Annotated in this window: 49 protein-coding genes (1 of these 49 running past the window's edge); 21 read left to right on the forward strand and 28 right to left on the reverse strand. The window is 63.5% G+C overall.

What is annotated here, in order from left to right:
- A protein-coding gene (locus YQ44_RS26485) for an iron-containing alcohol dehydrogenase (protein ID WP_071325915.1) crosses the window boundary here: on the forward strand, positions 1-794 show its 3' portion. The gene continues 364 nt to the left of window position 1, outside the view; only the last 794 of its 1,158 coding nucleotides appear in the window; the start codon falls outside the window, past its left edge; its stop codon occupies positions 792-794.
- Positions 795-839: 45 nt separating this feature from the next.
- The gene (locus YQ44_RS26490) at positions 840-1,631 is read left to right on the forward strand and encodes an EAL domain-containing protein (protein ID WP_071325916.1); all 792 of its coding nucleotides are present in this window, start codon (positions 840-842) and stop codon (positions 1,629-1,631) included.
- Positions 1,632-1,678: 47 nt separating this feature from the next.
- On the opposite strand, the gene YQ44_RS26495 is transcribed toward YQ44_RS26490, so the two are convergent.
- The 7 genes from YQ44_RS26495 to YQ44_RS26525 form a co-directional block, all read right to left on the reverse strand.
- Positions 1,679-3,733 (reverse strand): 3-hydroxybutyrate oligomer hydrolase family protein, encoded by a 2,055-nt coding sequence (locus YQ44_RS26495; RefSeq protein WP_442905944.1) that lies wholly within the window; start codon positions 3,731-3,733, stop codon positions 1,679-1,681.
- 82 nt (positions 3,734-3,815) lie between these two features.
- The gene (locus tag YQ44_RS26500) at positions 3,816-4,796 is read right to left on the reverse strand and encodes a branched-chain amino acid ABC transporter permease (protein ID WP_071325918.1); all 981 of its coding nucleotides are present in this window, start codon (positions 4,794-4,796) and stop codon (positions 3,816-3,818) included.
- A 31-nt stretch (positions 4,797-4,827) separates the two neighbouring features.
- Entirely contained in the window at positions 4,828-5,712 is an 885-nt protein-coding gene (locus YQ44_RS26505; RefSeq protein WP_071325919.1) for a branched-chain amino acid ABC transporter permease, read from the reverse strand.
- Positions 5,713-5,870: 158 nt separating this feature from the next.
- Positions 5,871-7,088: an ABC transporter substrate-binding protein gene (locus YQ44_RS26510; protein WP_071325920.1), complete on the reverse strand. Its 1,218-nt coding sequence runs from the start codon at positions 7,086-7,088 to the stop codon at positions 5,871-5,873.
- 67 nt (positions 7,089-7,155) lie between these two features.
- Entirely contained in the window at positions 7,156-7,884 is a 729-nt protein-coding gene (locus tag YQ44_RS26515; protein ID WP_071325921.1) for an ABC transporter ATP-binding protein, read from the reverse strand.
- The gene (locus YQ44_RS26520) at positions 7,884-8,654 is read right to left on the reverse strand and encodes an ABC transporter ATP-binding protein (protein ID WP_071325922.1); all 771 of its coding nucleotides are present in this window, start codon (positions 8,652-8,654) and stop codon (positions 7,884-7,886) included. Before YQ44_RS26520 ends, YQ44_RS26515 begins: the two co-directional genes overlap by 1 nt.
- Before the next feature lie 133 nt (positions 8,655-8,787).
- Positions 8,788-10,413, reverse strand: a complete 1,626-nt coding sequence (locus YQ44_RS26525) for a GMC family oxidoreductase (protein WP_071325923.1) — start codon at positions 10,411-10,413, stop codon at positions 8,788-8,790.
- A gap of 1,509 nt (positions 10,414-11,922) precedes the next feature.
- Here YQ44_RS26525 and YQ44_RS26535 point away from each other — a divergent pair.
- A complete protein-coding gene (locus YQ44_RS26535; RefSeq protein WP_198043841.1) occupies positions 11,923-12,681 on the forward strand; it encodes a 5'-methylthioadenosine/adenosylhomocysteine nucleosidase in 759 nt (252 codons plus the stop codon).
- 75 nt (positions 12,682-12,756) lie between these two features.
- On the opposite strand, the gene putA is transcribed toward YQ44_RS26535, so the two are convergent.
- Positions 12,757-16,410: a trifunctional transcriptional regulator/proline dehydrogenase/L-glutamate gamma-semialdehyde dehydrogenase gene (gene putA / locus YQ44_RS26540; protein ID WP_071325926.1), complete on the reverse strand. Its 3,654-nt coding sequence runs from the start codon at positions 16,408-16,410 to the stop codon at positions 12,757-12,759.
- 207 nt (positions 16,411-16,617) lie between these two features.
- On the opposite strand from putA, the gene YQ44_RS26545 reads away from it, so the two are divergent.
- Both YQ44_RS26545 and YQ44_RS26550 read left to right on the forward strand, forming a co-directional pair.
- Positions 16,618-17,073: an Lrp/AsnC ligand binding domain-containing protein gene (locus YQ44_RS26545; protein WP_010393827.1), complete on the forward strand. Its 456-nt coding sequence runs from the start codon at positions 16,618-16,620 to the stop codon at positions 17,071-17,073.
- A gap of 204 nt (positions 17,074-17,277) precedes the next feature.
- The gene (locus YQ44_RS26550; protein ID WP_071325927.1) at positions 17,278-18,843 is read left to right on the forward strand and encodes a methyl-accepting chemotaxis protein; all 1,566 of its coding nucleotides are present in this window, start codon (positions 17,278-17,280) and stop codon (positions 18,841-18,843) included.
- Positions 18,844-18,896: 53 nt separating this feature from the next.
- Here YQ44_RS26550 and YQ44_RS26555 read toward each other — a convergent pair whose 3' ends face one another.
- A complete protein-coding gene (locus tag YQ44_RS26555; protein WP_071325928.1) occupies positions 18,897-19,877 on the reverse strand; it encodes a LysR family transcriptional regulator in 981 nt (326 codons plus the stop codon).
- A gap of 198 nt (positions 19,878-20,075) precedes the next feature.
- On the opposite strand from YQ44_RS26555, the gene YQ44_RS26560 reads away from it, so the two are divergent.
- Entirely contained in the window at positions 20,076-20,381 is a 306-nt protein-coding gene (locus tag YQ44_RS26560) for a hypothetical protein (RefSeq protein WP_071325929.1), read from the forward strand.
- Positions 20,382-20,451: 70 nt separating this feature from the next.
- Here the strand turns inward: YQ44_RS26560 and YQ44_RS26565 are convergent, their stop codons facing one another.
- The 5 genes from YQ44_RS26565 to YQ44_RS26585 form a co-directional block, all read right to left on the reverse strand.
- The gene (locus tag YQ44_RS26565; protein ID WP_071325930.1) at positions 20,452-21,048 is read right to left on the reverse strand and encodes a chalcone isomerase family protein; all 597 of its coding nucleotides are present in this window, start codon (positions 21,046-21,048) and stop codon (positions 20,452-20,454) included.
- Between the two features lie 109 nt (positions 21,049-21,157).
- A complete protein-coding gene (locus YQ44_RS26570; protein WP_071325931.1) occupies positions 21,158-21,424 on the reverse strand; it encodes a YfhL family 4Fe-4S dicluster ferredoxin in 267 nt (88 codons plus the stop codon).
- Positions 21,425-21,443: 19 nt separating this feature from the next.
- Positions 21,444-21,941 (reverse strand): pantetheine-phosphate adenylyltransferase, encoded by a 498-nt coding sequence (coaD, locus tag YQ44_RS26575; RefSeq protein WP_071325932.1) that lies wholly within the window; start codon positions 21,939-21,941, stop codon positions 21,444-21,446.
- Between the two features lie 100 nt (positions 21,942-22,041).
- Positions 22,042-22,701: a 16S rRNA (guanine(966)-N(2))-methyltransferase RsmD gene (gene rsmD, locus YQ44_RS26580; protein WP_198043842.1), complete on the reverse strand. Its 660-nt coding sequence runs from the start codon at positions 22,699-22,701 to the stop codon at positions 22,042-22,044.
- A gap of 220 nt (positions 22,702-22,921) precedes the next feature.
- A complete protein-coding gene (locus YQ44_RS26585) occupies positions 22,922-23,827 on the reverse strand; it encodes a DUF6279 family lipoprotein (RefSeq protein ID WP_198043843.1) in 906 nt (301 codons plus the stop codon).
- A 27-nt stretch (positions 23,828-23,854) separates the two neighbouring features.
- On the opposite strand from YQ44_RS26585, the gene glmU reads away from it, so the two are divergent.
- Positions 23,855-25,231, forward strand: coding sequence for a bifunctional UDP-N-acetylglucosamine diphosphorylase/glucosamine-1-phosphate N-acetyltransferase GlmU (glmU, locus tag YQ44_RS26590; RefSeq protein ID WP_071325934.1), 1,377 nt, complete (start codon positions 23,855-23,857; stop codon positions 25,229-25,231).
- Between the two features lie 666 nt (positions 25,232-25,897).
- Here the strand turns inward: glmU and YQ44_RS26595 are convergent.
- A complete protein-coding gene (locus YQ44_RS26595; protein ID WP_071325935.1) occupies positions 25,898-26,371 on the reverse strand; it encodes an Lrp/AsnC family transcriptional regulator in 474 nt (157 codons plus the stop codon).
- A gap of 161 nt (positions 26,372-26,532) precedes the next feature.
- Between YQ44_RS26595 and glmS the strand changes: the two genes are divergently transcribed.
- On the forward strand, positions 26,533-28,362 hold the full coding sequence (glmS, locus tag YQ44_RS26600) for a glutamine--fructose-6-phosphate transaminase (isomerizing) (RefSeq protein ID WP_071325936.1): 1,830 nt from the start codon (positions 26,533-26,535) through the stop codon (positions 28,360-28,362).
- 199 nt (positions 28,363-28,561) lie between these two features.
- Here glmS and YQ44_RS26605 read toward each other — a convergent pair whose 3' ends face one another.
- Entirely contained in the window at positions 28,562-29,431 is an 870-nt protein-coding gene (locus tag YQ44_RS26605; protein ID WP_071325937.1) for a methylenetetrahydrofolate reductase, read from the reverse strand.
- 10 nt (positions 29,432-29,441) lie between these two features.
- A complete protein-coding gene (locus YQ44_RS26610) occupies positions 29,442-30,347 on the reverse strand; it encodes a LysR family transcriptional regulator (RefSeq protein ID WP_071325938.1) in 906 nt (301 codons plus the stop codon).
- Between the two features lie 128 nt (positions 30,348-30,475).
- Between YQ44_RS26610 and msuE the strand changes: the two genes are divergently transcribed.
- The 5 genes from msuE (at position 30,476) to YQ44_RS26635 (ending at position 36,424) form a co-directional block, all read left to right on the forward strand.
- Positions 30,476-31,057 carry an FMN reductase gene (gene msuE / locus YQ44_RS26615; protein WP_071325939.1) on the forward strand — a complete coding sequence of 194 codons (582 nt, stop codon included), beginning with the start codon at positions 30,476-30,478 and terminating at the stop codon, positions 31,055-31,057.
- 70 nt (positions 31,058-31,127) lie between these two features.
- The gene (locus YQ44_RS26620) at positions 31,128-32,105 is read left to right on the forward strand and encodes a DUF1852 domain-containing protein (RefSeq protein ID WP_071325940.1); all 978 of its coding nucleotides are present in this window, start codon (positions 31,128-31,130) and stop codon (positions 32,103-32,105) included.
- A 26-nt stretch (positions 32,106-32,131) separates the two neighbouring features.
- Positions 32,132-33,160 (forward strand): methionine synthase, encoded by a 1,029-nt coding sequence (locus YQ44_RS26625; protein WP_071325941.1) that lies wholly within the window; start codon positions 32,132-32,134, stop codon positions 33,158-33,160.
- A 184-nt stretch (positions 33,161-33,344) separates the two neighbouring features.
- Positions 33,345-33,743 (forward strand): VOC family protein, encoded by a 399-nt coding sequence (locus YQ44_RS26630; RefSeq protein WP_071325942.1) that lies wholly within the window; start codon positions 33,345-33,347, stop codon positions 33,741-33,743.
- Positions 33,744-33,952: 209 nt separating this feature from the next.
- Positions 33,953-36,424, forward strand: coding sequence for a DUF3772 domain-containing protein (locus YQ44_RS26635; protein ID WP_232251003.1), 2,472 nt, complete (start codon positions 33,953-33,955; stop codon positions 36,422-36,424).
- Here YQ44_RS26635 and YQ44_RS26640 read toward each other — a convergent pair.
- Entirely contained in the window at positions 36,421-36,909 is a 489-nt protein-coding gene (locus YQ44_RS26640) for a DUF2938 domain-containing protein (RefSeq protein WP_071325943.1), read from the reverse strand. The genes YQ44_RS26635 and YQ44_RS26640 overlap by 4 nt on opposite strands.
- 63 nt (positions 36,910-36,972) lie before the next feature.
- On the opposite strand from YQ44_RS26640, the gene YQ44_RS26645 reads away from it, so the two are divergent.
- The 4 genes from YQ44_RS26645 (at position 36,973) to YQ44_RS26660 (ending at position 40,992) form a co-directional block, all read left to right on the forward strand.
- Positions 36,973-37,617, forward strand: a complete 645-nt coding sequence (locus tag YQ44_RS26645; protein WP_071325944.1) for an ArsR/SmtB family transcription factor — start codon at positions 36,973-36,975, stop codon at positions 37,615-37,617.
- Entirely contained in the window at positions 37,617-38,129 is a 513-nt protein-coding gene (locus YQ44_RS26650) for a ClbS/DfsB family four-helix bundle protein (protein WP_071325945.1), read from the forward strand. The genes YQ44_RS26645 and YQ44_RS26650 overlap by 1 nt, the downstream gene beginning before the upstream one ends.
- A gap of 95 nt (positions 38,130-38,224) precedes the next feature.
- A complete protein-coding gene (locus YQ44_RS26655) occupies positions 38,225-39,940 on the forward strand; it encodes an NAD+ synthase (protein WP_071325946.1) in 1,716 nt (571 codons plus the stop codon).
- On the forward strand, positions 39,937-40,992 hold the full coding sequence (locus YQ44_RS26660) for a bifunctional nicotinamide-nucleotide adenylyltransferase/Nudix hydroxylase (protein WP_071325947.1): 1,056 nt from the start codon (positions 39,937-39,939) through the stop codon (positions 40,990-40,992). Before YQ44_RS26655 ends, YQ44_RS26660 begins: the two co-directional genes overlap by 4 nt.
- Before the next feature lie 58 nt (positions 40,993-41,050).
- On the opposite strand, the gene YQ44_RS26665 is transcribed toward YQ44_RS26660, so the two are convergent.
- The gene (locus YQ44_RS26665; RefSeq protein ID WP_083412057.1) at positions 41,051-41,887 is read right to left on the reverse strand and encodes a hypothetical protein; all 837 of its coding nucleotides are present in this window, start codon (positions 41,885-41,887) and stop codon (positions 41,051-41,053) included.
- A 139-nt stretch (positions 41,888-42,026) separates the two neighbouring features.
- Positions 42,027-42,929: a LysR family transcriptional regulator gene (locus tag YQ44_RS26670; protein WP_071325948.1), complete on the reverse strand. Its 903-nt coding sequence runs from the start codon at positions 42,927-42,929 to the stop codon at positions 42,027-42,029.
- A 127-nt stretch (positions 42,930-43,056) separates the two neighbouring features.
- Here YQ44_RS26670 and YQ44_RS26675 point away from each other — a divergent pair, with 127 nt between their 5' ends.
- Positions 43,057-44,478 carry an MFS transporter gene (locus YQ44_RS26675; protein WP_071325949.1) on the forward strand — a complete coding sequence of 474 codons (1,422 nt, stop codon included), beginning with the start codon at positions 43,057-43,059 and terminating at the stop codon, positions 44,476-44,478.
- Positions 44,475-44,885, forward strand: a complete 411-nt coding sequence (locus tag YQ44_RS26680; protein ID WP_071325950.1) for a DUF4440 domain-containing protein — start codon at positions 44,475-44,477, stop codon at positions 44,883-44,885. Before YQ44_RS26675 ends, YQ44_RS26680 begins: the two co-directional genes overlap by 4 nt.
- A gap of 1 nt (position 44,886) precedes the next feature.
- Here YQ44_RS26680 and YQ44_RS26685 read toward each other — a convergent pair whose 3' ends face one another.
- The 5 genes from YQ44_RS26685 to YQ44_RS26705 form a co-directional block, all read right to left on the reverse strand.
- A complete protein-coding gene (locus YQ44_RS26685) occupies positions 44,887-45,462 on the reverse strand; it encodes a DUF1349 domain-containing protein (protein WP_071325951.1) in 576 nt (191 codons plus the stop codon).
- 25 nt (positions 45,463-45,487) lie between these two features.
- Entirely contained in the window at positions 45,488-46,873 is a 1,386-nt protein-coding gene (locus YQ44_RS26690; protein WP_071325952.1) for an efflux transporter outer membrane subunit, read from the reverse strand.
- Positions 46,874-46,882: 9 nt separating this feature from the next.
- Positions 46,883-49,984, reverse strand: coding sequence for a MexW/MexI family multidrug efflux RND transporter permease subunit (locus YQ44_RS26695; RefSeq protein ID WP_071325953.1), 3,102 nt, complete (start codon positions 49,982-49,984; stop codon positions 46,883-46,885).
- A 15-nt stretch (positions 49,985-49,999) separates the two neighbouring features.
- The gene (locus tag YQ44_RS26700; protein WP_071325954.1) at positions 50,000-51,109 is read right to left on the reverse strand and encodes an efflux RND transporter periplasmic adaptor subunit; all 1,110 of its coding nucleotides are present in this window, start codon (positions 51,107-51,109) and stop codon (positions 50,000-50,002) included.
- Between the two features lie 62 nt (positions 51,110-51,171).
- Positions 51,172-51,651 (reverse strand): DUF2165 family protein, encoded by a 480-nt coding sequence (locus YQ44_RS26705; RefSeq protein WP_071325955.1) that lies wholly within the window; start codon positions 51,649-51,651, stop codon positions 51,172-51,174.
- A gap of 123 nt (positions 51,652-51,774) precedes the next feature.
- Here YQ44_RS26705 and YQ44_RS26710 point away from each other — a divergent pair, with 123 nt between their 5' ends.
- The gene (locus tag YQ44_RS26710; RefSeq protein ID WP_071325956.1) at positions 51,775-52,434 is read left to right on the forward strand and encodes a helix-turn-helix transcriptional regulator; all 660 of its coding nucleotides are present in this window, start codon (positions 51,775-51,777) and stop codon (positions 52,432-52,434) included.
- Here the strand turns inward: YQ44_RS26710 and YQ44_RS26715 are convergent.
- A complete protein-coding gene (locus YQ44_RS26715; protein ID WP_071325957.1) occupies positions 52,421-53,707 on the reverse strand; it encodes an MFS transporter in 1,287 nt (428 codons plus the stop codon). The genes YQ44_RS26710 and YQ44_RS26715 overlap by 14 nt on opposite strands.
- A gap of 107 nt (positions 53,708-53,814) precedes the next feature.
- Between YQ44_RS26715 and YQ44_RS26720 the strand changes: the two genes are divergently transcribed.
- Complete coding sequence (locus tag YQ44_RS26720; RefSeq protein WP_071325958.1) at positions 53,815-54,714, forward strand: LysR substrate-binding domain-containing protein; 900 nt, start codon at positions 53,815-53,817, stop codon at positions 54,712-54,714.
- On the opposite strand, the gene YQ44_RS26725 is transcribed toward YQ44_RS26720, so the two are convergent.
- Both YQ44_RS26725 and YQ44_RS26730 read right to left on the reverse strand, forming a co-directional pair.
- Positions 54,711-55,463 (reverse strand): SDR family oxidoreductase, encoded by a 753-nt coding sequence (locus YQ44_RS26725; RefSeq protein WP_071325959.1) that lies wholly within the window; start codon positions 55,461-55,463, stop codon positions 54,711-54,713. The two genes, YQ44_RS26720 and YQ44_RS26725, sit on opposite strands and share 4 nt — an antisense overlap.
- A gap of 166 nt (positions 55,464-55,629) precedes the next feature.
- Positions 55,630-56,673 (reverse strand): class I SAM-dependent methyltransferase, encoded by a 1,044-nt coding sequence (locus tag YQ44_RS26730; RefSeq protein WP_071326775.1) that lies wholly within the window; start codon positions 56,671-56,673, stop codon positions 55,630-55,632.
- Positions 56,674-56,773 lie beyond the last annotated feature (100 nt).

Genomic DNA, 56,773 nt, shown 5'->3' on the forward strand with positions numbered 1-56,773 from the left:
TGTATGGCATCGGCAATGTACAGGGCCAGCGCCTGCCCCTCGTGCAGTTGCCGACCACGGCAGGCACCGGCTCCGAAGTCACCAACATCGCCATCGTCACCACGGGCGCCACCACCAAGATGGGCGTCGTCGCGCCGCAACTGTATGCGGACCTGGCCATCCTCGACGCCAGCCTGACCCTGGGCTTGCCTGCGCCCGTGACGGCCGCCACGGGCATCGATGCCATGGTGCATGCGATCGAAGCCTATACCAGCCGCCTGCTCAAGAACCCGCTGTCCGACATGCTCGCCACGCAGGCGTTGTCGCTGCTGTCGGCCAACCTCGTCGCCGCCTGTCAGGACGGGGCCAGCTTGCCGGCGCGGCAAGCCATGCTGCTGGGCGCCATGCTGGCCGGCCAGGCGTTTTCCAACGCGCCCGTCGCGGCCGTGCACGCCCTTGCCTATCCGATCGGCGGCCTGTTCCACGTGCCACATGGCTTGTCGAATGCACTGGTGCTGCCGCACGTGCTGCGCTTTAACCTGTCGCACGCGGCGCCCCTGTATGCGCAGCTGGCCACCGTGCTCCGGCCCGGCATCACGGGCAGCGACGAGGCGCGGGCCAACACGCTGATCGACATCCTGCACGATATCGCACTGGCCACCGGCATCGCACGCACGCTGCGCGAGGTGGGCATCGACGCCAGCGACCTGGACCGGCTGGCCGACGCCGCCATGCTGCAGACACGGCTGCTCGGCAACAATCCCCGCGCCGTCACGCGCGACGACGCGCGCGCCATCTACGCGGCCGCACTGTGAAGCAGCAGACGGGATTAGCATGGCCCGCCCTGCTACACTGCCGCCATGACGCCTCCCGATATCCGCATTCACGCCAACACGACCAATTTTCCGCACGGCACCTGTGCGGGCTGCCACGACAGCGCGCCGCTGGGTTTTGCGTTCGAGTATGCCTATCAACCCATCATCGACCTGGACACGCGCAGCATCTATGCGCACGAGGCGCTGGTGCGCGGCCCGCATGGCGAAAGCGCCGCCAGCGTGCTGGCGCACGTCAACGACGAAAACCGCTACCGCTTCGACCAGGCCTGCCGCGTCAAGGCCGTCGCTGGCGCAGCCAGGCTGGGCATGCCAGGCTTTCTATCGATCAATTTCCTGCCCAACGCCGTGTACCGTCCCGACGTCTGCATCCGCAGCACCCTGGAAGCGGCCACCTTGTACAACTTCCCGACCGACAAGATCATCTTCGAAGTAACGGAAGGCGAACGGGTACAGGACCGCCCCCACCTGGTCGAGATTTTCCGCGCCTACCGGCGCTTCGGCTTCCAGACGGCCATCGATGATTTTGGCGCCGGCTATGCGGGCTTGAACCTGCTGGCCGAATACCAGCCCGACATCGTCAAGATCGACATGGACCTGGTGCGCAACATCGACACCTCGCCGCCGCGCCAGGCCATCGTGCACGCCGTTGCCGGCCTGTGCCGCGAGCTGGGCATCCGCGTGCTGGCCGAAGGCATCGAGACGCGCGCCGAGCGCGACTTCCTCGCCAGCTGCGGCATTTCTTTGATGCAAGGCTACTGGTTTTCCCAGCCTGTGTTCCAGGGCCTGGGACAGATCCCCGAGGCGGCCTGGGCATAAAAAACGGCCACGTGAAATGTGGCCGCTTGTTCCACAGGCAAGGTGCCCTAGTTGGGAATATCCACCACCGTACCAGTCACATTGATGGCATTGCCAGGCGCCGCAGCGGCCGCGATCGGCGGCACGTTGACGTTCGTGATCAGCGTCGACGCATCGGCGCGCGTCACCGTGCGCACCACCTGCGATGGCGGCAAGGCTTGCTGCGATGCCAGATGCGCATACATGGCGTCGAGCGCCCGGTTCAGATACACGTGCAGCGGCACGATCAGGGTCGGCAAGGCATTGCTGAAGGAATCGAAATGATTCGCGTGCGTCACCTCGATATAGCGCAGCTTGCTGGCTGCGCCATCTGCAGCCGCATTCAAGCCCACATACGCGCGCGCGGCATGATTGACGGGGATCAGGGTGTCGCTGCGGCCATGCACGATGATGGCCGGCTTGCCCTGCAACTTGCCGCTCGCCCGTACCTCGGCCATGCCGGCGCGCACGCGCGCGCTCTGTCCTGCCAGCGTGCCCTGCAGGGTGGCGCCGGTAACGGCATCACTGCCCGTCGCCAGGCTGCGCAAGCACAGGAAGCCATCGAGCGACTGGTCCGCCAGAGTGGTCGACGGCGAAACGCCCGCCGTATAGACCCTGGCGCCGCCGACGCTGTTTTCATAGACGACATTGCCGAGGATGCCGTTCTGCGCGGCAAAACTGGCCGCCTTTTGCGCCGACGTGAACGCGACCGGATTACCGTTGAGGTCAGTCTGCGCAAACGTCAAGCCGCACACCTTGTCTGTCACGGAGAATTTGCCGTAGGCATACGCATACGTGACGGCCACCAGAATGTTGGTGCCCGCATGCGCCGCCTGCAAGGGATCGGAATCCACCAGCCAGCCATACGCCTGCAGGCGCTGCTTCGCATCCTGCTGCTGCGCCGCCAGGTCGGCACCGTTCAATAAACCCTTGCTGACGAGCGCCGTGCAGCGTCCCGCGTTGCCGGCCACGGCAGCGATGCATGGCTGATACAGCGCCGCATAGGTGGCGTAGTCGAACAGCGAACGTCCCGGCGTGTTTACCAGCACCCCGCCCTGGCGCACGCTGTAGCCGGTTGACGACGCCGGCTGGACTTGCGGCTCGCTGGCGGCGACGCCACTGATGAGTCCTTTGCTATCCTGCTCCGCCGCCAGCAGGGCCGAGCCGGCGCCGTTGGAAATGCTCGAGGCGATGGTGATGGTATTCCTCGGCGTCAGGCGCACGATGCGCGAGCTGCCGTCGCGCGCCAGCACACCGTAGCGCTCGTTCAACACGTAATAGGCCATCTCGATGGCCTGCAGGGTGACCTTGCCCCAGTCCTTCTCCGGATTCTGCTGCGAGTGCGCATGCTTGAAGGCGACGCGGTTCGGGTTGGCGCCAGCCCAGGCCAGCCGGTCGGCATCGCTCAGCTCCGGCGCGAAGATGGCGTTCTTGCCGGCGGCGGCTCTGCCAGCGCGCACGCCGTTCTGCAAGTTGACGCTGTCGTCCTCGAACACATACAGGCCCGTGCCCGAGCCCTTGTCCGCATACGCGACGGCGCAGCCTTTTTTCAGGCCCCACTCGCCCGAGCTGCCGATGGCGCCGTAGATGCCGCGCGAACCGCTCGACGTGCCCGTGACGATGCAGGCGTGGTTGGGATCGAAGCTGGCCGGCACCTGCACCATCAGCGTCACGTTCTTCTTGCCCGTGCCGTCGTCGGCGTAGGCGAGGTACTCGCTGCCGGCGACCAGGCCCTCGCCCGTGCCGACATTGCCGCCCGCGTCCACGTTCGGGCCATACAGGGTGCCGTAGCCGCTGTTGGCGCTGATATCGAGCACGGCGCGGTAGTTGGCGTGTATCGCATTGCGGCGCAGCTCGAGCGGCGTCGGCTGCTCCCCGTTCGCATACGCGGGCGTGGCCGCCGCCAGCCCCGTCTTGCCCAGGCCGGCCGTGAGCAGATCATTGCTCTTGCCGTCGTAGTCGGCGCGCGTGATGGTGCCCAGGTAGCCGGGCATCTGGTTCAGCTCTTCCGGTGCATGGTTGCTGCCGCAGGCTGCCAACGCCAGCAGGGTGCACAGGCCGCTCCCCGCGCGCGTGATCGTCATTTGCATGGTGGTTCTCTCCGTTGAGGTAACAGTGGACGCACAATGAAAAACGCCGGACGAGCAGTCCGGCGTTGTTTGAAAATCAGACCGAGGCCTTGGCCGCCCTGCCGCCGAAGCGGGCGATGGCTTCGCCGACGATGCCGCGCCGGAACATCAGCACGCAGATGACGAAGATGATGCCGGTGACGATGCCCACCGATTCGCCCAGGGTGCCGAACCACTCGACGCCCGTGTGCGTAGCCAGGTAGGTGCCGAAGTCGCCCAGCTTGTTTTCCAGCGCGATGATCAGCACGGCGCCGAGGATGGGACCGGCCATGGTGCCCATGCCGCCCACCAGGGTCATCAGCACGACCAGGCCCGACATGCCCCAGTACACATCCGTCAGGGTTTCAAAGCCCAGCACCAGGGTCTTGGTGGCGCCGGCCAGCGCCGCCAGCGAAGCGGACAGCACGATGGCCATCAGCTTGTACTTGTTGACGTCGTAGCCGAGCGAGATGGCGCGCGGCTCGTTTTCCTTGATCGCCTTTAAGACTTGCCCGAACGGCGAGTGGATGGTGCGCACGATCAGGGCGAAGCCGGCGATGAAGATGGCCAGCACGAAGTAGTACAGCACCGTGTCGTTGCCCAGGTCGATGATGCCCAACAAGGTTCCACGTGGAACACCTTGCAAGCCATCCTCGCCGCCCGTGAACGGCAGGCGCAAGGCGAGGAAGTACACCATCTGCGCCAGCGCCAGCGTGATCATCGTGAAATAGATGCCCTGGCGGCGGATCGCCAGGCCGCCCATGATCAGGCCCAGGCCGGCACCGGTGGCGACACCGGCCAGCAGACCCAGTTCCGTCGGCCAGCCCCAGGTGCGCAGCGCGTAGCCGGTGACATAGCCGGCGCCGCCAAAGAAGGCGGCGTGGCCGAACGACAGCAAGCCCGTGTAGCCGATCAGCAAATTGAAGGCACAGGCAAACAGGGCAAAGCACAGCAACTTCATCAGGAAGACGGGATAGCCGTAAAACGGGGCGGCCAACGCCAGCAGCAAGGCGATGGCGTAGCCTACATTCTTATTCATCGTAATTGCTCCAATACATGACTGATGAGGATTACTTCTCTTTGCCGAACAGGCCGGCGGGACGCAGCAGCAGCACGATGACCATCACGACGAATACCACGGTGGCCGAGCCCTCCGGGTAGAACACGCGGGTCAGGCCCTCGATCACGCCCAGGCCCAGGCCTGTCAGGATGGACCCCATGATGGAGCCCATGCCGCCGATCACCACCACGGCAAAGACGACGATGATCAGGTTCGAGCCCATCAGCGGCGAAACCTGGATGATCGGTGCCGCCAGCACGCCGGCGAAGCCGGCCAGCGCCACGCCGAAGCCGAAGGTCAGGGTCACCATCAGCGGCACGTTGATGCCGAACGCTTCCACCAGTTTCGGGTTTTCCGTGCCGGCCCGCAGGTAGGCCCCCAATTTGGTTTTCTCGATGACAAACCAGGTGGCCAGGCAGACGAACAGCGACGCCACCACCACCCAGGCGCGGTAGTTCGGCAGGATCATGAAGCCCAGGTCGGTCGCGCCGGCCAGCGCTTCGGGCACCGCGTACGGCTGGCCCGAGACGCCATAGAACGAGCGGAACACGCCTTCCATGATCAGGGTGATGCCAAAGGTCAGCAGCAAGCCATACAGGTGGTCGAGTTTATACAGCCAGCGCAGCATGGTTTTTTCGATCAGGATGCCGAACAGGCCGACGAGGATAGGGGCGATGACCAGCATGGCCCAGTAATTGATGTCGAAATAACTGAGGCCCATCCAGGCCAGGAAGGCGCCCATCATGTACATGGCGCCGTGCGAGAAATTAATAACGTTAAGCAAGCCAAAGATGACGGCCAGACCGAGGGACAACATGGCATAGAACGAGCCGTTGACGAGGCCCAGCAGCAGCTGGCTCATCATCGCTTGTAAAGGAACGCCGAAAATTTCCATGGCATCACAGTATAAAAAGCACCGCCGGATGACGGTGTGGTATCAAGGGAAACACGCCGCCGCAGACCGGCGCGACGGCGCAAGGCGAACCCTGCAGGCGACAAGCGTGCAGGACGGATGGCCCACGCCGGGCCATCCGTTGGAGTAGCTCTACAGCCTTACTTCCACAGCGAACACTTCGATTCGGCCTTGGTCACGTACGCTTGTGCGCCGGGCACGGTGGCCACCACCTTGTAGTAATCCCATGGGTATTTCGACTCGGACGGTTTCTTGACTTCCATCAAATACATGTCGTGCACCATGCGGCCATCGGGACGCACTTCGCCATTCTTCGTGAACATGTCGTTGATCTTGGTCTTTTTCAGGTAGGCCATCACCTTCTCGGTATCGTCGGTGCCGAGCGCCTTGACGGCTTTCAGGTAGTTCGCCGCGGCCGAATAGTCGGCCGCCTGCAGCATCGACGGTTCCTTCTTCATCTTGTCGAAATAACGTTTCGACCAGGCCCGCGTTTCCGGATTCAAGTCCCAGTACCAGCCATCCGTCAGGTACATGCCCTGCGTCAGGTTCAGGCCCAGCGAATGGATGTCGTTGATAAAGATGAGCAAGCCGGCCAGTTTCACGTTTTTCGTCACGCCGAATTCGTTGGCCGCCTTGATGCTGTTGATGGCGTCGCCGCCGGCATTGGCCAGGCCCAGGATTTGCGGCTTGGCCGCTTGCGCCTGCAGCAGGAACGAGGAAAAGTCCGAGGCGCCCAGCGGATGCTTGACGCTGCCCAGCACCTTGCCGCCGGCCGCCTTGACGACTTCGGCCGTGTCTTTTTCCAGCGAATGGCCGAACGCGTAGTCGGCCGTCATGAAATACCAGTTCTTGCCGCCCTGCTTGACGATGGTGCCGCCCGTGCCGCGCGCCAGCGCCACCGTGTCATACGCGTAATGCACGGTGTACGGCGTGCACTCTTCATTCGTCAGGCGCGAGGAGCCGGCGCCGATGGCGACGAAGATCTTTTTCTTTTCCGCCGCCACCTTGGCCATGGCCAGGCTGGCGCCGGAATTGGTGCCGCCGATCAGCATGTCGACGCCCTGCTGGTCGAACCACTCGCGCGCCTTCGAGGCGGCGATGTCGGCCTTGTTCTGATGGTCGGCGGAAATGAATTCCACCTTCTTGCCGGCGATGACCACGCCGGCATCGGCGATCGCCATCTTGATGGCTTCCGCGCCGCCGAGGCCGTCGACGTCGGAATACACGCCGGACATATCGGAAATAAAGCCGATCTTGATGGTGTCGCCCGATACCTGGGCGTGCGCGGCGGCGGAAAAGCCCAGTGCAGACAGGGTACACAGGGTGGCGGTGGCAATGGCGATAGCGTTACGTTTCATGGTGTCTCCGTTGGGATTATTGTTTGCTATTCAGTCGATTGCGGGACGACGATACGGCATTACAGGACTACACGCCAAGCAGCTCGGTCAATACCGGCATCTTGGCCTCCAGTTCGGATGCAGCGAAAGTCTCGACGATCTGACCGTGCTCCATCACATAAAACCGGTCCGCCAGCGGCGCGGCAAACCGGAAATTCTGCTCCACCATGACGATGGTGTATCCCTTCGCCTTCAGGGTGGTGATCATGCGCGCCAGGCCCTGCACGATGACGGGCGCCAGGCCTTCGGATATCTCGTCGAGCAGCAGCAGGCGCGCGCCCGTGCGCAGGATGCGCGCCACGGCCAGCATCTGCTGCTCGCCGCCCGACAGGCGCGTGCCCTGGCTGTGGCGGCGCTCCTGCAGGTTGGGAAACATGGCGTAGATTTCGTCCACCGACATGCCCTTCTCGCCGCTGGCCAGGGTGGGCGGCAGCATCAGGTTTTCCTCGGTCGACAGCGATGAAAAAATGCCGCGCTCTTCGGGACAATAACCGATGCCCAGGTGGGCGATTTTGTGCGTGGCCAAACCTATCGCTTCGACGCCGTTGACCTTGATCGAGCCCGTGCGCGCGCCCGTCAAGCCCATGATCGCGCGCAAGGTCGTCGTGCGGCCGGCGCCGTTGCGGCCCAGCAAAGTCACCACTTCGCCCTGCTCCACTTTCAAGTTCACGTCATGCAGGATGTGCGATTCGCCATACCAGGTGTGCAGCTGGGTAATTTCCAGCGCGGCTGCGCTGCCATTCGATTGTGTCGTCATCAATGCGCCCCTTCCAGCTCGGCGTGGGTGGTGCCCATGTACGCTTCCATCACTTGCGGATTGCGCGACACTTCCGCGTAACTGCCTTCGGCCAGCATGGCGCCGCGCTGCAGGACGGAAATCTTGTCGCAGATGCCGGATACTACATTCATATTGTGTTCCACCATCAGGATGGTGCGGCCGGCCGAGACCTTCTTGATCAGTTCCGTGACGCGGTGCACGTCTTCGTGGCCCATGCCCTGCGTCGGTTCGTCGAGCAGCATCATTTCCGGCTCCATCGCCAGGGTGGTGGCGATTTCCAGCGCCCGCTTGCGCCCGTACGGCATGTCGACCGTGATGGTGTCGGCAAACTCCGTCAAGTCGACTTCGGCCAGCAAGGCCATGGCGCGGTCGTTGAGCTGGTTCAGGGAGCGTTCGCTCTGCCAGAAGTGAAACGAGGTGCCGAGCTGGCGCTGCAAGCCGATGCGCACATTCTGCAGCACGGACAAATGGGGAAAGACGGCGGAAATCTGGAACGAGCGGATCACGCCCATGCGGGCGATCTGGGCCGGTTTGGCGGCCGTGATGTCTTTCCCATTGAACAGGATCTGTCCGGATGTGGGGACCAGGAATTTGGTGAGCAAGTTGAAACACGTGGTCTTGCCGGCGCCGTTGGGACCGATCAAGGCGTGGATATGGCCCCGCTCTACCTTCAGGTTCACATCGCTGACGGCGGTGAACCCCTTGAATTCCTTGGTCAAATTTCTTGTTTCCAAGATTACGTTTGACATCGTGTCTCCTAGTTGTACTTTTTGTACTACTTAGTCATTTTTATAATACACAACTTAAATTTAACGCACAATACAGTATAACTACGGGGATTTTTGGCTGGCCCGAATGGCGCAAATGCACGCAGTTACGCGGTCATTTCCAGGCGGCCTGTATCATTTGCGCCGCTTTTTCAGCGATCATCACCGTCGGCGAGTTCGTATTACCAGAAGTAATGTAGGGCATGATGGAGGCATCGACGACGCGCAGGCCGGCCACGCCCAGCACGCGCAACTGGCTGTCGACGACGCTCAAGGGATCGCTGGCCAGGCCCATGCGGCAGGTGCCGACCGGATGAAAGATGGTGGTGCCGATCTGGCTGGCAGCCTGCGCCAGCTCTTCCTCGCTCTGGAACTGGATGCCCGGCTTGTATTCTTCCGGCGCAAATTGTTTCAGGGCCGGCGCCGCGACGATGCTGCGCGTCAGGCGCAAGGCATCGGCCGCCACGGCGCGGTCCTGCTGCGTACTGAGGTAATTGGGAACGATCTTTGGCGCCGCATAGCTGTCGGCACTGGCGATGTGCACGCTGCCGCGCGACGTGGGCCGCAGATTGCACACGCTGGCCGTAAACGCGGGAAACGCATGCAGCGGTTCGCCGAATTTATCGAGCGACAACGGCTGCACATGGTATTGCAGATTCGGCGTCGCTTGCCGCGGGTCGGACTTGGCGAACGCCCCCAGCTGCGACGGCGCCATCGACATGGGGCCGCTCTGGAACAGCGCATATTGCAAGCCGATCTGCATCTTGCCCAGCATATTGCTCGCCATGACGTTCAAGGTCTTGACGCCCTGCACTTTGAACACCATGCGCAGTTGCAGATGGTCTTGCAAATTGCCGCCCACGCCAGGGGCGTCGAGCACGGGCGCGATGCCATGTTCCTGCAGCAGGGCGGCCGGGCCGATGCCGGACAATTGCAGCAATTGCGGCGAGCCGATGGCGCCCGCCGTCAGCACGGTTTCACGTCTGGCTGACGCCTGCCACTGCGTGCCGCCGCCCGTAAACACGATGCCCGTACAGCGCGGCCCAGTCTCCGTCGTTTCCAGCAATAACCGTTCCACGTGGCAACCGGTCATGATCGTGAGATTGGGCCGGCGCGCGGCCGGTTTCAAAAACGCCTTCGACGTATTCCAGCGGATGCCGCGACGCTGGTTGACGTCGAAATACGCGCTGCCGCCATTGTCGCCGCCGTTGAAATCGCTGGTTTTCGGAATGCCCACCTGCTGCGCCGCATCGCGAAAAGCGTTCAGGATATCCCACGACAGCCGCTGCTTTTCCACGCGCCATTCGCCGCCCACGCCATGGTTTTCCGAGGCGCCGCCGTAATAATCCTCGCTTTGCTTGAACAAGGGCAGCACTTTATCCCAGCGCCAGGAAGCGTCGTCCGTCAAGTCGGCCCAATGGTCATAGTCGCCGGCCTGGCCGCGCATATAGATCATGCCGTTGATCGAGGAACTGCCGCCCAGCACTTTGCCGCGTGGATAGATCAGGCTGCGCCCGCCCAGGCCCGCGTCCGCCTGGGTGGAATACAGCCAGTCCGTGCGGGGATTGCCGATGCAATGCAAGTAACCGACGGGAATGTGGATCCAGACGTAGTCGTCCTTGCCGCCCGCTTCCACCAGCAAAACGGTGGCGTTCTTGTCGCGCGTGAGCCGGTTGGCCAGTACGCAGCCTGCCGTGCCGCCGCCCACAATGATGTAGTCGTATTCGCCTGCCGATTCCAATGAAGCTCCTTCAGGTATGCCATCAAGCTGTCGCGCGGCGTGTCTCCCCGCCGCGTCCCGTTTACCAGAGTCTGTGTTCGTTCACGCATGCACGGCCATGAAGTCGCTTTCAAGCCGCAAGCCAGAGTACCACCAGTACCGTGCCAGGGCGACAATAATCGTGCTGATGTCAGCGACTCCAGCGAGCCACGCGAACGTTTCAATGTGGCTAAAACAGGCAAAAACAGGGGCTGGAAGCTGTGGATAAGCATTGGGATATCCACAGGGACGATATGTGCGTAAACGAAAAATTTTTTAGACCGCTTTTTTTTGTCCAGAAACCATCCCAGCCAGATACAACGCTTACTCAGCGCTTATCCGTACGCCAAGCGATTGTTTACAAGGATAAATCAGGACTTATCCACAGAAGTTGCTCGCGTTAACTACTATTACTATTCTTGTATACGATCTTATTAAGGTAAACCCGACAACGCGCGCTTTGCCTGCCCTTCTCCTTGAAGAACATGCACGGACCTGTCTTAAAAAAAAAGCCGGCAAGCAGCTTGGACTGAAAAAAAAATCCAGCCAACAACTGAGCAAGGAAAACCGGCACGGCCGGCATCACGCGCACAGCACTGCCAAACCGTTTTGCAAAATGGAAACGTCAACAGACCTGAGCAGACACACTGCCAGCAAGCTGTTCGATATCAAAAAGAAGGGGGATTAGCATCGATTGTGGATAAGTCGCTTGATATCCACAGGATGACTTGTGAGTAAACACGAAGTTATGCGCAGGACCGCATTTTATACAATTTTGCTCCTCGCATGATACAGCGATTATGCACGCTTTATTTTGCGCGTAAGCGATTGATCCTGTTGAAAAAAAGTGACTTATCCACAGAAAAAAACGCGTTTACTATTACTACTATTTTTATATATAGATCTATTGTAAACCGACAAAAAAAGCGGAAGTCCGGGGATATTTCCAAAAAGCATAAAAAAAACATCAAAAAAAAAGCCAACGGCGACAGTCAGAACCACTGCCAAACCGTCTTCCAGGAATCGCTTGAACGCGCACGTCCGTGAAAGAACCGCGCTCGTGGTCACTCAACGTTGATTGCCAGGCAAGGATAGAGGCATGCGAAGCACGTCAAACATGCCGCTAGAGCAAGAAAAACCGCGCTTTTTGCTTGCCTGTGTGGATAAGTGCCTGCATATCCACAGGATGAGATGTGGGAAAACCCGTTCTTTGTCCACAGGCGAACTTTTATCCCAAACAAGTCCTGCCTCGATACAATGTTTATGCGCGTACTTTTTTGTAGCCTAAGTTGATGATTTTTGGGTGGTATACCGACTTATCCACAGAAAAACCGTCGTTTACTATCACTACTATTTTTATGTATACATCTTTATTTAAAACACAGAGACAAACGCGCACGGTGGAAAAGCTGCCCCAATAGCTGTTTTCAGCCTGTAAACCGTCTTCCAACCTGACAAACCTGTAAAAACAGCATGAATTCAAGCAAAAAAATGCGGTTAGGCATCATCAGTGCCTTGCATGAAGAACAGCAGGGGCTGGTAGAAGCCCTGCAAGGGCCCGTGACGCGTTCGCACGGCATGCGCGACTACACCCTGGGAACCCTGTGGAATATCGACGCTGTGTGCGTCCTGTCGCGTCTGGGCAAGGTTGCCGCTGCCATGACAGCTTCTATCCTTGTGGAAAAGTATGGAGTTACCCACATCGTCTTCACGGGCGTGGCCGGCAGTGGGGATAAGCACGTGAAAGTTGGCGATATCGTCGTGGCCGAAGCGCTGCTACAGCACGATATGGATGCGCGCCCCCTGTTTCCCCGCTTCGAAGTGCCGCTGACGGGCTTGCAGCGCTTCGCCACCGACCTGGAACTGAGTTCCCAGCTGGCTGCGGCTGCCGACGATTTCCTGCGTGAGGGGCTCGACAGCGTATTGAATGCCGGGCAGTGCCAGGAATTGGCGCTGCAACAGGCGCAAGTACACCGCGGCATGATCGCCAGCGGCGACCAGTTCATCAGCAGCGCCGCGCATATCCGCCAATTGAAACAGGACTTGCCCGATCTGCTGGCCGTCGAGATGGAAGGCGCCGCCGTGGCGCAAGTATGTTTCGAGCTGGGCGTGCCGTTTACCGTCATGCGCACGATTTCCGACAATGCAAATGAAGAGGCGGCCGTCGACTTCATGCGTTTTGTGCAGACAGTCGCCTCGCCTTATGCGTTTCACGTGATTCGCAAGCTGTGCCAGCGCCTGGCACCCTGACATTTCCACGCAGTGTGCATAAAAAAAGGGCAGAACCACTGGTTCTGCCCTTTTCATTTACTCTCTGCCTAAAATTTAAACACTCAGCATCATCAGGCTGGCATTCCCGCCGGCCGCCGTCGTATTCACGCACAGCGCCCGCTCAGCGACCAGGCGCCACAGGGGGATGACAGCCTCCTCCGTGGTGGCGATCGTGCCCACCAGGGCCCCGTCACGGGCCGCCAGCAGCGGTTTGAGCAAGCTATCGAGGCTGGGCTCGATCATGGCGATCTGCACGTCGTGCTTGACCGACGCCATGTTGGTGATGACCTGGATGTGGTCCTTCAGCGCGGCCGGCAAGTCACCGGGGATCAGTTCGGGCGACTGCGCCAATACGAGGGCCTGGTTGCCGGTGGCCAGGACGGCCGCCAATTGATTCATCAGCACGCCTGACGTGGCTGCCGCGCACAGGATGGTGCCGCGCGCGGCAAAGCTCAGGGTATTGCGCTCGCCCGTCGGGCCTGGCAAGACGGTGGTGCTGCCCAGCAAGGTCGTGCGCGCGTATTCCTGCGCCAGCTGTTCCACCTTGTCGTGGCCATGCATCTTCGCCCACACGGTCAGCGCGTCGAGCGCCGGCGCCGCCTGGCGCTGGTGCTGCGCGCCGGCCGGCGCATTGCGCTGCAGGCGTTTCAGGTACAGGGGACCACCCGCCTTCGGACCCGTGCCCGACTTGCCTTCGCCGCCGAACGGCTGCACGCCGACGACAGCGCCGACGATGTTGCGGTTGACATAAATATTGCCCACATGCGCGCGCTTGGTGATGAAATCGATGGTTTCGTCGATGCGCGTATGGATGCCCAGGGTCAGGCCATAGCCGCTGTCATTGATCGATTGCACCAGTTGCGGCAGTTCGGCCCGCTTGTAGCGGATCACGTGCAGCACGGGGCCGAAGACTTCATGCGTCAATTGGTCCAGCGACTTGATTTCCAGCACGGTCGGCGCGACAAACGTGCCTTTTACCGTAGGCAGGCCCAGCGAGAAATGGTCGATGGCCACGGTTTTCATCTTGTTGATGTGCGCCAGCAGGTTGCCTTGCGCTTCCGCATCGATGACGGGACCGATATCGGTGGCCAGGCGGTCAGGATTGCCAACGCGCAATTCCTGCATGGCGCCTTTCAGCATGTGGATGGTCTTCTCGGCAATTTCTTCCTGCAGGAACAGCACACGCAGGGCCGAGCAGCGCTGGCCGGCGCTGTCGAAAGCGGACGACATCACGTCCTGCACCACTTGTTCGGGCAAGGCGGACGAGTCGACGATCAGCGCGTTCTGGCCGCCCGTCTCGGCGATCAGGGGAATGTCGATCGACTCGTTCACGGCGCGCGCGGCCAGGTTGCGGTTGATCAACTGCGCCACTTCCGTCGAGCCCGTGAAAATCACGCCTTTCACGCGCGCATCATTGCACAGGCCGGCGCCAACGACTTCGCCGCTGCCCGGCAGGAATTGCAGGGCGCCGCGCGGCACGCCGGCCGCGTGCAGCAGCTGCACGGCGCGGTGGGCGATCAATGGCGTCTGCTCGGCCGGCTTGGCCAGCACCACGTTGCCCGCCGCCAGGGCGGCGGCCAGTTGGCCCGTAAAGATGGCGAGCGGGAAGTTCCACGGGCTGATACAGGTGACGGGGCCGAGCGCCAGGGTATTGGGCGCGTGCTCCACCTGCGCCGCGTAATAGCGCAGGAAGTCGACGGCTTCGCGAATTTCCGCGATGGCATTCGGCAGCGACTTGCCCGCCTCGCGCACGGCCAGGGCCATCAGCTCGATATGGTGTTCCTCGAACAGGTCGGCCGCGCGCTGCAACGCTTGCGCGCGCAGCGACGGTTCCGTCGTTTGCCAATCCATGGCATACGCGCTGGCGCTGGCCAGGGCCGTTTCCACGTCGGCCGGGGCCGCTTCCATGACCTTGCCCACGATATCGTCGTGCTGGGCCGGATTGTGGATGGCGTGCGTGGGCGCGTTCAGGCTGACGGCGCCATCGATCAGCGGCGCGGCCTGCCATTGCTGCTGCAGCGCCAGGCCGGTGGCCAGGGTGCGCACCGTGTCTTCATTCGACAGGTCGAGGCCGGCCGAGTTCTTGCGCTCGCTGCCAAACATATCGAGCGGCAAGGGAATCGACGGGTGCGGCAAGCCGCCCTGCAGGCGCGCCATTTCCAGCGGATCGCGGATCAGGCTATCGATGGCCACGCTTTCGTCGACGATCTGGTTGACGAACGAGGAGTTGGCGCCGTTTTCCAGCAGGCGGCGCACCAGGTAGGCCAGCAGGGTTTCATGCGAGCCGACGGGGGCGTAGATGCGGCAAGGCTTGTCCAGGTTGGCCGGACCGACGACCTGGTCGTACAGGGTCTCGCCCATGCCGTGCAGGCACTGGAATTCGTAGTCGGTGATGCCGTCGCGCTTGGCCCAGGTGTAGATGGTCGACAGGGTTTGCGCATTGTGCGTGGCAAATTGCGGGTAGATCAGGCTGCTGGCGGCCAGCAGTTTTTGCGCGCAGACCAGGTAGGACACGTCCGTGTAAACCTTGCGCGTATAGACGGGATAGCCTTCCTGGCCATCGACTTGCGCGCGCTTGATTTCCGCGTCCCAGTACGCGCCTTTCACCAGGCGCACCATGAACTTGCGGCCGCTGCGCTTGGCCAGGTCGATCAGGTAATCGATGGCGAACGGGCAGCGCTTCTGGTACGCCTGCACCACGTAGCCGATGCCGTCGAAGCCGGCCAGATCTGCATCGAAGGCCAGGGCTTCCATCAGGTCCAGCGACAGTTCCAGGCGGTCCGTTTCTTCCGCATCGATGTTGAAGCCGATGTTGTACTGTTTTGCCAGCAGCAGCAGCGCCTTGACGCGCGGCAGCAATTCTTCCATGACGCGGGCGCGCTGGGCGCGGCTGTAGCGCGCATGCAGGGCCGACAGTTTCACGGAAATGCCGGGGCCGTTCTTGATGCCGCGGCCATTCGATGCCTTGCCGATGGCGTGGATCGCCGTTTCATACGAGGCGTAGTAGTTGGCCGCGTCCTTTTCCGTCAGTGCCGCCTCGCCCAGCATGTCGTACGAGTAGCGGTAGCCGCGCGTTTCATTGTCGCGGCTGTTCTTCAGCGCTTCCTCGATGGTCTGGCCCGTGACGAACTGGTTGCCCAGCATGCGCATGGCCAGGTCGACGCCCTTGCGTATCAGCGGCTCGCCACCCTTGGCGATGAGTTTGGTCATGGCCGAACCGAGGCCCGATTCGCTGCTGGTACTGACCAGTTTGCCCGTGATCAGCAAGCCCCAGGTGGCCGCGTTGACGAACAGCGACGGCGATTCGCCCAGGTGCTTGCGCCAGTCGCCCTTGCTGATTTTGTCGGCGATCAGGCGATCGGCCGTTTGAGTGTCGGGTATACGCAACAGCGCCTCGGCCAGGCACATCAATGCAACACCCTCTTCCGACGATAGCGAGAACTCGTGCATCAGTGCATCGACGCCGGACGCGCGTGTGCGTTTTTGGCGCACGGCGGACACGAGGCGGTGCGCCAGGGCCTGGCCTTCGGCCGTCGTTTCGGTGCTGCTGGCGCGTACTTGTTGCAGCAGCCACTGCACGGCGGAAACCTCGTCGCGCCTATAGGCGGCGGTGATGGCGGCGCGTTGTGGCGTCGCTTCGGGCAGGATTTCCGCCTGGAGCGCAGCAAAGGGAATCGGGGTAAAAGCCGAAGGGCCAGCAGGGTGCATAGGAGCTCTTTACAAGGAAAAATGGGACGAAACTCGCGGTAATTCTTGCTCTTTTTTGGTGCAAAAAAATACAGAAAGTCGAACGTTAAGATGATTCGATTGTAAAGGGGATTCTTATGGATTAATTCTGGTAATACAGAGGACTAGCAATAGATAGTTTTTGATGCGACAATTTAACCAAATAATATTTATACGGGGGTGATTCGAATGCTGGACAAGATCAGTAAGAAAATCTTGATGGAATTGCAGAGCGATGGTCGCATCAGCAATGTGGAGCTGGCCGCGCGCGTGAACCTGTCGCCGGCCGCCTGCCTGGAGCGCGTGCGCAAGTTGCACGAATCCGGTTACATCATGGGCTATACGGCCCAGTTGAACCCGCAGTTGCTCGATGTCTCGCTGCTGGTCTTCATTGAAGTCGTGCTCGATCGCACGACACCGGAAGTGTTCGACGCCTTCAAGCATAGCGTACAAATCATTCCAGAGGTACTGGAATGTCATATGGTGGCCGGCGGTTTCGATTACCTGGTCAAGGCGCGCGTCAAGGATATGGCTGCCTACCGCGAATTCCTGGGCAAGACGCTGTTGCAAAAAGGTGTGCGGGAAACCCACACTTATGCCGTCATGGAAGAAGTGAAAAACACGACCAAATTGCCGATTAAGTGACCTTGATGTAGCAGGTCCACTTTTCTGATTGAGCTATCGGAACAAATGTTGTAGGGTAGAACTACTATTCTGCTATCCGGTAGCCGCCTGACACGACGCGCAGACGTCAGGTTCAGGGTGCAAGGCGGGCAATCGTGCCCCCCGCATACGGTTACAGCACGTCCCCGCCTAGGGGGCGTGACGGGTTCTCGCAGCGGGGGACAAATGAAGCAGTTGCGGCATCAGCTGGTGCGTTTCCTTGTTTTCACCGTTCTGGCCATGGCCGTGGCCTGTTGCCTCGTCTATCTGCTCTTGCTGGCGACGGACGGCGGTCCTTCCCCGTATCTGATTGCCTGCGTGGCGGCCCTCACCGGCGCCGCGCTGCTGACGTTTGCCAGCCGTGCGCGCGGCGAACCCGGCCTGCACCAGTTCGCCGATACGGTGGGCAAGGCCATCGACGCCATCATGATCGGCGCGGCGGAAACCTCGTATTTTGTCGATTCCGTCAAACAGAAGGTGGAACTGGACGTGCAGACGGCCAGCGACATCGCCGACAGTTCCGGGCAGAACGCCGTGATGACGGAAAAGATCGCCGCCAACGCGGAACGGGCCGCCAGGGTGGCTGCCGGCGTGCGCGAGGAAAGCGTGGCGGCGCGGGCCGAAGTGAACCAGGGCTTGCAGCGCATCAATCGCGCGCGCGAGGAAGCGCAACGGGCGTCCAGCACCATGCTGAGCCTGCAGGAAAAATCCAGGCGCATCACGGGCTTTACGGAAGCCATTTCCGATATTTCCGCGCGCACCAATCTGCTGGCGCTGAATGCCGCCATCGAGGCGGCGCGCGCCGGCGAACACGGCCGCGGCTTTGCCGTGGTGGCCGGCGAAGTGCGGCAACTGGCGCAGCGCACCAAGGAAGCCTCCGATGAAATCAGCGTGATGGTGCGCGAAATCAATGAACAGTCGGAAAAAGCCGCACGCGGCATGAGTTCGCTTGCGGCCGGCGTCACGGAAGCGGCGCGCAACGTGGAAAGCGTGCACGCATCGCTCAGTCACATCGAGGAATCGTCGGGCGTGTCGGAAGACGAGATCGGGCAAATCGCCCGCGCCTCGCGCGAACACGTCGATACGACGCAAGTGATCGCCGACGCCATCCTGCAAATCCGCGACAGCATGTTGTCGACGAATGCCGAATTGCCGCGCGCCACGCAATCGGCGATGGCCCTGGCCGAGCGGGCTGAAGTGATCGCCGGCGCCCTCGGCGAAGCGAGCGTGGCCACGCCGCACGACGAAATCCGCCTGGCCGCCCAGCGCGCCGCGCGCGAGGTGGGCAAATTGTTCGAGCAAGCCATCGCCTCGGGCCGCATCACGCGCGAAGCGCTGTTCGACCGCCGTTACCGCCCCATCCCGAACACGAATCCGCCCAAGCACAACACGCAGTTCGACGCATTTACGGACAAGGTCTTGCCGGACTTGCAGGAAGGCGTGCTGGCCGCCCTGCCGCACCTCGCGTATGCGGGCGCCGTCGACAAAAATGGCTATTTTCCAACGCACAACAAGAAGTTTTCCCAGCCGCTGACGGGCGATTACGCCACCGATATCGTCAATAACCGCACCAAGCGCATCTTCAGCGACCGTACGGGCGCGCGCTGCGGCAGCAACACGAAGCCGTTCCTGTTGCAGACGTACAAGCGCGACACGGGGGAAGTCATGCACGACCTGTCCGTGCCGATCCACGTCGATGGCAAGCACTGGGGCGGTTTCAGGATTGGGTATCGCTCGAGCAATCACGCATAGCAAAACGCCTGACGTGTGATCATCAGGCGTTTTTTCTGCTCGCGGCTACGGGCTTACTCGATATGCGGCTTGGGCGCCACGCCGCCGCCGGCCGCCGTGGCCGAACGCAGGGTGGGCGTATTCATTTCTTCCAGGTGGTTGCGCAGCCATTTGTGCGCCGGGCTGCGCGCATCGCGTTCATGCCACAGCATGTCCAGGTGGACGGCCGGCAAGGTGAACGGCAAATCCTTGTACAGCAGGGACTCCGTCATGCCCGTCGAGGCGATCAGATGGCGCGGCAAGACGGTGATCAGGTCGGAATTGGCCACCACGCGTCCGGCCGTGAAGAACTGGTTCACCGTCAGCAAGATGCGCCGCTCGCGGTGGATCTGCGCCAGCGCCTCGTCGACGAGGCCATGGGCACGGCCGGAAAAGCTCACCAGCAAGTGATTTGCCGCGCAATAGTTGTCCAGGTTGAGTTCCACCTTGGCCAGCGGATGGCCGCGCCGCATCACGCACACATACTTGCCGGAATATAAACGCTCGTGGCGGATGGGCGAACTGGTGTCGCTCGACAACTGCGCCGCCACGCCGGGAAAGAAGCCCACGGCCAGGTCGATGTCGCCGCGCAGCAGCATGGGGCGTGGTTCGCGCGTGGTCAGCGGCATCATGCGCACGTTGACGCCCGGCGCTTCCCGTTCGATCGAGCGCATCAGCGAAGGCAGCCAGAAGGCGGCCGTGGCGTCGGCCATGGCCATGCGGAAGGTGGCGTGCGTCTTCGACACGTCGAAGGTTTCCGGCGTGACGGCCGCTTCCAGGCTGGCCAGGGCCGAGCGCACGGATGGCCACAGGGCTTCGGCGCGCGGCGTCGGTTTCACGCCATACGCCGTGCGGATCAGCAATTCGTCACCGAGGCTTTCGCGCAGGCGCTTGATGGCGTTCGATACCGCCGGCTGCGTCATCGCCAGGTGGCCGGCCGCGCGCGTCAGGTTTTGTTCCGTCATGACGGCGTCGAAAACGCGCAGCAAGTTCAGATCCAGCGTCAGAAAACTCATGGAAAGCCCAAGGTAAAAGTTGAATTCAAATAATTTAACTAAGAGTGTAAACCGCGCCGGGCACGAATATTTTCACTCGTAAAAAAATATTACAGTTTTCCATTCACGATTCATATAATTGGTATCAGGAAATGGAATTAGATTTATATGTTGCACTGCACTATAGTACTGGCAAATTCTATAATGCACTGGAACAGTATGTCTACCTTCGCCTCCGCCCTGTACGCAGTATCCGCACCCGTGCTGGAGATTTCACTGCTGAACGCCCTGCAAATCGCGCTGCTGATCGTGGCCGCGGGCGCCGTCGCCCTGCTGTTCAAGCCTTTGCTGGTGGGTATCGCGCGTGCCATGGTGCTGGTGGTGCGTCCCAAGCTGAGCCGCGAAGAGCGCCTGGCGCGCCAGCAGATGCGCGAAGCGCAAGCGCTCAAGCGCACCCTGGGCAAGATGGATGGCGTGTCGCCAAGCAACGCCGCCGAATTGCGCGCCCTGTCGACCCGCGCATAAGGGCGCTGTTGCCAGATGACTAGCGACTAGCCGGTGCCTGCACCGGCTTTTTTTACGCCTGCGTTGTGCGTCAGGCCACCTCGCCCAGCAAATGCGCGCGCAGGACAGTGTCGGCCGGATGGGCGCCGATCCAGATTTTCAGCAGGGCATTGTAGAACGCCAGTTCCGGCACCTTGTCGCCCACCTGCTTGCCGTTCAGCCGGCATAAGGTACCCTCTTCCGGCAGCCAGTCCACGGTCAGGATATCGCCCTTCTTCAAGCCCGGTACCATCTCGAACATGGCGCCGAACTGCATCGTCTGGCCCAGCAGGCGCGTGCGGTCGGCCTGGTCCGAGCTGCGCTTCAAGCCCTGCATGAAGGCTTGCCCCAGCTCGTCGGAACTGACGTCGCGCAGCATGACGATCTCGAGACGGCGCGGGCCGGGCAGCGCCAGGATGTCGGCCAGCTGGTTCTTCTTTTCCGGCAAGTACAGCGCGATCGTGTAGATCTTGAAGATGACCTTGTAGCGCACGCCGGCGCCGTTGAGTTTCAATTCGCGGCTGGCCAGCTGCACCGTCTCGTCGAGCTTGACGCCGCCCACCTCGACGGCCAGGACCGGCTGCGCCAGGGCGCCGCACAGGAAGGCGGCGGCCAGGGAGCGGGCCAGACGGGATGTGCTGATATGCATCTTCTGCCTCCGTGGAGAAACCAGTGCTGTGGATAAGTCCGCACAAGCACACAGTGTAGAACAGTTGGCAGAAGCTGGCGCCACGCAGAAGTGGCGCGGGAGGATGGTGTTATGCCTTGGGGGCAGGCAGTTCCGCCTGCAGGCGCTCGTACTTGGCCATCAGCTGTTCCGGGCTTTCGCGCCAGGCGGGATTGAAGGGGATGCAGCTGACGGGACACACTTGCTGGCATTGCGGCTCGTCAAAGTGGCCCACGCATTCGGTACACTTGTTGGGATCGATTTCGTAGATTTCCGCACCCATGTAGATCGCGTCATTCGGGCACTCGGGCTCGCAAATGTCGCAATTGATGCATTCGTCAGTGATCAGTAGTGCCATGGCTTAATTCAACTCTAGCTTATTCGGGTAAGGCAGCATTGGCGGCAATCTTGTTTTGCAGCCAGCGGTTCACCGAGGGGAAGACAAACTTGGAGACGTCGCCGCCCAGCGCCGCGATTTCGCGCACGATGGTGCCCGAAATGAACTGGTACTGGTCGGACGGCGTCAGGAACATGGTTTCGACATCGGGCAGCAGGTAGCGGTTCATGCCCGCCATCTGGAATTCGTATTCGAAGTCGGAGACGGCGCGCAAGCCGCGTACGATGACCCTCGCCTCGTGCTTGCGCACGAAATCCTTGAGCAAGCCGGAAAAGCTTTCCACCTGCACATTCGGATAGTGGCCGAGCACTTCGTTGGCGATTTCCAGGCGTTCGTCGAGCGAGAAAAACGGTTGCTTGTTCTTGCTGTCGGCCACACCGACGATCAGTTTGTCAAACAGACCCGATGCGCGGCGCACCAAATCTTCATGACCACGCGTGAGCGGATCGAATGTTCCTGGATAAACGGCTACAACCATTGCGGCTCCCTAACGATGCACCAATATAGACGCGCATTATGCCTGAAATTGGGGCATCGCCTTGGGCTGGGGGCAGCTTCTGCTCAATTTATAGGCAGATTCAGGCCGTTGCCGGCACTTTGTTGTAAGTTAGCAAATGATAGAAGACGGTGCCCGCTTTATCGGCGCGGATGACTTCCCACGGCGCCATCCATTCCGGCTTCTCCAGTTCGCTTTGCTCGTCGAAGACCAGCGGCAAGCCCGATTCCGCGTAGACCATGCCGCCTTCCTTGAGCAGGTTGGCGCACAGGGGCAGCACCTTGGCGAGGAAATCCTGCTGGTACGGCGGGTCGAGGAAGATCAGGTCGTAGCGCTGGCCGCGCGACGCCAGGCCTTGCGCCGTCAGCAGGGCGTCGCCGCGCAGCAGTTGCACGTTGTCGGCGCGTAATTTGGCCTTGTTTTCTTCCAGCTGGCGTATCACGGGCGTATGCGTGTCGACCATGGTGACGGCGGCGGCGCCGCGGCTGGCCGCTTCGAAGCCGAGCGCGCCGCTGCCGGCGAACAGGTCCAGCACCTGGGCGTTGGACCAGTCGCCGTCGCGCAAGTGATTGATCCAGTTAAACACGGTTTCGCGCACGCGGTCCGGCGTGGGGCGCAAGCCCAGTGCCTGCAAGACAGGCAGCACGGAGCGTTTCCATTGGCCGCCGATGATGCGCACCTGGTTCGGTGGCGGCGCGTGGTGGACGGGCACTTTGGCGGGTTTTTTAATTTTCTTTTGCATGGGCATTTAAAACGCCTAACAAAACCTACTGCGCGTCGCGATGTGCGGCCGGCGATGCGCACTGTGCATTCGCACAGCTGCGCTTCTTAGCCACCACTCACTGCCGCCCGCTACGGTTTTGTTAGGCGTTTGATTTCTTCGATTCGATGGCGGCCACTATAGCATATGGCCCCCTCGCCCCGCGCCAGAGCCCCCTGCTGGCGCTGGCGCGCGCACGGCCCTATTTGGGCTGGCTGGCCAAGGCGGTGAAATCGTCGATCCAGCCCTGCATGCGCTTGATGGCATGGGCTTTTTGCGCGGGCGTGGCGATCTTGATCACCGTCAAGACCAACTGCGCCGTGCCGTCCTGGTAGGCATCGAAGAAGGCCTTGCGCTCGGAATGCTCGAGGCGCTCGAAACTGTCCTTGATCAGGGTGTTGATCAGGGTCACGGTGGCTTCCTTGCCAAGCTTTTCCTGATGCACTTTCTTGACCAGGTTCAAGACATTCTGCTGGCGCCGCATGCGTTCGTCGAGCCAGATCTCGTTGTCCAGCGGACGCCCGTCGGATGCCTTGCGAATGATGGCTTCCTGCTCGCTGTTGAAGCTGCCGAACCACAGCTCGAATTGCTCCATGGATTTCTTGTAGCGCAGTTTCTGGCGCTTGTCCTTGTCGCCGCTCAGGTATTTCTTGCGATAGTCATCATTGTTCGCCTTGAACTTCTTTTCCATCTGCGCAATTTGCTCGGGCTTCAGCGAACGGGCCAGTTCGGCCAGGTCGGGCGCGGCCTTTTGCAGCAGCGCCTGGGTGCGGTGCTTGATCTCGCTGTAGTCGGCCATCAGGTCCGCCTGCGTGACATTGCCTTGCAGCTGTTTCTGGCCCGTGCGCAGGATGTCCACGTAATCCTTCAATTGCGTCTTGCGGTGCCAGTCGAACAGTTTGTCGATATCGTCGCGCACCCAGCCCTTCTGGTCGCGGTCCAGGTCGACATAGGCGTTCAGCCACCAGTACAGCACGGTATCGCCGTTGTTGTAAGCGAGGCGCAAGCCGCTGCAGCCGGCCATGACGACCAGTACGATGGCCAGCACGGCATAAGTAAAGCGGCTGAAGCGCGTGGAATACGGGGCCTGCGTGTTAAACTTTTTCATATTCTTAACTTAAAAAACTTACGGTCTATGAACGTTGTCATTCTCGCTGCCGGTATGGGCAAACGCATGCAGTCGGCACTGCCCAAAGTCTTGCACCCGCTGGCTGGCAAGCCACTGCTGTCGCATGTGATCGATACGGCCCGCAGCCTGGCGCCGTCCCGATTATGCGTGATTTACGGGCATGGGGGCGCAGCGGTGCTGAAGTTGCTGGACGGCTACAAGACGCAGCATGACCTGGCGGTCGACGCCGCCGAGCAAACGCAGCAGCTGGGTACGGGCCATGCCGTGCAGCAAGCCGTGTCCTTGCTGGACGACAAGGTCCCCACCCTGATCCTGTACGGCGACGTGCCATTGACCAGTGCCGATTCCCTGCAGCAGCTGGTGCAGGCAGCCGGCGGCGACAAGCTGGCCATTCTCACCGTCGCGCAGGACGATCCCTTCGGCCTGGGCCGCATCGTGCGCGAAAACGGCGCCATCGTGCGCATCGTCGAGGAAAAGGATGCCACGCCAGAAGAGCGCGCCATCCGCGAAATCAACAGCGGCATCATGGTCGCGCCCACCGTGGCCCTGAAGAAATGGCTGTCGGCCCTGTCGAATGATAATGCCCAAGGGGAATACTATCTGACCGATATCGTCGCCCAGGCCGTCGCCGATGGCGTGGCCGTCACCTCGGCCCATCCGGCCGCCGTGTGGGAAGTGGCTGGCGTCAACAGCAAGGTGCAACTGGCCCAGCTCGAACGCATACACCAGAACAATATCGCGCAAGCCTTGCTCGAGCGGGGCGTGACCCTGCTCGACCCGGCCCGCATCGACGTGCGCGGCGAGCTGATCTGCGGCCGCGATGTCACCATCGATGTCGGCTGCGTATTCGAAGGCCGGGTGGAGCTGGGCGACGGCGTGCGCGTGGGCGCCAATAATGTCATCATCAACGCCAAGGTGGCGGCCGGCGCGCACATCAAGCCGTTCTGCCATATCGAGGACGCCATCGTCGGCGCCGCCTCCATCATCGGCCCGTATGCGCGCCTGCGTCCCGGCACCGTGCTGGCCGAAGACGTGCATGTGGGTAACTTCGTGGAAGTGAAAAACAGCCAGATCGCCGCGCACAGCAAGGCCAATCACCTCGCTTACATCGGCGACGCCACCATCGGTTCCAAGGTCAACATCGGCGCCGGCACCATCACCTGCAATTACGATGGCATCAACAAGTTCCGCACCGTCATCGAAGACGATGCATTTATTGGCAGCGACAGCCAGCTGATCGCGCCCGTCACCGTCGGCAAGGGTGCCACGCTGGGCGCCGGCACGACCCTGTCGAAGGATGCGCCGGCCGGCAAGCTGACCGTATCGCGCGCCCGGCAAGTGACGATCGACGGCTGGACGCGTCCGGTGAAGATTCCCAAGTAAGCGGGTATACCCTCCAGCGCGCATGACGCCGCCAACCTGACCGGGTTGGCGGCGTTTTTTTTTATGTTCATCGAGCCGGTTTCATGCCTGTGGGTAAGCCTGTGGAAAGTTGGCGCACAAGATGGGATAACTGGGCTATTCAGCGCTGCCGTGTCCCCATGCTGTTCTTTTCAGTGTGGATAAACATGTGAACAAACAGGCGGACAAGTGATGGATAAGCCCGGTATAAGCCTTGTATAAGCACGGTAAAAAGCGTGGAAAAGACGGGATAAGTTTTTCCGCCGGTTACGCCTCAGGCGCTTGATGGCTGTGACGGGCCAGCGTAAAAATAGGCCGCTCAATATGTCGCGCCGGAATGTGGATAAGCCTGTGCGCAAGGATTGAATAAGCATGGAATAACTTTCAAGTCCTTGTTTTTGATGGCTATTTTATCGCAGTGCTCAAGTTGTTCCTGTGGGTAAAGCTGTGCACAAGCATGTGGCTAACTGGTGGGCAAGCTGCGGATAAGTCGGGATAACTGCTACGGCCAGTGTTATCCACGGATTCTTGAAGCCATCCGTTCGTGGCTTGCCATCGTCACGCCTGGCAGGAAGGCGCCGGCGGCATGTGGATAAGCATGTGCATAAGCGGGAGAGCAAGTCGGGATAACTTGCCAGCCACCCTCGCCTACACGGCGATGCGCGTCTCGAACTTGCTGCGCAAGGTGGAAAAATAGGTTTTTACGTTGCGCACATTGGCGTGTGCGGCAAACAGGCGGTGCGCCAGCGCATGGTAGGCGGGCATGTCGGCCACTTGCACGATCAGCACGAAATCGGGCCCGGGCGAGACGCGGTAGCATTGCAGCACGGCGCTCTCCTGCGCCACCAGCTGTTCAAATTCGCCCATGCGTTCGAAGGCCTGCACGTCGAGCGTGATTTCCACGACGGCCGTCAGGCGCGCGCCCACCAATTCCGGCGCGACGATGGCGACCTGGCGCTCGATCACGCCGCTGTCCGTCAGCTGCTTGACCCTGCGCAAGCAAGTGGGCGCCGACACATGCACCAGGCGTGCCAGCTCACTGTTGGTTTGCGATGCGTCAACTTGCAGGGCGTTCAGGATGCGACGATCAATATCGTCGAGGGTAATATTGCTATCGCTCATGGCTTTGATGAAATGGAAAAGAAATTGATTTTAAATGAAATAATATTTCAGCGCGAAATAGACGTGAAATATTCAATCAAAAATACCATGATTTAGAAAGCTTATTTCATCTGCTCTGCATTAGCATGCGTGCATTGATTAAATTTTAGACAGAGGTTTCCATGTGCGGCATCGTCGGCGCGGTAGCGCAACGTAATATCACTCCCATCCTGCTCGAAGGCTTGAAGCGCCTGGAATACCGCGGCTATGATTCCTGCGGCATCGCCCTGCACGCGGACGGCCGCCTGCAGCGTTCGCGTTCCACCTCGCGCGTGGCCGAACTGGAAAAGCAGATCGGCGAAGAAGGCTTGGGCGGTTTCACGGGCATCGCCCACACGCGCTGGGCCACGCATGGCGCCCCTGTCTCGTTCAATGCGCACCCGCATTTCTCGCCGACGGAAGAGAACGCCCGCGTGGCGCTGGTGCATAACGGCATCATCGAAAACCACGACGAACTGCGCGCCGAACTGACGGCCCTGGGTTATGTGTTCCAGAGCCAGACGGATACGGAAGTGATCGCCCACCTGGTCGAGCACATGTATAACGGCGACCTGTTCGAGACCGTGCAGCAAGCCGTGAAACGCCTCGATGGCGCGTATGCGATCGCCGTCTTCTGCCGCGACGAACCGCACCGCGTGGTCGCCGCGCGCCAGGGCTCGCCCCTGATCGTCGGCCTGGGCAACGGTGAAAACTTTGTCGCTTCCGACGCCATGGCGCTGGCCGGCACGACCGACCAGATCATCTACCTGGAAGAGGGCGACGTGGTCGACCTGCAACTGTCGCGCTGCTGGATCGTTGACGTCGATGGCAAGCCTGTCGAGCGCGAAGTGAAAACCGTGCACGCACACACGGGCGCAGCCGAGCTGGGCCCGTACCGCCACTACATGCAGAAGGAAATCTTCGAGCAGCCGCGCGCCATCGGCGACACGCTCGAAGGCGTGACGGGTATCATGCCGGAACTGTTCGGCGACGACGCGTACAAAATCTTCAAGCAGATCGACCGTGTGCTGATCCTTGCCTGCGGCACCAGCTCGTATGCGGGCATGACGGCCAAGTACTGGATCGAAGCCATCGCCAAGGTGCCCGTCAGCGTGGAAGTGGCCAGCGAGTACCGCTACCGCGACAGCGTGCCGAATCCGAACACCCTGGTGGTGACGATTTCGCAAAGCGGCGAGACGGCCGATACCCTGGCCGCCCTGAAACATGCGCGCAGCCTGGGCATGCACCACACCCTGACCATCTGCAACGTGGCCACCAGTGCCATGGTGCGCGAATGCGCGCTGGCCTACATCACGCGCGCCGGCGTGGAAGTGGGCGTGGCCTCGACCAAGGCGTTCACGACGCAGCTGGCCGGCCTGTTCCTGCTGACCCTGTGCCTGGCGCAAGTCAACGGCCGCCTCAGCGACGAACAGGAAGCGGCGCACCTGAAAGCCATGCGCCACCTGCCCGTCGCCATCGCGTCCGTGCTGGCGCTGGAGCCGCAGATCATCGCCTGGTCCGAGGAATTCGCGCGCAAGGAAAACGCCCTCTTCCTGGGTCGCGGCATGCACTATCCGATCGCCCTGGAAGGCGCGTTAAAGCTCAAGGAAATCTCGTACATCCACGCCGAAGCGTATCCGGCCGGCGAACTGAAACACGGCCCGCTGGCCCTGGTGACGAATGAAATGCCGGTCGTCACCATCGCGCCGAACGATGCGCTGATCGAAAAGCTGAAGTCGAACATGCAGGAAGTCCGCGCCCGCGGCGGCCAGCTGTACGTCTTTGCCGACGTCGATTCGCACATCAGCTCCGGCGAAGGCTTGCACGTCATCCGCCTGCCCGAGCACTACGGCGACCTGTCGCCGATCCTGCACGTGGTGGCGCTGCAATTGCTGGCATATCACACGGCGCTGGCGCGCGGCACGGACGTGGACAAGCCACGCAATCTGGCGAAGTCGGTCACGGTGGAGTAAACGGGCCGGATTGCGCCTGTCGCTGGCGGCGCCATGTCGCCGGCGAGGCGCTCGTCGCACCGGCAGGTCCACCGGCGCGCCATCCTGGTTTTTTCGTTTCCGGAGGCGAATGCCGGGATAGGCGTGCCGTCCTGCCGTCACGCGGCGTCGTATTCATGCGTCAGGCATCGGCCAGTGGCCTGTGCATGCGCTGTGATGTTCAAGGGGCGGGGGCGATGCGGGAACGGTACTGCTCTATCCACTTCACGGATTGGGCGATGCCTCCAAATGGAAAGAAATGCAGGCTGACCTGTCCATGCGCTGTTGTCAGGCCGGCGGCCAGGCGCTCGACAAAAAGATCCGGCCCCGCCGTGCCGAACAGCTTGCCGATGGAAACGCCATACTTCGACCACATCGAGGCGCAGGCGCTCACGCCGCACAAGGCGGCATAGCGCGCCAGCACCGCGATGCTGGCGGGGCCCGGCACGCCGACGCGCACCGGATGCGCAATGCCACGCGCGCGCAGCGCTTGCAACCACGTCAACACGATGTCGGCATCAAAGGCAAACTGCGTGACGATCAAGGGCGTCATGCCGCGCTCGTCAATGCTGCGGCACTTGCGTTCGAGCACTTCCCACTGAGCGGCCGTGTTCATGACCGGATGACCTTCCGGGTGACCACCCACGCCGATCACCTTGATGCCCGCGCGCTCGAAAACGCCGGTGTCGATCAGCGCGCCACTGTCGGAAAACGGTCCCATCGGGGTCGACGGGTCTCCAGCGATCACGAAGCAGCGCTCGACGCCCGCTTCCGCGACCGCGCGCTGGACGAACGACTCAAACGCGGCGAGCGAGGCGATACGGCGCGCGGAAAAGTGCGGCATGGGTTCAAAGCCGAGTCCGCGCACGGCGCGTGCCGCGGCCAGTCGCGCATCGTTGTCCTCGCGTGGCAGGTAGGGAATGGCAATGGTCGACGCGGGCACTATCCGGGACGCCGCCGCGCTCAACGCCGGCATGTCCTTCGCACTGACTTCCAGGGAATAGGCGTGCGCGATGTTGCTGGCCGGCCTGGGCTTATCGGGATCAATCACGGGTTTTACCTTAGCTTCCCTGCGCAATGGCGTTGGCCGGCTGGCGCGCCAGCGCGATGAAGGCCCGCACGTAGTCGATGGCGGTGTCCGTCTCGCGTGCCCCCAGGAAGATCTGCTTGGCGACGCCGCGCGCGCCCAGCCGCACAGGCACCACGTCCATCTTGACCGCGTATTCCTCGACCAGCCAGCGCGGCAGGGCGGCCACGCCGCGGCCGCTGGCCACCATCTGCAGCATGATGTCGGTGGTTTCGATGGCCTTGTGGCGCTTGGGCGTGACACCGGCCGGCAACAGGAACTGGTTATAGATGTCCAGGCGCTCGATGTCCACGGGGTAGCTGATGAGCACTTCCTGGGTCAGTTGCTGGGGCTGCACGTAGGCCGCGGTCGCCAGGGCATGGCCCTTGGCCACGACGAGCACCTGCTCGTAGTCGAATACGGGTTCGAATGTCAGCCCCGGCTTGTACAGCGGGTCGGGCGTGACCAGCAGGTCGATCTCGTAGCCGAAGAGCGCGCCGATCCCGCCGAACTGGAACTTCTGCTTGACGTCCACATCCACGTCGGGCCATGCAGCCAGGTAGGGGGAAACCACCTTGAGCAGCCACTGGTAGCAAGGGTGGCATTCCATGCCGATGCGCAGCGCGCCGCGCTCGCCCTGCGCGAACTGGCCCAGGCGCTCTTCGGCCAGGTCCAGTTGCGGCAGCACCCGGTTCGCCACCGCCAGCAGGTACTGGCCGGCCTGCGTCAGGCGCAGGCTGCGCCCTTCGCGCAGCCAGACGTCGGTGCCCAGTTGCTGTTCCAGCTTCTTCATGCTGTGGCTCAGGGCCGACTGGGTCAGGTTCAGCACACCCGCGGCGGCCGTCAAGGACCCTTGTTTCTCGACCTGCTGGACGATGCTGAGGTGGATGCGTTCAAGCATTGAGATGAGCCATGTTCATGGATGTATGAAATAAGACCATTATACTTCATGGATGCCCACCGCTATCATCGATGCCCTTGCTGCCGGCATTTTTCGGCCCTCGCGCATCACTCCCTATGAAAGCAAACATGACACGTCCCCTGCGTTTAGTCGCGGTTTCCGGTGGGCTGCAACGCCCTTCCAAGGCTGCAGCCCTGGCAGAGCACCTGATGGACCTGATCGCCGACGAAGTCCTGTGCGAACAACGCCTGGTCGAACTGGGGCAGCTCGCGCCGCAGCTGGCCGGCGCGGTGTGGCGCTCCCAGCTGCCCGATACGGTGGAGCGGGAACTTGCGGCGGTTGAGCAAGCGGACATCCTGGTGGTGGCAACACCGGTCTACCGCGGCGCGTACACGGGACTGTTCAAGCACTTCTTTGACTTCATTGATCAGGATGCCTTGATCGACAAGCCGGTCTTGCTGGCGGCCACCGGCGGCAGCGAGCGCCATGCGCTGATGATCGATCACCAGTTGCGGCCGCTGTTCAGCTTCTTCCAGGCACGCACCTTGCCGCTGGGCGTGTACGCGACCGACAAGGATTTCCTCGACTATCGTCTGCAGGACGAGGCCCTGATCCAGCGGGCCTCGCTGGCGGTCCAGCGGGCATTGCCATTGATCGAGTTGACGCGCCATGCAAGAGCTGCCGCCGCCAAGGAAGCGGTCGCGGCCTGATACGCCTCACCACGCTCACCAAGCACTCAACACATTCATCTTTTCGCAGACATCAGGACAGCAGATCACCATGAGCAAAGATTTTTCATTCAGCATCAAGAGCATTGTTTTCGATGAAAACTATCACCCATCGGACAGCACGCGCCTGACGACCAACTTTGCCAATTTGGCCAGGGGAAAGAGTCGCCAGGAGAACCTGCGCAATACCCTGAGGATGATAGACAATCGCTTCAACAGCCTGGCGCATTGGGATAATCCGACAGGCGACCGCTACGCTGTCGAGCTTGAAATCATTTCCGTCGAGCTCAATATCGATGCCGCAGGCGGCAATATCCCGCTGATCGAGATATTGAAGCCGAATATCATCGACAAGAAAACCAACGAACGTATCGATGGCATCGCGGGCAATAACTTCTCCTCGTACGTGCGCGATTACGACTTCAGCGTGCTGCTGCCAGCGCATAACAATAACAAGTCCACCTTTGACGCGCCTGACAATTTCGGCGATTTTCATGGAAAGCTGTTCAAGCACTTTGTAAAGTCACCCGCTTACAAGGAGCGTTTCAACAAGCCGCCCGTCATCTGCATCAGCGCCTCGAGCAGCAAGACCTATCATCGGACTGAAAACCAGCACCCGGTACTGGGCGTCGAGTATCGACAAAATGAATTTTCCCCGACCGATCAATATTTCGAAAAAATGGGGCTGCAAGTCCGCTATTTCATGCCGCCAAACAGTTTCGCACCGTTGGCTTTTTACTTTGTCGGCGATCTGCTCGGTGACTACACCAATCTTGAACTGATCGGCACCATCAGCACGATGGAAACTTTCCAAAAGATTTACCGGCCCGAGATTTACAACGCCAATTCCGTGGCGGGGAAATGCTATCAGCCTAGCCTGAAGAACCAGGATTATTCATTGACGCAAATTGTCTATGACCGCGAAGAGCGCAGCCAGCTGGCTGTCAAGCAGGGCAAATATACAGAAGAGCACTTCATCAAGCCATACAAGCATATTCTTGAACAATGGGCCGCGAATTACGCTGTCTGATTCACCAACACACGAAATTATCTATCATGAAAAAATTATTGCCTACTTCGACTGCCGGCAGCTTGCCGAAACCTTCCTGGCTTGCCCAGCCTGAAAAACTGTGGTCGCCCTGGAAATTACAGGACGAGGAATTGATTGAAGGCAAACAGGATGCCTTGCGTTTGTCGCTGCAGGAACAGCAGCACGCAGGCATCGATATCGTCAGTGATGGCGAGCAGACCCGCCAGCATTTTGTCACCACGTTCATCGAGCATCTCGACGGCGTCGATTTTGACAAACGCGAGACGGTCAGAATTCGCGACCGCTATGATGCGAGTGTGCCGACCGTCGTTGGCGCGGTGAGCCGCCCGAAGCCGGTTTTTGTGGAAGACGCCAGGTTTTTACGCCAGCAAACCACGCAACCGATCAAATGGGCCCTGCCAGGTCCGATGACGATGATCGATACGCTGTATGACAGTCACTACAAGAGCCGCGAAAAACTGGCCTGGGAATTCGCCAAGATCCTCAATCAGGAAGCCAGGGAACTGGAGGCTGCCGGCGTCGACATCATCCAGTTTGACGAACCCGCATTCAATGTTTTCTTTGATGAGGTCAATGATTGGGGCATTGCCACCCTGGAAAGGGCAATCGAGGGGCTCAAATGCGAAACGGCCGTGCATATTTGCTATGGTTATGGCATCAAGGCCAATACGGACTGGAAAAATACGCTGGGCTCCGAGTGGCGCCAATATGAGGAATCGTTCCCCAAGCTGCAGCAATCCAATATCGATATCATCTCGCTGGAATGCCACAACTCGCGTGTTCCAATCGACCTGATTGAACTCATACGCGGCAAGAAGGTGATGGTCGGGGCCATTGACGTGGCCTCCAATACCATTGAAACGCCGGAGGAAGTCGCCAACACCCTGCGCAAGGCGCTGCGGTTTGTCGATGCCGACAAGCTCTACCCGAGCACCAATTGCGGCATGGCACCCCTGGCGCGTCGAGTGGCAAGAGGCAAACTCCAGGCGCTCAGCGCCGGCGCAGAAATCATCCGCGGAGAACTTGCGGCCTAGCAGGCGGGTGAAATACCGGATGGATAGACAGATATCGTCGATTTGTCGCATCGAACGCCGACCTTTGCGGGTCGGCGTTTCTGTTTCTGCACGCATGCCGCCCTGCCTGCTGTACGCTGAGCACTGTGGCTGACGGGCCGCCCCCGATGCCGGCGCTGATCACCTTCAACCCAGGAGTATTGCCATGCTGGACCATATCTTTCTTTCCGTGAGCGACTTGTCCCGTTCGATTGCTTTCTATACAGCCACATTCCAGCCGCTGGGCATTACCGTCCGGCACGACTATGACGGCAAGGATGGCCCGCCCGGCCACCCGGATCTGAAGGGCTTCGGCGCCAAGGGGCGCATCTTTTTCTGGCTGCGCGAGGGTATCGTGGAGGGGCGGGCCGTGCATGTGGGCCTGGTGGCGGGCAGCATGGCCGACGTCGATGCCGCGTATGCCGCTGCCATGGCGGCCGGCGCCACGGACAATGGCGCGCCGGGCGCGCGCCTGCATTACGATCCGCGCTATTACGCGGCCAATGTGCTCGATCCCGATGGTTACAGTCTCGAGTTCGTCTACAAAAGCTGGCAGCATCCCTGAGTGCCGTGCGGGGGCCGCCCGGCTCTCCCGCATTGCCGCACGAAAAGTTCCGCCATCCATCGCAGGAGTGCGCTAGTCTGTCGCTGTTTGCCGTACAGTTCAGCAACTCCCGTAACACCCATCGCCCCGGCGCCGGCCGCTGCAGCCGCTGTGCCCGCTGGCGTGATGCCGTCTCGCTTCCACCGTATTGACCTGGCCGATAGGACCGCATGATTTCTTTCCGTACCCCATATTTTTCTTCCGCGCGCCAGCCCTGGCGCGGCTGGCTGCTGCCGCTGCTGTTGACCCTGCTGCTGGCGTGTTCGCTATCGGCGCCGCCGGCCTGGGCGCAGCCCGTCGACGATGCCGCCACGGCCGATCAGCGCCTCGATGGCTTGCGCAAGCAGATCACGGGCATCCAGAAGGCGCTCGATGGCGAGGCCGACCTCGATGACGCGACCCTGTCGCAGATGCGGGCCGATGCGCTGGCGGCCAGCGCCGAGGCGGACAAGGTGGCCGAATCGCTCGCGCCCACCTTGTCGAGCGTGCAGGCGCGGCTGGCCGAGTTGGGCAAGCCGGTGGCGGGCAGCAAGGAAGCGCCGGACGTGGCGGCGCAGCGCAGCCAGCTGGACCGTACCAGCAGCGCGCTCGATGCGCAGGTGAAGCTGGCGCGCCTGTTGGCGGTGGAAGCGACGCAGGCCTCCGAGCAAGTGTCGACCGCGCGCCGTGCGCAATTGCAGGCGCGCCTGGGCGAGCGCACGGCGTCGATCCTGGCCGGTTCATTCTGGAAACAGCTGCATGGCGAATTGCCGCAGAATTTGCAGCGCCTGCGGGCGCTGGAGCTGGAATTGGCGAACGCGGCGCGCGCCACGCCGTGGTCGGCCTGGGGCGGCTTGCTGGCCGCCATCGTGGCCGTGATCGGCGCCAGCATCTGGGCTTCGCGCTACTTGCTGGTGGTTACGGCCACGCGCGTGCCGCACGGCCGTTTGCGCCGTTCGCTGCATGCGCTGGCCGTGCTCGTGCTGGCGCTGGCCACGCCGGGGCTGGTGGCGGAATTGCTGGCCATGGGCTTGCGCTGGGATGGTAGCCTGTCCGAGAAAACCTCGACTTTCCTCAGCAGCTTGATCGGCATCATCTGTTTTGCCGGTTTTACGGCCGGACTCGGCCACGCGCTGCTGTCGCCGCGGCGCGTCTCGTGGCGGCTGCTGCCCCTGCCCGATGCGCTGGCGCACCGCATGCGCAACTTCCCCTCCATGTTTTCCTTCATCGTCGTGCTCGTATGGGCGACGGAGCGCGTCACCATCGTCATCAATGCGGGCCTGTCGACGGCCGTGGCCGTCAATTGCATCGTCGCCCTGGTGATGAGCACGACCATCGCGTACGGCTTGATGCGCGCCGAGCGCTGCTGGCGCCAATTGCGCGAAGCCGATCCCGCCCATCTCGTCACGCCGCTATGGCTGCGCTTCGTCACGGTGCTGCTGTGGCTGGCGCTGGCGTCCAGCGTCATCAGCTTGCTGATCGGTTATGTGGCGTTCGGCAGCTTTGTCGCCAAGCAGATCGCCTGGGTCATCGTGGTGGTGTGCAGCACCTATCTGCTGACGGTGCTGGTCGACGATATCTGCATGCTGCTGGCCTCCACGCCGCCGCCGGCGGACGCTGTCAATCCCGTGCTGGCCACGCCCAAGGCGCGCGACCAGGCGGCCGTGCTGCTGTCGGGCATAGGCCGCGCCATCGTCGTGCTGCTGGCGCTGATGCTGCTGCTGGCGCCGTTCGGCGAAGGGCCGGGAGAACTGTTCCAGCGCGTCGGCAAGCTGCAGGATGGCCTGGCCATCGGCGAGGTGGCGATCCGCCCTGCCGCCATGATCCAGGCGCTGCTGGTGCTGGTGGTGGGTTTCATCGCGCTGGGCCTGTTCAAGCGCTGGTTGCAGAACAGCTACTTGCCGACCACCAATCTCGATTCCGGCATGCAAGTGTCGTTCATCACCCTGTTCGGCTATATCGGCGGCGTGCTGGCCGTGGCGCTGGCCCTGTCGGCGGCCGGCATCGGCCTGGAACGCATCGCGTGGGTGGCGTCGGCCTTGTCGGTGGGTATCGGTTTTGGTCTGCAGGCGGTGGTGCAGAACTTCGTGTCCGGCCTGATCCTGCTGGCCGAGCGCCCCGTGAAGGTGGGCGACTGGGTCTCCCTGGGCGGCGTGGAAGGCGATATCCGCCGCATCAATGTGCGCGCCACGGAAATCCAGCTGGGCGACCGCTCGACGGTGATCGTGCCGAACTCGGAATTCATCACCAAGACGGTGCGCAACGTGACCCTGGCCAATCCGCTGGGCCTGGTGCAACTCAAATTGCCGCTGCCCCTGTCCACGGATGCGGACGAGGCGCGCGCGCTGATCCTGGCCGCCTTTGTCGACAATCACGAGGTGCTGGACACGCCGGCGCCCAGCGTGCAGCTCGACGGCATCGACAATGGCTACCTGATGTTCAACGCCACCGGCTATGTGGCTTCGCCGCGCCTCGCGTATGGCGTGCGCAGCAATCTGCTGTTCGACCTGCTCAAGCGCCTGCACGCGGCGAACATGCCGATTTCCAAGCCCAGCACGATGGTGCTGAGCAGCGTGCCAGCCCAGCCCGAGGCGCCGCCCATCTCGGCGGTGGCGGCGGCCCCGGCGGCCGCACCGGCACCGGTGCCGCCCCTGACGACTTAACGCACGGTCGACCACAGCAGGGCCGCCAGGTACAGGCCGACGCCGAACGCCGCGTGAGCCATCAGGCTGCGCAGGCGGGCCGCGTTCGGATGCGGCGTCTTGCTGGCGGCAATGCCGGCGCCCAGGGCCGGCTGCAAGATGCAAAACGGCGCGGCCACGCTGACGAGGCCCGCCAGCAGGGCCGGCGCGAACGTCGGCTGCGCCGCCCACTCCTGTCCCACCAGCGCCAGCAGCACGGCCGCGAACAGCACGCCGATCGCATAGTGAAACGTCCAGCCCAGGATGGCCTCGTCGCGCACGGGCGCCGCCTGGGCGATATTGACGTGGGTCAAGGTGCCGCGCGGCAGATGGCCGAGCCAGCGTCCCACCATCGCAAAGTTCAGCGAGGGAATGCACCAGAAGCGTTTCAGGGCCACGGCCCACACATCCATCACCGCCGTCGCGCCCACGCCGATTGCCAGCGCATCTTGCCATTGTATTTGCATCGACTCTTCCTTATAACATTCAATTGATTGCTTGAATGTTATAAGGGTGCTAGCATCGTGTCAATGAAAAATGCAGATATCGATGGCCTCACCGGCCCCGCCAGCTTTGCCCATATTTTAGGCAGTGCACCGCGCCTGCGCCTGCTTGAGCAAGTCGCGCATGGCGAATATGCGGTGGAACAACTGGTGGAATTGACGGGCCTGTCCGTGGCGAACGCGTCGCAGCATTTGCAGCAGCTGCGGCGCGCCGGTTTCGTGCAGGCGCGCCGCGACGGCAAGCGCGTGCTGTACCGGCTCGGCAGCGGGCCCATCGTCCAGCTGCTCGATGCCTTGCACCTGTATGCGCAGCACCAGCGCAGCGAACTGCAGGCGCTGGGCCGGGGCGACCATGTGGAAGCGATCACGGGCGACGAATTGCTGGCGCGCATGCACGAGGCCAGCATCACCGTGCTCGACGTGCGTCCGGCGCGGGAATTCGCGGCCGGCCACTTGCCCGGTGCGATCAATATTCCCTTTGACGACTTGCAGCGCCGCCTGGCCGAATTGCCAGCGAACCAGGACATCGCCGCGTACTGCCGCGGCCCGTATTGCGTGCTGTCCGTGCAGGCGGTGGCGGCCCTGCGCCAGCATGGCTTGCACGTGCGCCGCCTCGACAGCGGCTACGACGACTGGCACGCGGCCGGCTTGCCGGTGGCCGGGGCGGCGTGATGGCGATCCCCAACAGCAAGCGGGAACTGGTCGAGGCCATCACCACCAGCTACGCCAGGCTGGCGCAGGAGCTGGCGCGCGTGCCGCCGGCGCTGGCGCGCGTACCCGTGCTGGAGGGGCAGGTGCAGGGCACGCGCATGAGCGTGTGCGATTTGCTCGCCTACCTGGTGGGCTGGAACGAGCTGGTCCTGCATTGGCACGCCCAGCTGCGCGATGGCAAACGCATGGACGAGATCGCCTTTCCCGCCGAAGGTTTCACGTGGAACGCTCTAGGAAAACTGGCGCAGCGCTTCTATGCCGACTATGCTGAACTCGGCATGGAAGATTTGCAGCAGCGCCTGGCGCAGGCGAAAGACCGGCTGCTGGCGCTGATCGAGCAGCATGACGATGCGCAACTGTATGGCCAGCCCTGGTACACGCATTACACGATGGGGCGCATGATCCAGTTCAATACGGCGTCGCCGTATGCGAATGCGCGCACGCGCTTGCGGGCCTGGTTGAAGACCTTGTAGCAAGCGGACCGGCAGGCTTGCACGATTGCATCAGTACGCTCAGGAAAATTTCAGGCAGGATAGTGGTTTCAAGCGCAACCGACTCAAGGAGCACCATGCTGACCATCGCCCTCGCCCAGATGAATCCCACCGTGGGCGATTTCGACGCCAATGTCGCCGCCATCATCGCGCGCATGGGACGCGCCAGCGGCGATGGCGCCGACCTGCTCGTGTGTCCCGAACTGTCGCTGTGCGCGTATTATCCGGGCGACCTGCTCGAGGATGCTGCCTTCCTGCAGCACATGCGGCAAGCCCTCGACACGGTGCTGCAGGCGTCGACGCGCTGGCCGGCGCTGGTCACCGTCATCGGCGCGGCGCGGCCCAATCCCGGCGTCGGCAAGCCGCTGTACAACGCCTTGCTGGCCGTGCGCGACGGGCGCATCGTGGCCGAATACTACAAGCAGCTGCTGCCCACGTATGGCATCTTCGACGAGGGCCGGCATTTCGAGCCGGGCCCGCCCGGCGCCTGCACCCTCGATATCGCCGGCTGCAAGGTCGGCTTCATGATCTGCGAGGATGGCTGGAATGACGATGTCCGCGCCTACGCCGTCAACCCGTTCGACGCCCTGCATGCGGCGCATCCCGACCTGGTCGTCAGCATCAACGCCAGCCCGTCCGACATCGGCAAGCGCGCGCAGCGCCACGCCGTGTTTGGCGCCGCCTGCGCCCGCGTGAACTTGCCCTTGCTGTTCGTCAACCAGGTGGGCGGCCAGGACCAGCTGGTGTTCGACGGCGCCTCGTTCGCCGTCTCTCCGCGCGATGGCGTGCAGTACGAGGCGGCCCGCTTCGTCGAGGATTTCCAGCTGCTGCGCTTTGCCGGCGGCCGTTTTATGCGCACCGATGGCCAGCCCTTCCCCGTGCCCGACCCGGACGGCATCCCCGCCGTGGAATTTGCGCGGCGCCAGATCGTGCTCGGCTTGCGCGACTACGCGCGCCGCTGCCGTTTCACGCAAGTCGTCGTCGGCTGCTCGGGCGGCATCGATTCGGCGCTGACCCTGGCCCTGGCCGTCGAGGCGCTCGGCGCCGACAACGTGGTGGCCATCACCATGCCGTCCGTCTTTTCCAGCGCCGGCTCCGTCACCGATTCCGTCGCCCTGTGCGCCAACCTGGGCATCGCCCTCTACACGCACCCGATCCGCGACATCGTGGCCCAATATGAAACGGGCTATGCGGCGGCCTTCGATGGCAAGCTGCAGGGGCTGCCGCTGGAAAACCTGCAGGCCAGAGTGCGCGGCACGATCCTGATGGAATACTCGAATGCGTTTGGCGCCCTGCTGCTCACGACCGGCAACAAGAGCGAGATCTCGGTGGGCTACTGCACCCTGTACGGCGACACGAATGGCGGCCTGGGGCTGATCGGCGACTTGTACAAGACGGAAGTGTTCGCCCTGTCGCGCCACCTCAACGCCAGCGCCGGGCGCGCACTGATCCCTGTCGCCGTGCTCGACAAGCCGCCGTCGGCGGAACTGGCGCCGGGCCAGCGCGACACCGACAGCCTGCCGCCGTATCCCGTGCTCGATGAAATCCTCAAATGGCATATCGAGGGCAAGCGCCTGCCGGCGGCCGAGAGCGCGCAAGCGCTGTGCTTTGTCGACCAGCTGCGCGAGACGGACGACGGGCGGGCCCTCGTGACGCGCATCCTCGGCCTGGTCGCCCGCAACGAATACAAGCGGCGCCAGGCGGCGCCCATCATCCGCGTGCGTTCGCGCGCCTTTGGCAGCGGCCGTCAATTGCCGATCGCCGCCCACTATCCCACCGGAGACGACGCATGACTCTCGCCTATTCCGCCGACGCGGCCATCCTGATCGGCCGCTTCCAGCCCTTTCACAATGGCCATGCGGGCTTGCTGCAGACGGCGCTGGCCACCGCCGCCAGCGTGGTGGTGGTGCTCGGTTCCGCCTTCCATGCGCGCAGCCCGAAGAACCCGTTTACGTGGCAGGAACGGGCCGCCATGATCGCCGCCACCCTGCCCGAGGCGCAGCGCGCGCGTGTGCATTACGTGGCCGTGCGCGATTACTACGACGATGGCCTGTGGGCCGATGCCGTGCGGCGCGCCGTGGCGGGCGCCGTGCCCAGGGCGCAGCGCGTGACCCTGGTGGCCTGCTTCAAGGACGCCACCAGCTACTACCTGCACCACTTCCCCCACTGGCAGCTGCTGAACCTGGAGATCGACGCCGGCGCGCCCATCGGCGCCACGGCGATCCGCAACGTGCTGTTCGAGGCCGAGGACGTGGACGTGTCGCTGAGCGCCGTGGCGCAGCTGCTGCCGGCGGCCATTAGCCACTATCTGAAGGCGTGGACCCTGTTGCCGTGGTACGCGCCGCTGGTGCAGGAATACCGCGCCATCGAGGCGTACAAGGCGCGCTGGCGCGTGGCGCCGTATCCGCCCATCTTCACCACCGTCGATGCGTTGGTGCAGACGGGCGGCCACGTGCTGCTGGTGCGCCGCGGCGGTTATCCGGGCAAGGGCTTGTGGGCGCTGCCGGGCGGCTTCCTGGAGCCGCGCGAACGCCTGCTGCAGGGCGCGCTGCGCGAACTGGCGGAAGAAACCCAGCTGGGCGTGCTGGCGCCCACCCTGGTCGAGGCGCTCGTCGGCGTGGCCGTGTTCGACCACCCGGACCGCAGCCAGCGCGGGCGCACCATCACGCATGCGCATTACTTCGACCTGAAGACGCGCCAGCTGCCGGCCGTGACGGCGGCCGACGATGCGGCGCTGGCGCAGTGGGTGCCGGTGGCCGCGCTGCCCGCCATGGAAGAGGAATTCTTCGAGGACCACTTCCACATCCTCAACCACTTCCTGAAGCTGACGCACGAGGGGCGCTGAGGGCCGCTGAGGGGGCACGCCCTGGCGTGCCCGTGTCGCCCTGCGCCGAGGGCAGCGCTCAGGAGGTCACGCGCTCCCAGCCATGCCTGACGGCCGCCTTGAAGTCGTCCCACGCCGATTGCGGATACGTGTGCTCCCAGTTGCTGCGCAGTTCGGGCTCCACCTGCTCCCAGCTTTGCCCGCGGTAGCTGTCGCTGCCCGCCATCGAATGGCCATAGCGGTAGGCGGGATCGTAGTCGTCGAAGCGCGCGCCGCTGGCCGCATACTGGCTGCTCCAGTGGTTGCGGTAATACTGCTCGTCGTCGTAGCTGGTGCCTGGCAGGTTGTCGGCGCCCGGGTAGCGGCGCGCGTTGGCGCCGGGGCTGGACGGCGGCGACGACGACGCCATGTCGCCGGCAAATTGCTGCGACCCTGGCGCCTCGTTCATGTTGACGGAGGATGCGCCCTGCTGCGACGGCGCGCCGGACTGCATGCTGGCGCCCTGGCGCATCGCGCTATCGCCCTGCAGCGGGGCGCCCTGCCAGCCGCCGGCGCGCCAGCTGTCCGCATGCGCGTCGATATCGAGCGGCGCATAGCGCTCGACGATGTCGGTGGCGCGCTGGATATCGGCGTCGCTCGCTCCTTCCAGTGTCAGCACGACATGCCCGCGCCGCACGGCTTCCGCGTAGATGTGGCGGTCGGCGTGGCTGCCGAACAGATCGCCGAAGAAATGCTTGATATTGTCGAGCAGGCTGTCGCTCTCGTCGCGGCGGAGGTTTTCCATAGCGGAAAATTCGTCGCTGCCCGCATCGTGCAGGCGGATGCTGGCGCCGGGCAGGCCAGCCGTGATCAGGTCGTGCCGCGCGCGTTCGGCCATGTCGCGCAGGACAAAAACTGCTGCCAATGTGTGTGCCATGATGGTCTCCAATCGGTGAACAACGTCCTTTCAGTGTAGGCCGTGACACACGAAATGGGCGCCCGTTTGCCCCTTGGAAATCGTTATATTCAACAAGTGTTAACGACATAACATACGCGCCGTGGCGCCACGTGGAACCTCAGTCCGGCGTGCCGACGTGGGCGCGCAGGAAATCGATGAAGGCGCGCACTTTCTCGGCAATATGCTGGGTGTTCGGATACACGGCATACACGCCCTGCTGCGGGAAGACGACGTCGGGCAGCAGGCGGCGCAGGCGTCCCGCGCGCACCTCCGCTTCCACCTGCCATTGCGGCAGCAGGGCCACGCCGCAGCCGCCCAGGGCAAAGCCCAGCAGGGCCGAGGCGGAGTCGGAGTGGATGGCGGCGTCGTCCTGCGCGGCGAAGGCGGCCGGGCCGTCCGGCGTCTGCACGTCCCAGCGCAGCGGCGCCGCCAGGCGGCTGTGCGCCAGCCAGCGCGCGCGCTGCAAGTCGTCCAGGGTGGCGATGCCCTTGCCGGGCAGGCTGGCCAGGTAGGCGGGCGACGCCACGGGCCAGATGGCGTAATGCTCGACGAGCGAGGCGCGGTAGCTCGAATCGTTGAGCGAACCCATGCGGATGGCCACGTCGTAGCGTCCGGAGATCAGGTCTTCATGCGACGACGACGAGGAATGCTGGATCTGCAGCTGCGGGTGGGCCGCGGCAAAGGCGATCAGCGCGGGAATCACCGTGCGGCTGCCGTACTCGACGGTGGTGGTCAGGCGCAAGGTGCCGCGCAAGCCCTGGTGGCCCTGGCGCGCCGTTTCGATGGCGCCCTGCGCTTCGCTGAGCACGCGCTGGCAATCCTCATAAAAGCGCCGCCCCACGTCCGTCAGGGCCAGGCTGCGCGTGCTGCGCGTGAGCAGCGACACGCCCAGCTCCGCCTCCAGCTGTTTCAGGTTGAAACTGACGACGGCCTTGCTCTGGCCCAGCACGGCGGCGGCGGCCGTCAGCGAGCCGGCGTCGACGATGGCGATGAAAATACCCAAACGGTCGAGACTGATCATGATGAAGAGTAAGTAGAAATGCGGTTTTCAGGGCTTTGTCAAAATTTATTTGACAGTGTAATCGGGGCTGGCCCGTTACGCAAATGGCGCTGGACGCTTATGCTGGCCGTTTGCCATTCGGAGCACCATGGACTATCGCAAAAAGGTGGCGGCCATCTATCTGCTGGGGTTTTTCGTCGACCTGATCAACATGTTCATCACCAGCGTCGCCTATCCCGACATCGGCCACGCGTTTGGCGCATCGGTGGCGCAGCTGGCCTGGATCAGCACGGCCTACATCGTCGGCCTGACCATCGTCATCCCCGCCAGCGCCTGGCTGGCTGCCTATTATGGCAGCAAAACCGTGTTCATGGCATCGTTGCTAACTTTTTTATGCGCCAGCATCGGCGCCGGCCTGGCGCCATCGATCGAGGCGCTGATCGTCTGGCGCTGCGTGCAGGGCCTCGGCGGCGGCCTGCTGATCCCGCTGGGGCAAAGCATGACCTACCAGCTGTACCGCCCTGCCGAGCGCCCCGGCCTGTCCTCCGTCATCATGCTGGTGGGTTTGCTGGCACCCGCCCTCTCCCCGGCCCTGGGCGGCGTCATCGTCGACAGCCTGTCGTGGCGCTGGATCTTTTACCTGAACGTGCCGTTTGCCGCGCTGGCGCTGCTGCTGGCCGCCTGCTGGCTGCGCCCGGACCCGCCGCGCGCGGCCGTGCCCCGTCTCGACGTGGCGGGCCTGGCGGCGGGCAGCCTGGCCATCGTGCTGCTGTTGCTGGGCCTGACCATGCTCGGCACGCCGGACGACGCGTTGGCCGGCGCCGGCGTGCTGGCGCTGGGCGTGGCGTGCGCGTGGGGCTATGTGCGCGGCGCGCTGCGCAAATCCTCGCCGCTGCTGAACCTGCGCCTGGCCGCCGAGCCGCTGCTGCGCATTTCCATGCTCATGTATCTGCTGGTGCCGGGCGTGTTCATGGGCGTGAGCCTGCTGGCCATGCTGTACCTGCAGGGCGTGCTGGGCATGACGGCGTCGACGGCGGGCGCGCTGATGCTGCCGTGGGCGCTGGCTTCGTTCGGCGCCATTTCGCTCACTGGCAAAAGCTATCGCCGCGTCGGACCGCAGCCCCTGTTTATCGCCGGCGCCCTGCTGCAGGCGGCGGGCATGCTGATGCTGCTGTGGGTGGACGCGGCGGACCAGCTGTTCTGGCTGGCCGGCGCGTATGCCGTGATGGGTTTTGGCGGCGGCTTGTGCAGCAGCACGGCGCAAAGCACGGCGTTTTTGCACACGCCCGATGCGCAGCTGAGCCAGGCCAGCGCCGTGTGGAATATCAACCGCCAGCTGGGCTTTTGCCTGGGCGTGGCGCTGCTCAGCGTGCTGCTGAATGGCCTGCTGGCGGCGCATGGCATGGCCTCGCTGGAGGACCCCGCGCAGCACCTGCGCGCGGCGCGGATTTTTCACTGGTGCTTTGCCCTCGCCGCCGCGTCGTGCGTGCTGCCGCTGGCGCTGTGCATGCGCCTCGATAACCGCGCCGTTCTCAATCTTTTACATCACCATGGAGCAAGCAAAAAATGACTGCATCGACCCCCTATTTTGACGACGTCCTGTCCACGCATGTGCTGATCCGCGAGTGGCTCTCCGGCGAGGCGGCGGCAGCGGAAAACTGCACCGATTTACTCGCGCGGTTTTCCCCCGATTTCACGCTGGTGGCGCCCGGCGGCAAGCAGCTCGATTTTGCCGGATTGACGGCATTTTTCCGCGCCGCCGGCGGCAGCCGTCCGGGCCTTTCCATGCGCATCACGGACTTGCAGCTGATCCAGGAAAGCGCCGCCGGCGCCAGCGTGACTTACCGCGAGTGGCAGTCGCTGCCCGGCGGTGACAACACGCAGCGCCTGTCGACCGTCGTGTATGAGAAGACAGCGGCTGGAACGCTGCTGTGGCGCCATTTGCACGAAACATGGGCAGCGCAAGCGGACACCTGATCTAGCTCAGATCGTGCAAGTCCTTTTGCTGCGCCGGAGCGATGGAAAACCGGGAAAAAACCACTTCCAGGCCGCCGCGCTCCGGCGTGCAGCACATGGGGCCGACGAGGTAGTTGCGGGCCTCGGGAAACGGCGCCAGGCGCAGCAGCGGCCAGCGCTGGCCATCGGTCGAATACTGCACGCGGATCACGCCTTGCGCCACCGTCACGCGCAGCCAGAAACCGTCGGGCATGGCGGGCGCCACACTGACGGCCCAGTCGGATTTTTCCAGCGTCAGCACGCTGCTCAGCAGCAGCTGGCCATCGGAAAATTCGACGCCGCATTTGATCCAGTTTTCCGCATCGATGCGCACCATCAAGCCGGCCTGGTCGTACAGCGACGCATACTGCGCCGCCACGTGCAGCTGCGCCGTAAAATCGCCGTCGGTTTCGGTGCCGAAAAAGTGGCCGCTGTCGCGGATAAAGCCATACGAGGTCCTGCGCCAGAAATCCGTGTTGGCATCCGTCGTCACGCGCAATTGCGCCGCGTCGGCGGACCATGTTTCCGGTGGATTCAACCAGCTGCCTTGCGTGAACATCGCGCCCCTTTCCGAGCAAATAGAATCACATAGTGTGCCCCCATCCCAGCGCCTTGTACAGGGCGATCGCATCGATGTAGGACGCCGTTTCCGCCAGCAGCGCTTCGCGGCGGATATCGAACAAGGCGCGCTGGTTTTCCAGCACCGCCTGGTAGCTGCCGGCGCCGCCCGCGTAGCGCGTGCTGGCGATGCCGAGGGCCGCGTTGCCGTGGCGCGCCGACTGCAGCAACGAGGCCAGGCGCGCCTGGTTTTCCGCCAGTTGCGTGACGGCGTTTTCCACCTCCTCCTGCGCCAGCAACATCGTCTGTTCATAGCGCGCCAGGGCGCCCTGCGCCTCGGCTTGCGTACCGCGCAGGCGCGCCTTGACGCTGCCCAGGCGGAAGGCCGGATAGCTGACGATGGGGGCCACCTCGACCGCGCGCGCGCCGCCGTCGAAGACGCCGCTGCCGCGCAGCGCGAAGAAGCCCAGGAAACCGCCCAGGCTCAGGCGCGGATACAGCTCGGCCGTGGCGGCCCCCACGTCTTCGCTGGAGGCGGCCAGCAGGCGCTCGGCGCGCACCACGTCGGGGCGCCGCTTGATCAGCTGGTTGACGTCGCCCAGCGGCAGCTGGCCCGCCAGCGGCGCTTCCTGCCGTGGCGCGGTGGCCAGGGCGATGGCGCCCGGCGCCTGGCCGCTCAGCACATCGAGCCGGTACTGCGCCTGGCGCAAGCCCGCCTGCAGGGGGGGAATGGCCGCCTCGCTGCGGGCCAGGTTGGCCAGCGCATTGTGGCGTTCTTCCGGCAAGCCGCTGCCGGCGCGGATGCGCGCGTCGATCAGGGCCACCGTGTCCTGCCAGCTGCGCACCTGCGCCTGCGTCAGCGCCAGGTTTTGCTGGTAGCCCAGCGCCTCGTAGTAATTGCGCGCCACCTCGGCGGCAATCGTCAGCTGCGCCTGGCGCAAATCGGCCTGCGCCGCATCGGCGCGCGCCTGTGCCGAGCGGCTGATGTGCGCCAGGCGGCCGAACAGGTCGATCTCCCATTGCGCGTCGAAACCCACGCGCGTATTCGCAGTGGCGGCGCGGCTATCGGGGGCGTCCTGCTGCACGCTGCGCCGCCATCCCGCCTGGCCCGTCACGGCGGGCAGTTCATCGAGGCGGCGCTCGTCGAAGACGGCGCGCGCGGCCAGCAGATTCGCCTGCGCCTGCGCGATATCGAGGTTGTGCTTCAGGGCGCTGGCGATCAGCCGCGACAGGCGCGCATCGTCAAAGAAGGTCCACCAGGCGGCGCTGGCTGCCGTTTGACCGGGCGCGAATTGCGTTTGCTGCGGGCTGGCCAGAGTGATGTCGGGCGTGCCCGGCGTGACGTAGGCGGGGCTGACGGCGCAGCCGGCCAGCACAGACATGATAGAGAGGGGGAAGAGCAGTTTTTTCATGTGGATTCCTTAGTGCGGCGCAGCGTCTTGCGCCAGCGCCTGCGACAGGTCGCGGGCGCGCGGCGTGGCATCGTCGGCCGTATGGCGGCGGGCGAGGAAGGTGTACACGGTAGGCAGCACGAACAGGGTGAAGAAAGTGCCGATCAACATGCCCGAAACGATCACCACGCCCAGGCCGAAGCGGCTGTTGGCGCCGGCGCCGGAGGCGAACAGCAGCGGCACCAGGCCCACCACCATGGCGGCCGTCGTCATCAAAATGGGACGCAAACGGATCTGCGCCGCCTTGCGGATGGCGCTGAGGCGGTCCAGCCCTTCATGCACCTGCAATTCGTTGGCAAACTCCACCATCAAAATGCCGTGCTTGCTGATCAGGCCGATCAGGGTCACGAGGCCGATCTGCGTGTAGATATTGACGGTGGCGTAGCCGAGCGCCAGCGGAATCAGCGCGCCGCAGATCGACAGCGGCACCGTGATCAGGATGATCAGCGGGTCCGTCAGGCTTTCATACTGGGCCGCCAGCACCAGGTAAATGACCACCACGGCGGCCAGGAAGGCCATCAGCAGCGCATTGCCTTCCGTGGCGAACTGGCGCGCATCGGATTGCCAGTCGTAGCTGAAGCCCGGCGGCAGGGTTTGCGCCACGCCGTCGAGGAAGGCGACGGCGTCGCCCAGGGTCACGCCCGGCGCCGGCACGCCCTGGAAGGTGGCCGCATTTTGCTGGTTGAACTGCGTCAGCATGTTCGGCTCGATCTGCTCGCTCACCGAGACGACGGCGGACAGGGGCAGCAGGCTGCCGTCGTCGGCGCGCACGTACTGCTGCGTCAGGGCTTGCGCCGTCAATCTCTGCTCGCGCGGGCTTTGCGCGATGACGTCATATGCGCGGCCATCCATGCCGAAGCGGTTCAGGTAATTCTCGCCCACCAGCACGGCCAGCGATTCGCCGATGTCCTGCATGCGGATGCCCAGGCTGTTCGCCTTGGAGCGGTCGACGCGCACCTTGACTACCGGGTTGTTGTAATCGAGGTCGCTGTCGACGACGGCAAACAGGCCGCTATCGCGCGCGCGCTGCTTGACGTCTTCCATGGTGCGGAACAGGGTGGCGTAGTCCTGCGCGCTGCGCAAGACCATCTGCACGGGCAAGCCGCCGCTCGATCCCGGCAGGGGCGCCAGCTGGAAGGCGAAGATGCTGGTGCCTTCCACGTCGCCCACGGCGTGCTGCAGTTCGGCCTGGATGACGGCCGCGTTGCGCGAGCGCTCGGCCCACGGCGTCAGGTTGATGCCGCCGATGCTCGATGCCGGCCCTTCGCCGCCGTTGATGATCCAGCGCGAGTGCGTTTCGGGGATATTCTTGTAGATGTCATCGAGCTTGTACGAGAAGCGTTCCACGTAATCGAGATTGGCGTGCTGCGGCGCCTTGATCGCCGTCAAGACGCTGGCCTGGTCTTCCGCCGGCGCCAGTTCGCGCTGCGGCAGCAGGTACAGGAAGGGCAAGCTGACCATCACCAGCGCGGCGAAACCGGCGCTCAGCCAGCGGTGGTGCAGCGAGCGGTCCAGCAGCCGTGCATAGCGGCTGGTCAGGCCCGCGAAGAAATGCTCGGCGGCGCGCGCCATGCGCCCTTCCGCCTGTTTCGGCTGCAGCAGCAAGGAGCTCATCACGGGAGATAACGTCAGCGCCACCACGCCCGACACCACCACGGCGCCGGCCAGGGTCAGCGCGAATTCCTTGAACAGCGCGCCGGTGAGGCCCCCCATCATGCCGATCGGCGCATACACGGCCGCCAGCGTGATGGTCATGGCGATGACGGGGCCGGCCACTTCGCGCGCGCCCACCAGGGCGGCCGCCACGGGCGTCTTGCCTTCCTCGATATGCCGGTGCACGTTTTCCACCACCACGATGGCGTCGTCGACCACCAGGCCCACGGCCAGCACCATCGCCAGCAGGGTGAGCAGATTGATGCTGAAGCCGAAGGCCAGCATCAGCGCCGCCGCGCCCAGCATCGACAGCGGGATCGTCACGACGGGAATCAGCACCGAGCGCAGGGAACCCATGCACAAATAAATGACGATGACGACGATGAGCAGCGCTTCGAGCAGCGTGTGCGCCACCTCGTCGATCGACGACTGGATGAAGCGCGCCGTCTCGAACGCCAGTTCGACCTTCACGCCGGGCGGCAGGGTTTTCTGGATCTCGGGCAGCAGCTTCCTGATGCCGTCGACGATCACCAGCGGATTGCCGCCGGGCGTGGGCGACAGGCCCAGGTACACGGCCGGCACGCCGTCCATGATGCCGCTCGTTTCCGTGGCGGCCGCGCCCAGTTCCACCGTGCCCACGTCCTTCAGCCGCACGAGGGCGGCGCTGTCATCGCCGCCCTTCTTGACGACCATGTCGCGGAACTCCGCCACGCTGGTGAGATCCGTGTTGACGCTGATGTTCGAGACGACGAACTGTCCCTTCACCTTGCCGGGTGCCGCCTGGTAGTTATTGCGCCGCACGGCGTCGGCCACGTCGGCCGCCGTCAAGCCGCGCGCTGCCAGTTTTGCCGGGTCGATCCACAAACGCATGGCCAGCTGCTGGCCGCCATACACGTCGACCTTGGCCACGCCGTCGATGGTGGCGAACATGGGCTGCACCACGCGCGCCAGGTAGTCCGTCAGCGCGGGCGCGGACACGCTCTCGCTGGCAAAGCCGACATAGGCGACGGCCGAGGAATCGCCGGCCGCGCGCTCGATGACGGGGTCAAAGGCGCCTTCCGGCAATTTATAGCGCACCTGGTTGACCTTGGCCATGACTTCCGTCAACGCCTGCGTGGAATCGCGGTTCAATTCCATGCGCACGGTGACGGTGCTGCTGCCCTGTACCGAGGACGACGTCAGGTAGTCGATGCCTTCCACCGACGACACGGCTTGCGCAATGGGCTGCGTGACGAAGCCCTGCATCAGTTCCGCCGAGGCGCCCGGATACGTGGTCTTTACCGTGATGGTGGACGATTCGAGCATCGGATACTGGCGGATCGGCAGCTGCTTGATGGCGATCACGCCCAGCATCAGGATCAGGGTGCTGATCACCAGCGCCAGCACGGGGCGGCGCACGAATAAATCGGTAAATTTCATGGTGGCGGCCTTCCCTTACGAACCGGATTTGGGCGCGGCGCGTTTCGCCTCGTCCAGGGTATTGGCCACGGCTTGCACGGCCATGCCGTCGGCCAGTTTCAGCTGGCCCGAGGCGACCACGCGCTGACCTTCGCGCAAGCCGTCCAGGATGGCCACGCGGCCCCCGGCCCGCTCGCCCAGCTTGACGCCCACGCGCTTGACGGTGAGCGGCTGCCTGCCCTCCTGCTGCGCGACGAAAACCGTGTCGCCATACGCGCTGTAGGTCACCGCCGTTTCCGGCACCGTCAGCTGCTGGCCAGCTTCGCGCGCCACGCGCACATTCGCGTACATGCCGGCCTTCAAGGCGCCGCGCGGATTGCCCAGCGCCGCCTGCACCTGCACCATGCGCGAGCGGACGATCAGCGGGTCGATGGCGTTGATCTTCGCCGTGAAGACGTCGGCGGGGTACGCGTCCACCAGCACTTGCACGGCCTGCCCCGGCGCCAGTTTCGCGCTGCTCTGTTCATCGAGGGCGAAGTTCACCAGCAGCGACTTCGTGTCGATCAGGCTGGCCACCGTGTCGGCCGCGTTCAGGTACTGGCCCACATGCACCTTGCGGATGCCCAGCTGGCCCGCGAACGGCGCGCGGATGGTCTTTTGCGCGATCAGCGCCTCTGTCTGGCGCACGTCGCCCAGGGCGGCGTCGCGCGCGGCCACGGCGGCGTCGAGCTGCTCCTGCGTGGCAGCCTTTTCCCTGACCATCTGCACGGTGCGGGCATGGCTGCTTTCCGCGTTTTTCAGCTGTGCGCGCTGGCGCAGCAGGACCGCCTGTTCCTGGGCGTCATTGAGCTGCACGAGGATGGCGCCGGCGGCCACGTGCTGGCCCGACTCGAAGCGGATTTGCGTGACGCGCCCGCCCGTCTCGGCGGCCACCTGCACCTGGCGCGCCGCTTCGAGCTCGCCCACGCCCGTGAAGTAACGTTCCTGCGTGCCCAGCACGACGGGCACCAGCGCCACCTTGGTGGCGGACGTGGCGGCATCGGCCGCATGCGCCGCGGCGTGTGACGCGGCGCGGGGGTAGAGCGCGGCGCCGGCGACGGCCAGCGCGACGGCCAGCGCGGAAGCGCCGACGATTTTCGTATTCATGATGAAGTCCTTTACGGCGGGGAAAAAGAGGCGCAGCGGAGGCTGGTCAGGTCCGCTGCGCGTTAGAAGTGAAAATTAAAGAGAAAGAACAGGGCGATGCTCCACAGCAGCAGCACCAGGTGCGTCGTCTGCAAGCCTTCCTGCGCGATCCAGTAGCCGAACCACAGGCCGCCCAGGTGCATCAGCAGCAGGAAGGCGGCCATGGCGCACAGGGCCAGGTTCAGCCAGGGCAGTGCTTCGTCCAGGGAAGCGCCGAGCAACAGCGCCACGCCGGTCCAGGCGGCGATGGCGGCCAGCAGTTGCAGCGCCAGCACCGTCAGCAGGCTCAGGCGGTGCAGGAGCAGCGAAGTGAGCGCGCGGCGCAGCAGCGGCGTTTCGATGGTCGGATCCTGGCGCAGCGGGTCCATGCGCATGGTGTTGCCGATGGCCCAGACGGCGCCGTGGAAGGCGTGCAGGTTGTTGACGGTGGCCAGGCTCAGCCAGGTGGCCAGGCCGGTGGCGAGGATGGCGTGAAACAGCCAGATGGAGTGCTGCAGCTGCATGGTATTCCAGTCGAGAGAGTGTCTTGCCGGCAAGCAGACGTGGAAACTCCTCGACAGCGGGGAGCTACCGGCCTATTATGCAAGCAATTAGTTGGTTAACTGGTCCCATGATAGTTGAGTGAAATGAATTACACAAGTAAACGTTTGGATAATCAAGAGGCGCCGCAAACGACGGAGCGCATCCTGTATTTCATCAAGACCAAGGGTCCCGTCTCCACGGCCACCCTGGCCAAGACGCTGGACATGACGGGCGAGGCGGCGCGCCAGCAAGTGCAAAAGCTGGTGGCGGCCGGTCTCATCGAGGGGCGCCAGGAAGCGCAGGCGGGCGCCGGACGGCCGCGCCAGAACTGGGTCTTGACGGAGGCGGGCCATGCGCGCTTTCCCGACACGCATGCGCAGCTGACGATCAAGCTGATCGGTTCCGTGCGCCAGCTGTTCGGCGAGGCGGGGCTGGACAAGCTGATCACCCAGCGCGAAGAGGAAAGCCGCGGCGCGTATGCCTTGGCGTGCTGGGCGCCGGACTTGCCCACGCGGCTGCGACAGCTGGCGGCCGTGCGCGACGAAGAGGGCTATATGGCGCGCGTGGAGGAAGACGGCGAAGACTGGCTGCTGATCGAAGACCATTGCCCCATCTGCGCCGCCGCGCGCACCTGCCAGGGCTTTTGCCGCTCCGAACTCCAGCTGTTCCAGGAAGTGGTGGGGCCGGGCGCGACCATCGTGCGCGAGCAGCATGTATTGACGAATGCGATGCGCTGCATCTACCGCATTTCTACCGTGTCTTGAGTGAAACCTTGGGAAACAGGGGCCGGGCCAGCAGCGCCACCAGGCCCGCCAGCCACCAGACGACGGACCAGTTGCTGGCCGCCAGCAGGTGGGGGATGGCGATGGGCGTGAGGAACAGGCCCACGTACACGGCCGTGTTCGCCATGCCCAGGGCCGTGCCCGCGCTGGCCGCGCCAGCCAGCGTTGCCAGTTCCGTGTAGGCCACACCATGCCAGGCGGAAACGGCGATGCCGGAGAGCGCCACGGCGGCCATCAGCAGCCAGCCCGGCGCCTGGCACGCGGCAGCAATGCCCAGCAGCACGAAGGTGGCCAGTGCCACCAGGGCCGAGCCGCGCAGGTAGGCGGGCCGGTTCGCATGGCGGTCCGTGTAGCGTCCACTCCAGATGCGCATCGCCATGGCGCCCGCCTGCAGGGCCACCATCACGGTCGTGATGGCCGCCAGGCCCAGGTGGCCATGGTCGTGCAGGAACACGGTGGCATAGCTGAGCACGGCAAACTGCGGCACGCACAGCAAGCCGATGGCGGCCACCATGCGCCAGACTCCGCGGTTTTTGAGTGGACCTTGCAGCGGCGCCGCAGGCCTGGCATCAGACAGGCCCGTGGACGCGATGTGCGGGCCCGTGGCGGCCTCGGCAGAGAAATCGGGCTCATGCATCCACCGCCATGTAAAAAACGCTGACAGTGCGCATACGCAGGCCAGGGCGCCGAAGACGGGCATGAAGCCGTAGCGCGACGCCAGGTTGGGCAGGACGAGCGCGCCGAGGCCGCCGCCGAGCGGCACGGCTGTCTGGCGGATGCTCATGGCGAAACCGCGTTCGCCGGCGCCGAACCAGCGCATCACGGCGCGGCCGCTGGCGCCGTTCACGCTGCCGCCCAGCACGCCGACTGCCGCCAACCCGGCCGCCAGCGCCCACAACGGCGGCACCGTGCCGTCAGCCGGCGTGATCCAGAAAAGCAGGGCCAGCAGCGCCAGCATGGTGCCCAGCAAGCCTGTCAGCAGCACGGGGCGGTCGCCCCAGCGGTCGGTGGCCATGCCCCACGGCAATTCAGACAGGGCCACGCCCAGGCCCATGGCGCCCAGCGCCACCCCCAGTTGCGTATTGCTCAGGTGATAGCCGCTGCGCAGCCAGATGGCCGTCGTGGGCATGCCGTTGGCGGCGGCGGAAAAGCTGGCGTTGGCGGCCACGCCGACGGCCAGCACCTTCCAGCGGTGCGCGGCGCCCAGGGCGGGGGCGGACAGATCGGATGGGGCGGCGGGGCAGGCAGTGCTCATGGTCATTGAAGGATAGTGGTTGACCCTGACAGTGTTGCGCGCTACGATCATTCTGAATATCAGATAATTTACGATCCACCATCCCATAAAAGCGGACGATTTATGCCATGAGCCTGCTCAATTTCGACATCGCCTTCCTGCGCAGCTATGTGGCCGGCGTCGAGCTGGGCAGCTTTGCCCGCGCGGCCGACAAGGTGGGCCGCTCCACTTCGGCCGTCAGCGCGCAGCTGAAAAAGCTCGAGGAGCAAGCGGGCCTGCCCCTGTTCCGCAAGGATGGCCGGGGACTGGCCCTGACGCCGGCCGGCGAAGTCCTGCTCGGCTATGCGCGCCGCTTGCTGGAACTCAATGACGAGGCGGCCGTTGCCTTGCGCGGCGTGGAGCTGGAAGGCTGGATCAAGCTGGGGCTGCAGGAGGATTTTGGCGAAGCGCTGCTGCCGGACGTGCTGGGCCGCTTTGCGCGCGCCCATCCGAAGGTGCGCATCGAAGCGCACGTGGCGCGCAACACGGAGCTGATGGAGCGGCTGGCCATGGGCCAGCTGGACCTGGCCCTGTTGTGGGGCGGCGCCTGCATCGCCGACGTGGCCGACTATCCGCTGCTGCAACGGCAACGCATCGCCGAGCCGGACATGCGCTGGATCGCCTCGTCCAGCCTGGCATGGCGGCCCGACTCGGGCGAACCCTTGCCCTTGATTACGTTCGACCGCGAATGCCTGTTCCAGCGCTGCGCCACGCAGGCGCTGGACCGGGCCGGCATCGCCTGGCGCACGGCGTTTACCAGTCCCAGCCTGGCGGGCCTGTGGGCGGCCGCGGCGGCCGGGCTGGGCGTGACGGTACGCACCAGCCAGGGCTTGCCGTCCACCGTGCGCGCCCTCGACGAGGGGGAGGCCGGCTTGCCCGCCCTGCCCGCGCTGGCGCTGGAATTGCTGTATGGCGCCGCCACGCCCAGGCCGCCCGTCGAACGGCTGGCGGCCCTGATCGTCGCCTCGCTACAGGATGGCGACGCTTAAAACTCTTGCACCGTCGGGCGCAGCACGATTTCATTGATGCTCACGCCGTCCGGCTGCTCGATCGCATACGCGACGGCGCGGGCCACGGCGTCGGCGGGAATGGCTTGCTTGTAAAACTCTTGCAAGCCAGCCGCGCTTTCCGCGTGGCTGCTGCCGCCGGCCAGTTCCGTGTCCACGGCGCCCGGCAGGATGGTGGTGGTGCGGATGGTGCCGCCGCTGGCGGCCAGTTCATGGCGCAAGCCTTCCGAAATGGCGCTGACGGCAAACTTGGTGCCGCTGTAGACGGTGCCGCCGGGGCTGAACACTTTCGCGCCCGCCACCGACGAGATGTTGATGAAGTGGCCGCTGTTTTGCGCGCGGAAATGCGGCAGGGCGGCGGCGATACCGTACAGCACGCCCTTGATGTTGATATCGATCATGCGCTCCCATTCCTCGACCTTCAGCGCGTCGATGGGGGCGATGGCCATCAGCCCCGCATTGTTGACCAGCACGTCGACCTTGCCGAACACGGCCAGCGCCGTGTCGATCAGGCGTTTGAGGTCGCCAGCCTGGGTCACGTCGGTCTGCACGACGGCCGCCTGGCCGCCGGCGGCCGTGATTTCCTCGGCGATGGTGTTGAGCAGATCCATGCGCCGTGCGCCGAGCACGACGGAGGCGCCCAGTGCCGCCAGGTGGCGCGCGGTGGCTTCGCCCAGGCCGCTGCTGGCACCGGTGATGACGACGACTTTCCCTGCAATTGCTTGACTCATGATGGATTCCTTATGGAGGCAGCACCGTGCTGCGGATGACATCGATCGAGGATGCGAACGCCATGCGGCGTATCGCGCGCAGTGCGGCGGTACTGGCGAACCAGGCATCGTCAGGAAGCGGCCACGCGGCAGGCATAGCTTAGCGTATTTGCTGCAATAATGATAATTATGCGGTGTGCGCGATCAGTACCTGCACGGGCGCCATGGGGAAATCGCTGGCCTGGTATTGCTCGACGCGTGCAAAGCCGGCGTCGCGCACGTGCTGCGCCAATTCGCCCTGTCGCGTGACGGCGCGACCCAGCATGCGCATCGGCAAATAGTAGGGCAGCACCCGGGCCGCCGCTTCCGGCGTGGCGGCGATTTCCGCCTGCACGCACACGAGCACACCGCCCGGTTTCAGCGCCGCGCGCATCTTGCGCAAGGCCGCTGGCATGTCGGGCACGAAGTGCAGCACGGACGAGCACCAGATGAGGTCGTAGCCGCCGCCGATGTCGTCGCTCGCCAGGTCGCCGCCCAGGGTCTCGAGGCGTTCAGATAGTTGCGCGTGAGCGATATTCGCGGCCGCCACGGCCACGGTTTCAGGCCAGTCGAAGACGCAGCCGCGCAGGCCGGCGTGGGCTTGCGCCAGCGCAATGGCAACCCAGCCGGGACCGCCGCCGAGGTCGAGCAGGCGCAATGGTGTCGCGCCTGCCGCAAATGGCGCGATGCGCTGCATCACGGACAGGGCCGCGCGCATGGTGACGGCGCGCTGCTCCTGGCCGATTTGCTGCTGCGCGGCGGCGGCCCAGTTGACGCCAGTGGCCGTGCGGTAGGGCGCCACCTTGCCGCCGTCGCGCACGAGGGGGCCCAGCTGCGTGGCGAAATGGCGCAGCGCATGCAGCCGGTACAGCCAGGCATCGCCGCAAAAGGCGGCCGAGGAGCGGCAGAAATATTGCAAGGTGGTGGCCGCGCAGCGGTAGCTGGCCGCGGTATCGCCGGCGCTGGGGGCCACGCCGCGCTCGAGCACCTGCATGCTCCACAGTAATTCCAGCAGCAGCGCCGTGTGCGGCGCATGCAGCGACAAGGTCTCGGCCAGCTGCGCCGGCGTGTGCGGCGTCGCCAGCACCTCGAAAATACCGAGTTCCAGGGCGGCGGCCAGCGCATCGGCCTGGATGGGCGCGACGGCCAGGTCCCAATACGGTTGCAAGGCGTGCTGTGAGGTGAACGACATGGTGCTTCCTTTCGATATGGTGGGCATGCCGCTCATTTTATGCAACAATGAGAATAATTATCATTTGCATTTGTGTGCGAAACGGCGCATTTCGTCTGCG

This window comes from Janthinobacterium sp. 1_2014MBL_MicDiv (assembly GCF_001865675.1).
Taxonomy (GTDB): Bacteria; Pseudomonadota; Gammaproteobacteria; order Burkholderiales; family Burkholderiaceae_D; genus Janthinobacterium.

What these genes read in the sequence shown, in the direction of transcription:
- YQ44_RS26655 (WP_071325946.1), top strand. Translation starts at nt 38,225, where the DNA reads ATGCTGACCATCGCCCTCGCCCAGATGAATCCCACCGTGGGCGATTTC.
- YQ44_RS26650 (WP_071325945.1), top strand. Translation starts at nt 37,617, where the DNA reads ATGGCGATCCCCAACAGCAAGCGGGAACTGGTCGAGGCCATCACCACC.
- YQ44_RS26520 (WP_071325922.1), bottom strand. Translation starts at nt 8,654, where the DNA reads ATGTCAAACGTAATCTTGGAAACAAGAAATTTGACCAAGGAATTCAAG.
- YQ44_RS26665 (WP_083412057.1), bottom strand. Translation starts at nt 41,887, where the DNA reads ATGGCACACACATTGGCAGCAGTTTTTGTCCTGCGCGACATGGCCGAA.
- putA (WP_071325926.1), bottom strand. Translation starts at nt 16,410, where the DNA reads ATGCACCCTGCTGGCCCTTCGGCTTTTACCCCGATTCCCTTTGCTGCG.
- coaD (WP_071325932.1), bottom strand. Translation starts at nt 21,941, where the DNA reads ATGGTTGTAGCCGTTTATCCAGGAACATTCGATCCGCTCACGCGTGGT.
- YQ44_RS26490 (WP_071325916.1), top strand. Translation starts at nt 840, where the DNA reads ATGACGCCTCCCGATATCCGCATTCACGCCAACACGACCAATTTTCCG.
- YQ44_RS26620 (WP_071325940.1), top strand. Translation starts at nt 31,128, where the DNA reads ATGAGCAAAGATTTTTCATTCAGCATCAAGAGCATTGTTTTCGATGAA.
- YQ44_RS26610 (WP_071325938.1), bottom strand. Translation starts at nt 30,347, where the DNA reads ATGCTTGAACGCATCCACCTCAGCATCGTCCAGCAGGTCGAGAAACAA.
- YQ44_RS26560 (WP_071325929.1), top strand. Translation starts at nt 20,076, where the DNA reads ATGTCTACCTTCGCCTCCGCCCTGTACGCAGTATCCGCACCCGTGCTG.
- YQ44_RS26675 (WP_071325949.1), top strand. Translation starts at nt 43,057, where the DNA reads ATGGACTATCGCAAAAAGGTGGCGGCCATCTATCTGCTGGGGTTTTTC.
- YQ44_RS26670 (WP_071325948.1), bottom strand. Translation starts at nt 42,929, where the DNA reads ATGATCAGTCTCGACCGTTTGGGTATTTTCATCGCCATCGTCGACGCC.
- rsmD (WP_198043842.1), bottom strand. Translation starts at nt 22,701, where the DNA reads ATGCAAAAGAAAATTAAAAAACCCGCCAAAGTGCCCGTCCACCACGCG.
- YQ44_RS26640 (WP_071325943.1), bottom strand. Translation starts at nt 36,909, where the DNA reads ATGCAAATACAATGGCAAGATGCGCTGGCAATCGGCGTGGGCGCGACG.
- YQ44_RS26505 (WP_071325919.1), bottom strand. Translation starts at nt 5,712, where the DNA reads ATGGAAATTTTCGGCGTTCCTTTACAAGCGATGATGAGCCAGCTGCTG.
- YQ44_RS26555 (WP_071325928.1), bottom strand. Translation starts at nt 19,877, where the DNA reads ATGAGTTTTCTGACGCTGGATCTGAACTTGCTGCGCGTTTTCGACGCC.
- YQ44_RS26635 (WP_232251003.1), top strand. Translation starts at nt 33,953, where the DNA reads ATGATTTCTTTCCGTACCCCATATTTTTCTTCCGCGCGCCAGCCCTGG.
- YQ44_RS26720 (WP_071325958.1), top strand. Translation starts at nt 53,815, where the DNA reads ATGAGCCTGCTCAATTTCGACATCGCCTTCCTGCGCAGCTATGTGGCC.
- YQ44_RS26660 (WP_071325947.1), top strand. Translation starts at nt 39,937, where the DNA reads ATGACTCTCGCCTATTCCGCCGACGCGGCCATCCTGATCGGCCGCTTC.
- YQ44_RS26715 (WP_071325957.1), bottom strand. Translation starts at nt 53,707, where the DNA reads ATGAGCACTGCCTGCCCCGCCGCCCCATCCGATCTGTCCGCCCCCGCC.
- YQ44_RS26550 (WP_071325927.1), top strand. Translation starts at nt 17,278, where the DNA reads ATGAAGCAGTTGCGGCATCAGCTGGTGCGTTTCCTTGTTTTCACCGTT.
- YQ44_RS26585 (WP_198043843.1), bottom strand. Translation starts at nt 23,827, where the DNA reads ATGAAAAAGTTTAACACGCAGGCCCCGTATTCCACGCGCTTCAGCCGC.
- YQ44_RS26645 (WP_071325944.1), top strand. Translation starts at nt 36,973, where the DNA reads ATGAAAAATGCAGATATCGATGGCCTCACCGGCCCCGCCAGCTTTGCC.
- YQ44_RS26725 (WP_071325959.1), bottom strand. Translation starts at nt 55,463, where the DNA reads ATGAGTCAAGCAATTGCAGGGAAAGTCGTCGTCATCACCGGTGCCAGC.
- YQ44_RS26510 (WP_071325920.1), bottom strand. Translation starts at nt 7,088, where the DNA reads ATGAAACGTAACGCTATCGCCATTGCCACCGCCACCCTGTGTACCCTG.
- YQ44_RS26695 (WP_071325953.1), bottom strand. Translation starts at nt 49,984, where the DNA reads ATGAAATTTACCGATTTATTCGTGCGCCGCCCCGTGCTGGCGCTGGTG.
- YQ44_RS26690 (WP_071325952.1), bottom strand. Translation starts at nt 46,873, where the DNA reads ATGAAAAAACTGCTCTTCCCCCTCTCTATCATGTCTGTGCTGGCCGGC.
- YQ44_RS26705 (WP_071325955.1), bottom strand. Translation starts at nt 51,651, where the DNA reads ATGCAGCTGCAGCACTCCATCTGGCTGTTTCACGCCATCCTCGCCACC.
- YQ44_RS26535 (WP_198043841.1), top strand. Translation starts at nt 11,923, where the DNA reads ATGCGGTTAGGCATCATCAGTGCCTTGCATGAAGAACAGCAGGGGCTG.
- YQ44_RS26545 (WP_010393827.1), top strand. Translation starts at nt 16,618, where the DNA reads ATGCTGGACAAGATCAGTAAGAAAATCTTGATGGAATTGCAGAGCGAT.
- YQ44_RS26595 (WP_071325935.1), bottom strand. Translation starts at nt 26,371, where the DNA reads ATGAGCGATAGCAATATTACCCTCGACGATATTGATCGTCGCATCCTG.
- YQ44_RS26500 (WP_071325918.1), bottom strand. Translation starts at nt 4,796, where the DNA reads ATGAATAAGAATGTAGGCTACGCCATCGCCTTGCTGCTGGCGTTGGCC.
- YQ44_RS26495 (WP_442905944.1), bottom strand. Translation starts at nt 3,733, where the DNA reads ATGACGATCACGCGCGCGGGGAGCGGCCTGTGCACCCTGCTGGCGTTG.
- msuE (WP_071325939.1), top strand. Translation starts at nt 30,476, where the DNA reads ATGACACGTCCCCTGCGTTTAGTCGCGGTTTCCGGTGGGCTGCAACGC.
- glmU (WP_071325934.1), top strand. Translation starts at nt 23,855, where the DNA reads ATGAACGTTGTCATTCTCGCTGCCGGTATGGGCAAACGCATGCAGTCG.
- YQ44_RS26710 (WP_071325956.1), top strand. Translation starts at nt 51,775, where the DNA reads ATGAATTACACAAGTAAACGTTTGGATAATCAAGAGGCGCCGCAAACG.
- YQ44_RS26630 (WP_071325942.1), top strand. Translation starts at nt 33,345, where the DNA reads ATGCTGGACCATATCTTTCTTTCCGTGAGCGACTTGTCCCGTTCGATT.
- YQ44_RS26625 (WP_071325941.1), top strand. Translation starts at nt 32,132, where the DNA reads ATGAAAAAATTATTGCCTACTTCGACTGCCGGCAGCTTGCCGAAACCT.
- glmS (WP_071325936.1), top strand. Translation starts at nt 26,533, where the DNA reads ATGTGCGGCATCGTCGGCGCGGTAGCGCAACGTAATATCACTCCCATC.
- YQ44_RS26565 (WP_071325930.1), bottom strand. Translation starts at nt 21,048, where the DNA reads ATGCATATCAGCACATCCCGTCTGGCCCGCTCCCTGGCCGCCGCCTTC.
- YQ44_RS26570 (WP_071325931.1), bottom strand. Translation starts at nt 21,424, where the DNA reads ATGGCACTACTGATCACTGACGAATGCATCAATTGCGACATTTGCGAG.
- YQ44_RS26730 (WP_071326775.1), bottom strand. Translation starts at nt 56,673, where the DNA reads ATGTCGTTCACCTCACAGCACGCCTTGCAACCGTATTGGGACCTGGCC.
- YQ44_RS26700 (WP_071325954.1), bottom strand. Translation starts at nt 51,109, where the DNA reads ATGAATACGAAAATCGTCGGCGCTTCCGCGCTGGCCGTCGCGCTGGCC.
- YQ44_RS26515 (WP_071325921.1), bottom strand. Translation starts at nt 7,884, where the DNA reads ATGACGACACAATCGAATGGCAGCGCAGCCGCGCTGGAAATTACCCAG.
- YQ44_RS26685 (WP_071325951.1), bottom strand. Translation starts at nt 45,462, where the DNA reads ATGTTCACGCAAGGCAGCTGGTTGAATCCACCGGAAACATGGTCCGCC.
- YQ44_RS26680 (WP_071325950.1), top strand. Translation starts at nt 44,475, where the DNA reads ATGACTGCATCGACCCCCTATTTTGACGACGTCCTGTCCACGCATGTG.